This window comes from Dyadobacter sp. 22481, from assembly GCF_052044875.1.
In the GTDB taxonomy this organism is placed as follows: domain Bacteria; phylum Bacteroidota; class Bacteroidia; order Cytophagales; family Spirosomataceae; genus Dyadobacter; species Dyadobacter endophyticus.
Map to the genome: position 1 here is coordinate 230,687 of NZ_JBQENV010000001.1, position 57,671 is coordinate 288,357.

At 48.4% G+C, this 57,671-nt stretch carries 49 protein-coding genes (2 of these 49 running past the window's edge); 21 read left to right on the plus strand and 28 right to left on the minus strand.

Features of this window, described 5'->3' with window-relative positions; all coding sequences use genetic code 11:
- The 12 genes from ACTJJJ_RS00875 to ACTJJJ_RS00930 form a co-directional block, all read left to right on the plus strand.
- Positions 1 to 904 carry the 3' portion of a DUF3472 domain-containing protein gene (locus ACTJJJ_RS00875; RefSeq protein ID WP_440701146.1) on the plus strand. The gene continues 272 nt to the left of window position 1, outside the view, so 904 of the gene's 1,176 nt are visible here — the last part of the coding sequence; its start codon lies beyond the left edge, outside the window; its stop codon occupies positions 902 to 904.
- 13 nt (positions 905 to 917) lie between these two features.
- Positions 918 to 1,448 carry a discoidin domain-containing protein gene (locus ACTJJJ_RS00880; protein WP_426295198.1) on the plus strand — a complete coding sequence of 177 codons (531 nt, stop codon included), beginning with the start codon at positions 918 to 920 and terminating at the stop codon, positions 1,446 to 1,448.
- A 172-nt stretch (positions 1,449 to 1,620) separates the two neighbouring features.
- Complete coding sequence (locus ACTJJJ_RS00885) at positions 1,621 to 2,061, plus strand: hypothetical protein (protein WP_440701147.1); 441 nt, start codon at positions 1,621 to 1,623, stop codon at positions 2,059 to 2,061.
- Complete coding sequence (locus ACTJJJ_RS00890) at positions 2,058 to 2,261, plus strand: helix-turn-helix transcriptional regulator (protein WP_188931654.1); 204 nt, start codon at positions 2,058 to 2,060, stop codon at positions 2,259 to 2,261. The genes ACTJJJ_RS00885 and ACTJJJ_RS00890 overlap by 4 nt, the downstream gene beginning before the upstream one ends.
- Positions 2,262 to 2,487: 226 nt before the next feature.
- Complete coding sequence (locus tag ACTJJJ_RS00895; protein WP_188931652.1) at positions 2,488 to 3,069, plus strand: RNA polymerase sigma factor; 582 nt, start codon at positions 2,488 to 2,490, stop codon at positions 3,067 to 3,069.
- 82 nt (positions 3,070 to 3,151) lie between these two features.
- Positions 3,152 to 4,345: a FecR domain-containing protein gene (locus ACTJJJ_RS00900; protein ID WP_440701148.1), complete on the plus strand. Its 1,194-nt coding sequence runs from the start codon at positions 3,152 to 3,154 to the stop codon at positions 4,343 to 4,345.
- A gap of 271 nt (positions 4,346 to 4,616) precedes the next feature.
- Positions 4,617 to 5,714: a TonB-dependent receptor plug domain-containing protein gene (locus ACTJJJ_RS00905; RefSeq protein WP_440701149.1), complete on the plus strand. Its 1,098-nt coding sequence runs from the start codon at positions 4,617 to 4,619 to the stop codon at positions 5,712 to 5,714.
- A gap of 18 nt (positions 5,715 to 5,732) precedes the next feature.
- Entirely contained in the window at positions 5,733 to 7,985 is a 2,253-nt protein-coding gene (locus ACTJJJ_RS00910; RefSeq protein WP_440701712.1) for a SusC/RagA family TonB-linked outer membrane protein, read from the plus strand.
- Positions 7,986 to 8,001: 16 nt separating this feature from the next.
- Positions 8,002 to 9,513, plus strand: coding sequence for a RagB/SusD family nutrient uptake outer membrane protein (locus ACTJJJ_RS00915; protein ID WP_188931645.1), 1,512 nt, complete (start codon positions 8,002 to 8,004; stop codon positions 9,511 to 9,513).
- An 86-nt stretch (positions 9,514 to 9,599) separates the two neighbouring features.
- Positions 9,600 to 11,042, plus strand: a complete 1,443-nt coding sequence (locus tag ACTJJJ_RS00920; protein WP_440701150.1) for a c-type cytochrome domain-containing protein — start codon at positions 9,600 to 9,602, stop codon at positions 11,040 to 11,042.
- The gene (locus ACTJJJ_RS00925; RefSeq protein WP_440701151.1) at positions 11,042 to 14,284 is read left to right on the plus strand and encodes a DUF1553 domain-containing protein; all 3,243 of its coding nucleotides are present in this window, start codon (positions 11,042 to 11,044) and stop codon (positions 14,282 to 14,284) included. The genes ACTJJJ_RS00920 and ACTJJJ_RS00925 overlap by 1 nt, the downstream gene beginning before the upstream one ends.
- Positions 14,285 to 14,289: 5 nt before the next feature.
- Positions 14,290 to 15,774 (plus strand): DUF1501 domain-containing protein, encoded by a 1,485-nt coding sequence (locus ACTJJJ_RS00930; RefSeq protein WP_440701152.1) that lies wholly within the window; start codon positions 14,290 to 14,292, stop codon positions 15,772 to 15,774.
- A 51-nt stretch (positions 15,775 to 15,825) separates the two neighbouring features.
- Here the strand turns inward: ACTJJJ_RS00930 and ACTJJJ_RS00935 are convergent, their stop codons facing one another.
- The 6 genes from ACTJJJ_RS00935 to ACTJJJ_RS00960 form a co-directional block, all read right to left on the minus strand.
- Positions 15,826 to 17,217, minus strand: a complete 1,392-nt coding sequence (locus tag ACTJJJ_RS00935; RefSeq protein ID WP_440701153.1) for a S41 family peptidase — start codon at positions 17,215 to 17,217, stop codon at positions 15,826 to 15,828.
- 21 nt (positions 17,218 to 17,238) lie between these two features.
- Positions 17,239 to 17,661: a hypothetical protein gene (locus ACTJJJ_RS00940; protein ID WP_188931638.1), complete on the minus strand. Its 423-nt coding sequence runs from the start codon at positions 17,659 to 17,661 to the stop codon at positions 17,239 to 17,241.
- 21 nt (positions 17,662 to 17,682) lie between these two features.
- Positions 17,683 to 18,168: a hypothetical protein gene (locus ACTJJJ_RS00945; RefSeq protein WP_440701154.1), complete on the minus strand. Its 486-nt coding sequence runs from the start codon at positions 18,166 to 18,168 to the stop codon at positions 17,683 to 17,685.
- Positions 18,165 to 18,770, minus strand: a complete 606-nt coding sequence (locus ACTJJJ_RS00950; protein ID WP_440701155.1) for an RNA polymerase sigma factor — start codon at positions 18,768 to 18,770, stop codon at positions 18,165 to 18,167. Before ACTJJJ_RS00950 ends, ACTJJJ_RS00945 begins: the two co-directional genes overlap by 4 nt.
- 101 nt (positions 18,771 to 18,871) lie before the next feature.
- Positions 18,872 to 19,588 (minus strand): LytR/AlgR family response regulator transcription factor, encoded by a 717-nt coding sequence (locus tag ACTJJJ_RS00955; RefSeq protein WP_440701156.1) that lies wholly within the window; start codon positions 19,586 to 19,588, stop codon positions 18,872 to 18,874.
- Between the two features lie 6 nt (positions 19,589 to 19,594).
- Positions 19,595 to 20,629, minus strand: coding sequence for a sensor histidine kinase (locus ACTJJJ_RS00960; protein WP_426295190.1), 1,035 nt, complete (start codon positions 20,627 to 20,629; stop codon positions 19,595 to 19,597).
- 201 nt (positions 20,630 to 20,830) lie between these two features.
- Between ACTJJJ_RS00960 and ACTJJJ_RS00965 the strand changes: the two genes are divergently transcribed.
- Together ACTJJJ_RS00965 and ACTJJJ_RS00970 are read left to right on the plus strand one after the other, a co-directional pair.
- Positions 20,831 to 21,595 carry an ABC transporter ATP-binding protein gene (locus ACTJJJ_RS00965; protein ID WP_440701157.1) on the plus strand — a complete coding sequence of 255 codons (765 nt, stop codon included), beginning with the start codon at positions 20,831 to 20,833 and terminating at the stop codon, positions 21,593 to 21,595.
- Entirely contained in the window at positions 21,592 to 22,362 is a 771-nt protein-coding gene (locus ACTJJJ_RS00970) for an ABC transporter permease (protein WP_440701158.1), read from the plus strand. Before ACTJJJ_RS00965 ends, ACTJJJ_RS00970 begins: the two co-directional genes overlap by 4 nt.
- Before the next feature lie 215 nt (positions 22,363 to 22,577).
- Here ACTJJJ_RS00970 and ACTJJJ_RS00975 read toward each other — a convergent pair whose 3' ends face one another.
- The 3 genes from ACTJJJ_RS00975 to ACTJJJ_RS00985 form a co-directional block, all read right to left on the minus strand.
- Entirely contained in the window at positions 22,578 to 24,164 is a 1,587-nt protein-coding gene (locus tag ACTJJJ_RS00975; protein WP_440701159.1) for a DUF4394 domain-containing protein, read from the minus strand.
- 282 nt (positions 24,165 to 24,446) lie between these two features.
- Complete coding sequence (locus ACTJJJ_RS00980) at positions 24,447 to 25,238, minus strand: ferritin-like domain-containing protein (RefSeq protein ID WP_188931622.1); 792 nt, start codon at positions 25,236 to 25,238, stop codon at positions 24,447 to 24,449.
- A 29-nt stretch (positions 25,239 to 25,267) separates the two neighbouring features.
- A complete protein-coding gene (locus ACTJJJ_RS00985) occupies positions 25,268 to 25,981 on the minus strand; it encodes a ferritin-like domain-containing protein (RefSeq protein WP_188931620.1) in 714 nt (237 codons plus the stop codon).
- A 336-nt stretch (positions 25,982 to 26,317) separates the two neighbouring features.
- On the opposite strand from ACTJJJ_RS00985, the gene ACTJJJ_RS00990 reads away from it, so the two are divergent.
- Positions 26,318 to 26,872: a fasciclin domain-containing protein gene (locus ACTJJJ_RS00990; protein ID WP_188931618.1), complete on the plus strand. Its 555-nt coding sequence runs from the start codon at positions 26,318 to 26,320 to the stop codon at positions 26,870 to 26,872.
- Between the two features lie 50 nt (positions 26,873 to 26,922).
- Here the strand turns inward: ACTJJJ_RS00990 and ACTJJJ_RS00995 are convergent, their stop codons facing one another.
- Positions 26,923 to 27,276 (minus strand): winged helix-turn-helix transcriptional regulator, encoded by a 354-nt coding sequence (locus tag ACTJJJ_RS00995; RefSeq protein ID WP_188931616.1) that lies wholly within the window; start codon positions 27,274 to 27,276, stop codon positions 26,923 to 26,925.
- A 105-nt stretch (positions 27,277 to 27,381) separates the two neighbouring features.
- Between ACTJJJ_RS00995 and ACTJJJ_RS01000 the strand changes: the two genes are divergently transcribed.
- Complete coding sequence (locus ACTJJJ_RS01000) at positions 27,382 to 28,137, plus strand: SDR family NAD(P)-dependent oxidoreductase (protein ID WP_188931614.1); 756 nt, start codon at positions 27,382 to 27,384, stop codon at positions 28,135 to 28,137.
- Positions 28,138 to 28,174: 37 nt separating this feature from the next.
- Positions 28,175 to 28,945, plus strand: a complete 771-nt coding sequence (locus tag ACTJJJ_RS01005) for an SDR family oxidoreductase (RefSeq protein ID WP_440701160.1) — start codon at positions 28,175 to 28,177, stop codon at positions 28,943 to 28,945.
- Between the two features lie 54 nt (positions 28,946 to 28,999).
- Here ACTJJJ_RS01005 and ACTJJJ_RS01010 read toward each other — a convergent pair whose 3' ends face one another.
- The 7 genes from ACTJJJ_RS01010 to ACTJJJ_RS01040 form a co-directional block, all read right to left on the minus strand.
- Positions 29,000 to 29,887: a DUF1735 domain-containing protein gene (locus tag ACTJJJ_RS01010; protein ID WP_426295182.1), complete on the minus strand. Its 888-nt coding sequence runs from the start codon at positions 29,885 to 29,887 to the stop codon at positions 29,000 to 29,002.
- A 25-nt stretch (positions 29,888 to 29,912) separates the two neighbouring features.
- Complete coding sequence (locus tag ACTJJJ_RS01015; protein WP_440701161.1) at positions 29,913 to 31,751, minus strand: RagB/SusD family nutrient uptake outer membrane protein; 1,839 nt, start codon at positions 31,749 to 31,751, stop codon at positions 29,913 to 29,915.
- 10 nt (positions 31,752 to 31,761) lie between these two features.
- A complete protein-coding gene (locus ACTJJJ_RS01020; RefSeq protein WP_440701162.1) occupies positions 31,762 to 35,196 on the minus strand; it encodes a SusC/RagA family TonB-linked outer membrane protein in 3,435 nt (1,144 codons plus the stop codon).
- Between the two features lie 28 nt (positions 35,197 to 35,224).
- Entirely contained in the window at positions 35,225 to 36,220 is a 996-nt protein-coding gene (locus ACTJJJ_RS01025) for a FecR family protein (protein WP_440701163.1), read from the minus strand.
- Positions 36,221 to 36,284: 64 nt separating this feature from the next.
- Positions 36,285 to 36,941, minus strand: coding sequence for an RNA polymerase sigma-70 factor (locus ACTJJJ_RS01030; RefSeq protein WP_426295178.1), 657 nt, complete (start codon positions 36,939 to 36,941; stop codon positions 36,285 to 36,287).
- Between the two features lie 220 nt (positions 36,942 to 37,161).
- Positions 37,162 to 39,789, minus strand: coding sequence for an ABC transporter permease (locus ACTJJJ_RS01035; RefSeq protein WP_440701164.1), 2,628 nt, complete (start codon positions 39,787 to 39,789; stop codon positions 37,162 to 37,164).
- Entirely contained in the window at positions 39,786 to 40,112 is a 327-nt protein-coding gene (locus ACTJJJ_RS01040; protein WP_440701165.1) for a PadR family transcriptional regulator, read from the minus strand. The genes ACTJJJ_RS01035 and ACTJJJ_RS01040 overlap by 4 nt, the downstream gene beginning before the upstream one ends.
- Positions 40,113 to 40,404: 292 nt before the next feature.
- Here ACTJJJ_RS01040 and ACTJJJ_RS01045 point away from each other — a divergent pair, with 292 nt between their 5' ends.
- Positions 40,405 to 41,559, plus strand: coding sequence for a redoxin domain-containing protein (locus ACTJJJ_RS01045; RefSeq protein WP_440701166.1), 1,155 nt, complete (start codon positions 40,405 to 40,407; stop codon positions 41,557 to 41,559).
- Between the two features lie 21 nt (positions 41,560 to 41,580).
- On the opposite strand, the gene ACTJJJ_RS01050 is transcribed toward ACTJJJ_RS01045, so the two are convergent.
- Positions 41,581 to 42,765, minus strand: a complete 1,185-nt coding sequence (locus ACTJJJ_RS01050; protein ID WP_440701167.1) for a DUF1624 domain-containing protein — start codon at positions 42,763 to 42,765, stop codon at positions 41,581 to 41,583.
- 300 nt (positions 42,766 to 43,065) lie between these two features.
- Between ACTJJJ_RS01050 and ACTJJJ_RS01055 the strand changes: the two genes are divergently transcribed.
- The 3 genes from ACTJJJ_RS01055 (at position 43,066) to ACTJJJ_RS01065 (ending at position 48,053) form a co-directional block, all read left to right on the plus strand.
- Positions 43,066 to 45,693, plus strand: coding sequence for a phosphatidylglycerol lysyltransferase domain-containing protein (locus ACTJJJ_RS01055; protein WP_440701168.1), 2,628 nt, complete (start codon positions 43,066 to 43,068; stop codon positions 45,691 to 45,693).
- A gap of 175 nt (positions 45,694 to 45,868) precedes the next feature.
- A complete protein-coding gene (locus ACTJJJ_RS01060) occupies positions 45,869 to 47,158 on the plus strand; it encodes an AcvB/VirJ family lysyl-phosphatidylglycerol hydrolase (RefSeq protein ID WP_440701169.1) in 1,290 nt (429 codons plus the stop codon).
- Positions 47,159 to 47,195: 37 nt separating this feature from the next.
- The gene (locus tag ACTJJJ_RS01065) at positions 47,196 to 48,053 is read left to right on the plus strand and encodes a polysaccharide deacetylase family protein (protein ID WP_440701170.1); all 858 of its coding nucleotides are present in this window, start codon (positions 47,196 to 47,198) and stop codon (positions 48,051 to 48,053) included.
- 35 nt (positions 48,054 to 48,088) lie between these two features.
- Here ACTJJJ_RS01065 and ACTJJJ_RS01070 read toward each other — a convergent pair whose 3' ends face one another.
- The 10 genes from ACTJJJ_RS01070 to ACTJJJ_RS01115 all read right to left on the minus strand — a co-directional run.
- Positions 48,089 to 49,006 (minus strand): hypothetical protein, encoded by a 918-nt coding sequence (locus ACTJJJ_RS01070; RefSeq protein ID WP_440701171.1) that lies wholly within the window; start codon positions 49,004 to 49,006, stop codon positions 48,089 to 48,091.
- A gap of 225 nt (positions 49,007 to 49,231) precedes the next feature.
- Positions 49,232 to 50,971 carry a TonB family protein gene (locus ACTJJJ_RS01075; RefSeq protein ID WP_440701172.1) on the minus strand — a complete coding sequence of 580 codons (1,740 nt, stop codon included), beginning with the start codon at positions 50,969 to 50,971 and terminating at the stop codon, positions 49,232 to 49,234.
- Positions 50,972 to 50,986: 15 nt separating this feature from the next.
- Positions 50,987 to 51,358, minus strand: a complete 372-nt coding sequence (locus ACTJJJ_RS01080) for a BlaI/MecI/CopY family transcriptional regulator (RefSeq protein ID WP_188931582.1) — start codon at positions 51,356 to 51,358, stop codon at positions 50,987 to 50,989.
- A gap of 180 nt (positions 51,359 to 51,538) precedes the next feature.
- Positions 51,539 to 51,997: an SRPBCC family protein gene (locus ACTJJJ_RS01085; RefSeq protein ID WP_440701173.1), complete on the minus strand. Its 459-nt coding sequence runs from the start codon at positions 51,995 to 51,997 to the stop codon at positions 51,539 to 51,541.
- A gap of 65 nt (positions 51,998 to 52,062) precedes the next feature.
- Entirely contained in the window at positions 52,063 to 52,626 is a 564-nt protein-coding gene (locus ACTJJJ_RS01090; protein ID WP_426295168.1) for a hypothetical protein, read from the minus strand.
- 72 nt (positions 52,627 to 52,698) lie between these two features.
- Entirely contained in the window at positions 52,699 to 53,295 is a 597-nt protein-coding gene (locus ACTJJJ_RS01095; protein ID WP_440701713.1) for a Crp/Fnr family transcriptional regulator, read from the minus strand.
- Between the two features lie 207 nt (positions 53,296 to 53,502).
- Positions 53,503 to 54,258, minus strand: a complete 756-nt coding sequence (locus ACTJJJ_RS01100; RefSeq protein ID WP_440701174.1) for an SDR family oxidoreductase — start codon at positions 54,256 to 54,258, stop codon at positions 53,503 to 53,505.
- 86 nt (positions 54,259 to 54,344) lie between these two features.
- A complete protein-coding gene (locus ACTJJJ_RS01105) occupies positions 54,345 to 54,923 on the minus strand; it encodes a TetR/AcrR family transcriptional regulator (RefSeq protein WP_440701175.1) in 579 nt (192 codons plus the stop codon).
- 136 nt (positions 54,924 to 55,059) lie between these two features.
- Positions 55,060 to 56,697, minus strand: a complete 1,638-nt coding sequence (locus ACTJJJ_RS01110) for an ABC-F family ATP-binding cassette domain-containing protein (protein ID WP_188931570.1) — start codon at positions 56,695 to 56,697, stop codon at positions 55,060 to 55,062.
- A gap of 98 nt (positions 56,698 to 56,795) precedes the next feature.
- Positions 56,796 to 57,671: the 3' portion of a carboxylesterase/lipase family protein gene (locus ACTJJJ_RS01115; RefSeq protein ID WP_440701176.1), read on the minus strand. 747 nt of this gene lie beyond the right edge of the window; 876 of the gene's 1,623 nt are visible here — the last part of the coding sequence; the start codon falls outside the window, past its right edge; the stop codon is at positions 56,796 to 56,798.

The following is a 57,671-nucleotide window of genomic DNA, read 5'->3' on the forward strand; positions in this document are numbered from 1 at the left end:
GAATATAGCGGCAGAAGGTTATGTGAAAGTGGATCTGGAGGGCGTCAGTAAATCCGGCTCCTCGTTTGCCGATGTGTCCGATATTCAGATTGGTGGGGTCGCAGCCAACGGCGCGATTTACGCCAATGATCCTGAGAACTTCTACTGGTCAAGACGAGGGCCGTCGACGCATGTCAATTATACCGTTCCTGCCGGTGATATCGAATACTTTTACAATGAATTGGTGGTACCCGAAAAGCAGGATCAGATTGGTTCCTTTTTCATGTGCAATGGATTCAGTCACGGATATTTCGGTATACAGGTGAAGTCGGAATCGGAGCGCTGGGTTTTGTTTTCTGTCTGGGACCCTGACGGCGGAACAACGGTGCCCGTCAAATCGGGAGAAGGCGTGGTAACCAAACGTTTCGGTGGCGAAGGGGAAGGAGGACAGAGTTATTTTGTCTATAACTGGAAAGCGGGTAGTACCTATAAATTTCTGACCAAGGGCAAGCCGGATGGTAATGGAAACACACTTTATTCGGCATGGTTTCGCGGACCAGAGCATGATAAGTGGCAATTTATGGCCACCTGGAAGCGGCCGCTAACGGCGACTTATCTGGCCAGAATTCATTCGTTCCTGGAAAATTTCATTCCTGAACAAGGTTATCTGGAACGCAAGGGCACCTGGGGCAATCAGTGGGTGAGAGATGTGAATGGAAAGTGGACTGAGCTAACTTCCTTCAAGATGGGTGTTGATGCCACAGGTAAAAACAAACAAAGGATGGATTTCGGAGGAGGTGTTGAAAACGGCCGTTTTTTCCTCAGGAACGGTGGTTTTTTTAATACCTATGTGGAGGCGGGAACTCCTTTCACACGTCCGGCAGGAGGACAGCTGCCGCAAGTTGATATCGAAAGTTTACCTTAAAAATGGAGAGAAAATGAAAAAGAATATATTTCAACTAATGATGGCCTTGGTAGTAACCGCTTCGTTTATGGGTTGCTCTGATGATAAGATGGACTATCCCCTGGCTGCCAAAGCTGACCGTTCGGGCTGGACCGTTACAGCGGTGTCCAGCGAACAGGGAGATGGCTCCGAGAATACAGGTTTAGCTTCGGCAGTGCTGGATGGGGATTTGAACACCATTTGGCACACACAATATGATCCCGACCATCCGGGGTTTCCACATTGGTTTGTAGTGGATATGAAGAAGCCCAACAAGATGATTTCAGTAGATCTGACGGCCCGCCAAAACAACAAGAATGGTTTCACCAAATTCAAATTGGAAGGAAGCGCCAATGGCGAATCATGGACAAACCTCGGAGAATTTAAATTTGTTCCGGCAACCATCACGCCGCAGAGTTTTCCGGTTTCATCAGCCGTTGGATACCAGTATCTCAAATTTACGGCATTAGAAGGGCTCGCTGTGCATACGTTCTTGGCTGAAATGGAAGTATTTGTGAATGAGTAAACAGCGGTTGCAGCCGGGTTAACCGACCGTTAAAGTAAATCGAAGGGTAACGAACAGCATATTTTGCTGCTTGTTGCCCTTTTTTTGATTCTAACACGTGATTTCCCGGCAATGACACTATATTATTGTCTATTATTGGTGATATTTTGTCAATTATACTTGACAAAAAGAAATGTTTACCTATCTTTATGAGGCTAAACATTCAACATCTATATTTATGGAACGATCTGGGAAAAACGAAAGCCAAAACTCCGTAATTTTCGCGCTCATCTACGGGGCTACCTACCTGCCCGCGGCATGGTTGTTAAAGCATCAGATGATCGGCAAACCATTTTCGATAATCGTAGCAATAATACCGATTATCACATTCGCTGTTTTTGTGTTGAAGTTGATCAAGGCATTTTCGGTAATGGACGAAGTAAGGCAGCGTGTGCAATTGGAAGCGGTGGTTATCGGGTTTTCATTGACGGCCATGTTAATAATGCTCTTGTTTTTGCTCGAACTTTGTGGTGTTTCTAATCCTGGTTGGTTTGGCTATGGCCACCTTGTGGGATATTGTTGGCTGTTTTATTTTGTTGGCTGGTTCGTTTCGAAGAAAAAGTACGATGTATGAAGAACACGATAAAGGTTGAACGGGCTAAGAAAAACTGGACTCAGGCCGATCTTGCAAAGCATATCGGGATATCGCGACAAGGTCTAAATTCGATTGAAACCGGGAAATTCATTCCCTCTACTGTACTCGCGTTGCGAATGGCGAAAGCTTTTAACACTACTGTTGAAGTATTGTTTCAGCTGGATGACACAGAACAGTGACTGGCTGACCGGTTTTCTTCCAACACCGGTCTGTTGCTGAACTTTGCCTAAGGAACTATGGTGATTACGATATTTATTTGTACAATTCTTCTGTTTGGCTAGTTTTGTGTATATTCGCAGCGGCTCCTACCTAATAATGCAAAGCACAAGAGTACCGGAAATGGCAGACAAAATTCCGATTTATTGGAAATGAGGCCTGTGCGGCGCTGTTCGAATCATTGTTAACATGAATTTTTATCGTCAAAATAGTGACCTTGAGTTAGCCCGGCTGATAGCTGAGGATGACCCCCAGGCGTTCGGTGAAATCTATCAGCGCTACAAAGGTGTGCTCTTTTTACATGCGTACCGGATGTTGGGAGATGACGACGAAGCCAAGGATATTTTGCAGGAGCTTTTCACGGTACTCTGGGTTAATCGCAAACAGATCAAACTGCACACCTCTTTTTCATCCTATCTCTACAAGGCCCTGCGAAACCGGATTTTCGACGCCATCGCTCACAAAAAGGTTGAACAGAAATACATAGAATCCCTGGCGTGGTTCATGGAAGAAGGGGAATGCGTAACGGATCAGCAGATCAGGGAGCAAGAGCTTACCCAGATCATTGAAAGTGAAATTTCCCTGCTGCCTCCCAGAATGAGGGAAGTGTTCGAGATGAGCAGAAATACGGACCTTTCCTACAAGCAGATCGCCGAAGAGCTGCATATATCCGACAAGACGGTCAAAAAACAAGTCAGCAGCGCCCTTCATATTTTGAAACACAAAATTGACCTTGTCTTCATTGTTGTGCTCATATCCCTGAAAATGTAAAAAAAAGTAATTTTTTTTCAACAGGATACTACTCTGGCCTGACTTCCCCGTCCTATATACACTAAGGATAAAAACTTGTGTAATGGACGAATCTTCTGCCAAAGACTTATTACGGAAATATCGGGACAATACCTTGACCGACGAGGAAATGGCTTTGCTCGAAAGCTGGTACCTCGCCAGGGCAAAGTCCGCAAACCTCGCGTTGAATACCGATGAACTGGAAAAACAGCTCGATATGGTTTGGGAGTCGCTTCCGCTGAACCAGGAGAGGGCTTTGCGCCAAAAGACGCGGACCCTCCCGTTGCTAAAATGGGTTGGAGTAGCGGCGTCGGTGGTTATTGCCGCAACAATAGGGTTGAATTTTTTCCGTAAAGCGAAACCTCAACCGCCTGTCAGCCAGGGTGTAGTTGTCGGGGACGCCATACCGGGCGACAATAGGGCCAAGCTTACGCTGGCCAATGGGCAAAGCATTATGCTGCACGAAGCGGTCAATGGGAAGCTGGCCCAGCAGGGTCAAACCGCTGTGATCAAGACGAAGCAGGGAGAAATCGTGTACGAATTTGAGACGCGGGAAGGCAGTGGCCCTTCGCGCGGCCTTGCATATAATACGATCAGCACGCCACGGGCGGGGCAATATAGAATCAAACTTCCGGACGGAACGGGCGTTTGGTTGAACGCCGCGTCGTCCATTCGCTTCCCGACCGTGTTTCCGACGGAGGAAAGAGTCGTGGAGATAGTAGGTGAAGCCTATTTTGAAGTGGCCAAAGTTTCTAAAAACTCAAAACGGGTCCCTTTTAAAGTAAGATCAGGCAACCAGATAATTGAAGTCCTCGGGACCCGCTTCAACGTGAATAGCTATGCCGATGAAGGGGCCATCAAAACCACCCTGCTCGAAGGGAGCATCAAATTGAAAGTAAACGGTGCAGAGGATCGGGGCGTGTTGCTCAAACCCGGCGATCAGGCCCGGCTTGTAACCAATATCAGGAAAAACGCCAGCCAGCCGGCCCGCCCTTTCGAAGTCAAACAGATCAACACCAGCAATGTAATTGCCTGGAAGGAGGGTTATTTCAGGTTTGACAATGTGGGATTGCCGGAACTGATGAGGCAATTGGCACGATGGTATGATATGGAGGTGGTATACGAAGGCACCATCAAAGATTATGAATTTGTAGGACAGATCGAACGGGATGCGAAGCTCTCAAAAGTGCTCCGGATACTGGAACTCGGAGACGTGCATTTCAAAATCGACAATAAGAAAATAATCGTGACCAACTAACCCTAAACCCCTGACCTAATCCTTTTTGCTATGGTAAAATAAAAAAGAAAAAATCCACGAAACCAGGGCCATTAAAAAGCCGCTTCAGTTCTGACCCTGAAACGGCTCGTGGCTTGGTATTACCCCAATCCGCAGAGCGGACCCCGGGGAGAATTGCCCTTTTTGCGAAACAACAATTTTACACCCAAACCCCGCCAAAAATATGCAAATTATTTTACACGGGAAAATAGCGTATATACGATATCGTTACTTTCTCAAATTGATTTTGATCATGAAGTTAATGGCCCTGCTCTTAGCCATCGCATGTGTGCATGTGTCAGCCGAAGGTGTTTCGCAGAAAATAACCTTTTCTGTCAGGCAAGCGCCGCTTTCCAGCGTGTTTACCCGCATTGAACAGCAAACGGGATACAAATTTTTCTATGATAATAAAATTGTAAAAAAGGCGAAAAAAGTGACGGTCTCTCTTCAGAGCGCATCTGTCAATGAGATCATGGACGAGGTACTGGCGGGGCAGCAGCTCACCTATTATATCGTGGATAAAACCATTGTAATTAAAGAGAAGAAGACTCAAGGCTTTGAACCTCAATCGCTCGCGCCGCAGGATATATCCTCTCCGAGGGAAAATACACTCGGGGACTCCAGGATGAATCTCGATAAGAGAATGAAAGAGTTATTGCAGGAAAACCTCGACAAGGCGGAGCGAAAGGAAATTGCCATTCAGGGGGCTGTCACCAACAAAGCGGGAGAGGCCCTCCCGGGCGTGAGCATTCTCGTCAAAGGGGCGTTGATTGGAACCGCTTCCGATGTGGATGGTAAGTTTCAACTGGATGTGCCTGACCAGAATGCTAAGCTGGTTTTCAGTTATGTGGGCTATGTAACGCAGGAAATCGCGGTAGGAACATCGAAAATTATTGATGTGGTGATGGCCGAAGACGATAAAGCCCTGGAAGAAGTGGTGGTGATAGGGTATGGAACCCAGCGAAAAGTAGATGTAACGGGTTCGGTAGCGTCCGTCAGCAGCACAACAATTACGGAAAGACCATCCCCCAATGCGCTGGGTGCTCTGCAGGGTCTCGTTCCGGGATTGAATATCACTTCCAACTCCGGGCGCCCCGGCGATATGCGCGTGAATATCAGAGGATTTAATTCAATCAATGCTTCCAATAACCCATTATTTGTCGTGGATGGGGTGATCGGAGTGGATTATTCTACGATCAACCCGAATGATATTGAAACTATCGACGTTTTGAAAGATGCTTCTTCCACTGCCATTTATGGAGCCAGGGGGTCGGGCGGGGTAATTATCATCACCACCAAGCGCGGTAAGGATGGAAAGACGGCTGTAAGTTTAAATCTTACAGGAGGCTAAAACGTATTACCGAGGGAAATTCCGCTCCTTAACTCTACGCAATATCAGGCGATGGAGAAGGCGGCATACGGCGCCGTTCCCGGCAGGGCGTACCCCGATTTCGCGAAACTTGAACCATTGCTTTATAATGCAGATGGTACCCCAAAATACAATACCAATTGGCAAAAAGAGGTTTATAAACCCACTTTTTCTCAAAATTATAACTTGTCGATCTCCGGTGGTAACCCCAATGTGAAATACAGCATGAACTATGGGTATCAGGATGATCATGCCTTAATGCTATTCACATATCTGAAGAAATATTCGGCGAGAATTAATGTTGATGCAAAGGTCAACAGCTGGCTCACGACGGGTATAAATTTGTCGGGAATCGGCACTAAAGAGCGCATTCAGGACGACCAGGTAGGAGGCTTTAACGGGCCCCGGAATGTCATGGAGCAGCTGCCTATGATCCCCGTAAAAATGCCTGACGGCTCGTGGGGAGGCAATTTTATGCATTTAAATTCAGAAGGCTCCGATAACCCGGTAAACCTTTTGACCAATTACTATAATATTAATAATAAAATTAATGTTCTCGGCGGCTCGTATATCAATGTCCGTTTTTCAGATAGTTTCGAATTCAAAACAAGTTTATCAGCGGAAAGTTTTACAAACAAAAACGATATATCGTCCAGCGGTTCCGCAGTACAGCGAGGACTTTACCAGAGAATCCGCGCAGGAATAAACGCCGAGAGATATTTTTACTGGCAGAGTTCCAGCTATTTTACCTATAAAAAGCAATTGAATGAAGCCAATAACTTAAATGTCATTCTGGGAACCGAGTGGGCTAAAAAGCACGACGAGACTTTTGGCGTTTCTGCCTCAAATTTTGACAGTGATTTCTATCTGGCCAATAACCTGGGAGCCGGAATCGTTCCCAGTCCTCCTACGTCTAATGCTTATGACTGGCAGATACACTCGTATTTTTCCCGGGTAACTTATTCTCTTTTAGACAGATATTTGTTTACCGCAACAGGGCGGTACGACGGGTCTTCGAAGTTTGGGGCAAATCATAAATATGCATTTTTCCCCTCCGCCGCAGTAGCATGGCGTGTGTCAGAAGAGAACTTTTTGAAGAACTCGAGGATAGTAAGTGATTTAAAATTAAGATTAAGCTACGGTAGCACCGGGAATTCAGAAATTGGCCAGTACCAATCAATCGGCGCCCTGGCGTCCAACACGGCGATATTCGGGGGCTCACGCGCGGGAGGACAGGTGCAAGGCAGGATTCCCAATCCCAATCTTCAGTGGGAAAAGACCAATCAGTTCGATGCAGGTGTAGATCTGGGCCTGTTCAACAACCGCATTAATGCAGTGGCCGACTTTTACAACAAAATCACGACCGGTCTGCTGCTGAATGCCCCGGTACCTTTTTCGTCAGGATTTGACAATGTGCTGACTAACATTGGGTCGGTGCGCAATAGAGGTTTCGAACTGGGTTTAAACACGCGCAATCTCATAGGTGCATTCAAGTGGAACACTACTGTCAACTTTTCGGCCAACAAGACAAAAATATTGGCATTGGGATTGAACAACGAGGATATTTTTCCCGGACCCGGATTCCTCGACCAAACCAATATATTGCGGGTCGGAGAATCTGTGGGAACGTTTTACGGGCTTACCCGTCTGGGGACATGGGGAGAACATGAAGCTGATGAGGCCGCGAAAGTGGGCGCTAAGCCTGGCGACATAAAAGAGTCGACAACCAAAAGTATTCTGGGACATGCGTATCCGAAGTTTGTGTCGGAAATCATCAATAAGTTCTCGTATAAAAATTTTGAACTGCTTGTTGACATCCAGGTAAGTGAAGGCAATAGTGTACTAAATCTTGGTTACGCCACCTCCGAAGACAGACAAACGCTTGCCAACAGTTACACGACGGTACTGGATGCCTGGACGCCGTCCAATCAGAACACCAGCATTGCGCGCGTAAGATTAAATGGTGATGGCCCCTCATTGCGCCAGGATAGCCACTATGTTCAGGACGGATCTTTCATCAGAGGTAAGAATATTTTATTGTCTTACACTTTTCCTAAAAGTATCGTTACCGCGCTGCACCTAAGCAACTTGCGCATGTTTGCCGGGGTTCAGAATGCATTCCTGATCACCAAATACAAAACAGGATACGACCCGGAAGTATCGACCTACCCTCAGGCTTTCGCTTACGGGATTGAATTCTACGCGCAGCCAAAAGCCAGGACATTCAATTTTGGTATCAATGCTAGTTTATAATTCTACAAATAAGACTATGAAAAATATCAGGATACTAATTGCGCTTGTAAGCATGTCTGTAATGTCATGCAACGACTTCCTGGAAGAAAAGCCAGCAAGTTTTTATACACCGGACAACTACTATACAAGCTACCAGCAAGCGCAAAATGCCGTGAACGGTATTTATGCTTCTACACGCGATTTTTATAGTCCGGTGGGCCTTTACGAAGAAAATGCTATGCTCATGCTGGAAAACCCTACTGGCCAGGCAAAAAGTGATATCAATCAATCGAACAACAATGCCAATTTAAGGAACCTCAATATGCAGACCACAGACCTGTATTTCAGGGTATGGTGGCGTAGTTCCTATAAGGGTATCGGTGCGGCAAATCTGGCCATTAAGAATATACCGTTGATTTCATCTGCTGTTGTTACAGATGTTCAAAAAAGTCAGTTGCTGGGACAAGCCAGATTTTTGCGGGCGTGGTTCTATTTCAACCTGGTAAGAATATTTGGCGACGTGCCGTTGGTTAGCGATCCTGTCAGCAGCGCGGTCGGGCTTCAGATACCGCGGACACCCGTAAAGGACATCTATGAGCAACTAATTGTGCCCGATTTACTTGCAGCGGAACAAAGCGGGTTGCCGTTTTCGGATAACACGGGCAGGGTAGCCATTGGGGCGGTAAAATCACTGTTGGCAAAAGTGTATCAAACCATGGCGGGTTTCCCGTTGCAGCAAAAGGATAAGCTGCCTTTGGCCAAGCAAAAAGCGATGGAAGTGATCAGCTCCGGGAAATATACCCTTTACCAAAACTATGATCAGTTCCGTGACCCGGCAAATGATAATAGGATGGAGAACATTTTCATGGCGCAATTCGCATCTACAATTGCAGTGAGTCCTATGTTCGCCTTTACCCTCCCAAGTTTCAGCCTGATCTCCAATGGACAGCAGGAAATAGGGACGCTTCTGCCGGACGATACGTTTTTCGCATCGTACAGCGCGAATGACCTTCGGAAGCAGGAAAGGCAATTTTTCTATTCCCACGCTCCCAACTTTTCGACAGGGGCCAATGTGCAGTTTAAAAATGGGCAGCATATTTTCAAATACTGGGATGACGTAGCCCAGGCCAGCGGGCTGGGTTCCGGCAAATGCTTTCCTGTGATCCGCCTGTCGGATATCATGCTTCTCTATGCGGAAGCTCAGAATGAAAGTGAGGGCGCACCGGATGTAAATAGCTATGAATATATCAATGCGATCCGTAAAAGGGCACAGCTGGCGCCATTGGCCGGCCTGAGCAAAGAGCAGTTTCGCCAGGCCGTGTGGCGCGAAAGAAATCATGAGCTTTGTTTTGAAAACCAAACATGGTTTGACATGGTCAGAACGAGGATGGTATATGACACTAAAAACGACACATTCGTCCCGATGCTCGGATATGCATTCCCGCGGGACAATACCATCAAATTCCAGGAGAAGCATTATTTATTCCCGATACCCCAGGATGAAATGAATGCAAACCCTAAGCTGGCTCCGAACAATCCCGGATATTAAAAACAACAATAGCAAAGTGAGAATGGGTGAATCCCGCGAGGCATTCACCCATTTCGAGTGTAACTTATTTATCGCAGGTTCAGCATATGTTTAACGTCGGGTCCATCGGACATCTTCATCCTCTCCTGGTCCATCTGCCCATAGGTATTTTGCTATTCGCCGCGGCGCTTATGCTTTTTGGCAAGATCGCCAAAGCAGAGGTTGGGCAAGCGGTCTCCTTTGCATGGGGAGCCGGTACGTTTTTTGCCTTTCTGTCGTGCGGGGCAGGTTGGCTGCTGGCACAATCAGGTGAATATGACCCGGATATGGTTCAAATACATCAATGGACCGGGCTACTGACCGCCGGACTGGGAACGATAACCTTTTTCATGGTCAAATACCGCTGGGTCCCGGCCACGATAACGGTAATTGTGCTCTCCATTGCCGGGCACTACGGCGGGAACCTCACCCATGGAGAGGGATACCTTTTTTCAAACGGGGAAGAGGCCTTGCAGGCCGGAGAGCCCGCCGTGCCATCAGAAGACAAGGTGGTGGCTGTTACAGATTCGACCGGAAAGAAGCTTATCCGCCGGACATTTATATACAGAGACCAGGTAGCGCCTGTTCTTAAAGCCAAATGTTACAACTGCCATTCGGCTTCTAAAAAGAAGGGGGGGCTCCGGCTCGATTCCGAAGCGTTTATCCGGAAGGGCGGAAAAAATGGCAGCGTACTCGTGGCGGGTAATCCTGCAAGGAGCAAATTGTTTTCCTATCTGCTGCTGCCCGAGGGAGACGATCGGCATATGCCGCCCAAAGGCAAATTGCAACTTTCGCGCCAGGAGCTCGCTATTATTCAGAACTGGATCCAGCGTGGAGCTTCATTCAAAGAAGAAATAGAGGAGATTCTCCAAAGCGGGGACGATCAGCCCGTCGCGACGCTCCCGCCGTTGCCGGCAGACTCTTCCCACGCGACGGCAGCGATCCCGCAAGAACCCGAATTGGAAGCCGCATTGCTGAGCAAGCCCGTGAATGCGCCGGACCAGCAGATTTTACAAAGGCTGAAAGCACAACACGTTTCGCTTACAAAAATGTCGTCCGGCTCGGACTACTTATCCGCCAATTTTGTGAATACGAGAGATTTCAATGCGGAAACAGTCCAGACGCTGCAAGGCATTCAAAACCAGGTAGTGCGGCTGCGGTTTACAGGCCAGCCAGTTAAGGACAGCGACGTGAAACATCTCGCGCAATTTAAAAACTTAACGAGGCTGAATCTGGAAAATACGCAGATCACCGACAGTTCTCTTGAACTCCTCGCCACATTACCCAATCTCGAACATCTGAACCTTTACGGCACGTCCGTCACGGATGAAGGATTGGCCAGGCTAGCCGGTTCGCCGAACCTGAAAGTGGTGTATTTATGGCAAACAAAGACTACACCGGAGGGCATAAGCCGGCTTCGAAAAGCGCGGCCGGACATTAAAGTAGAAACCGGTACCCAACAGCTCGCCAAACCGGATACCAATAAAGTACAGTTAAACGATAGTAAGTGATGATCAAATATTTGATGTTTTTACTGGCAGGTATACCACTGTGGTTTTCGCAAGGCCCCGGTGGCAAGGATATTAAGGTACCTGCCGAGGTGACCGCCGAGATGACGAAACTACCTGCGCAGCTCGACTATAACCGGCATGTAAAGCCGGTCCTGTCCGATAAATGCTTTGCATGCCATGGCCCCGACAAAGCCAAGCAGAAAGCCGGCCTTCGTTTGGACATGCCGAAAAATGCCTTCGGACAGCTTCCCGAAAGCTCAGGGAAGGTCGCTATTAAGCCAGGTGACTGGGCCAAGAGTGAGGTCGTACACCGTATTCTTTCCGATGATCCCGATTTCAGAATGCCTACACCCCAATCGCACCTGACGCTGGACGCGCGCGAAAAAGCCGTATTGATGAAGTGGATTAAGGATGGGGCCGAATATAAACCGCATTGGGCATTCGTCAAACCGCAGAAATCGCCGGTCCCAGCTGTAAAATCTGGCGATGAAGCGGTAGCTAACCCCATTGATAATTTCATACTGGCGGGGCTTGAAAGGGAAGGGCTCCGGCCCGCGGCCGAGGCCGACAAAGAACTGCTGCTCCGAAGGCTCTCGCTGGATATTACCGGCCTTCCGCCGACGATTGAGCAATTGGATGCTTTTGTGGCGGATAAAGCCCCGAATGCATATGAAAAGCAGGTGGACAGGCTCCTGGCTTCCGCCCATTACGGGGAAAGAATGGCTGCCGACTGGCTCGATGCGGCCCGGTTTGCGGATTCGCACGGGTACTCGACCGATCGCCTGCGAGACATGTCACCCTACCGCGACTGGGTGATCCGCTCCTTCAACCAGAATATGCGTTACAGCGACTTTATTCACCTGCAACTTGCGGGGGATCTCATGAAAGGGCCGGGAAATAGTGCCCCCACCAGGGATATGCTCATTGCCACCGCTTTTAACCGGCTGCATCAGCAGAATATGGAAGGGGGTATTGTGGAGGAGGAATTTCAGACAGAATATGTGATGGACCGGACCAATACGGTAGGGGACGCATTTATGGCGATCTCACTGGGTTGCGCACGCTGCCATGACCACAAGTACGACCCGGTTTCCCATAAAAACTACTATGAGCTGTTCAGTTTTTTTAACAATGTACGGGAAGCGGGACAAATCTCCCTGAATGACGACTTGCCGACGCCGACCCTGATGCTTCCCAATGAAAATCAGGAAAAGCTGATGCAATTTATGCGTTCGGCTATTTCGGAAAAAGAGGCGAAGTTGTCGGGAGCAAATACGTCTACCGGTTTTCAGCAATGGCTTGCGTCGGGGGATTATCAAAAACTTGCGGGAGAGACTACTCCCAAAGCGGGCTTACAGGGGCTTTATGATTTTGAAGACTCTCTTTCCAACAGCATCAATAAAGCGCAAAAGGGTTTGATGAAGCGGGACGCAGGAGACAAGGATAGGCCCGTATTCGAAAAGACTGTACGCGGGCAGGTGCTTGTATTGAATGGGGACAGCTACGCGGATCTCAAAGATGTAGGGGTCTTCCGCAAGTCGGAACCTTTTTCGGTGGGTATATGGGCCTGGTTCCCCAAAGATTTCAAGGAAGGGGTTATCTTTCACAAGGGTAATGCGGAGCGTTTATTCAATTTCAAGGGCTATCATCTCTTGATGAAGAACAATTTGCTGGAAATTAGCATGGCGCACACTGCACCCTCCAATGCGATTACCCGCCACAGCCGCCAGCCCGTACCGCGTGAGAAATGGGTACATCTGACCATGACTTACGATGGCTCGTCAACCGCCCGGGGTTTCCGGCTGTACCAGGACGGCGTGGAGGCGCCCATGGAAACAGTAGTCGACCAGCTCTACAAAGACATTATCTTTTATCAGAAAAATGAACCGGCGCTGCAGATCGGAGGCTGGTGGCGCGGGCAGGGCTTCAAAGGTGGGAGGGCGGACGATATAGCCGTATACAACCGGGAACTGACGCCCTATGAAGTGCGCATATTGGCCGGCAAATCGAGTTGGGCGAGCTTGGCCGGCAAAAGTGAGGCAAACCTTAGTGATAATGAAAAAGAAGCACTGCAGGCATACTATCGTCAGGTTATAGATGCGGGAATGCAGATCGAAAGGGAGGAACTCCTTCGCCTTCGCAGGGCATTCGACGACTCGACCCGGAATGTGAATGAAGTGATGGTCATGCAGGAAATGCCAAAACCTAAAAAGAGCTTTCTGCTTCAACGAGGCCAGTATGATATGCCCGCCGAAGAGGTTTTCCCAAATACCCCGACTGCGATCCTCGCATTCCCCGACAGTTTACCTAAAAACAGATTGGGACTGGCAAAATGGCTCACCAGCAACGACAACCCGTTGACTGCCCGGGTAGCCGTGAACCGCTACTGGCAGAATTTCTTCGGTGTGGGACTGGTAAAAACGGCAGAGGATTTTGGTAACCAGGGCGCGTTGCCGAGCAATCTCGAACTGCTCGACTGGCTGGCTGTGACGTTTCAACAGGACTACGCCTGGGATGTGAAACGGTTGGTGAAGCTGATGGTCATGTCCAGGGCTTACCGGCAGGACTCCCATACAAGTCGTGAACTTTTGGAAAAAGACCCTGATAACCAGCTTTTGGCAAGAGGCCCGTCGGCAAGGCTTTCGGCTGAAATGATCCGTGACAATGCGCTGGCAGCAAGCGGGCTTTTGAACCCGAAAATCGGGGGAAGGAGCATCAAACCTTACCAGCCGGAGGGCTTGTGGGAGATCAACAGCATGACTTACAAGGCCGATACAACCGATGAAGTTTACCGCAGAAGCGTGTATGTAATTGTAAAACGCTCGGTACCTAACCCCACACTCGCGACATTCGACGCATCTTCGCGCAGTAGCTGCATTGTAAGGCGCCAGCGGACGAATACACCTTTGCAGGCCCTGGTGACGTTAAACGACCCTACTTTCCTGGAAGCGGCCAAGGTAATCGGCGAGCAAATGGCGAAAGTGCAGGATACCGGTGCGGCGATCGTGCAAACCTACCGTAAACTCACCGGGAGAACCCCGCAGCAAAGAGAAGTAACCGTACTTGAAAAGCTGCGAAAAATGGAGTTGGATAAATTCAGGTCGCATCCTGAAAAATCGAAAGGATGGCTGAAATCGGGCATGTACGTGCCCGACCCGTCGCTGGACGCAGCCGCTGTGGCCGCAAATGCGGTGGTAGCGATCACTATTTTAAACTCAGATGCCACATTAACCAAAAGATAAAGGGTATGACAGCACATCACGACGAACCATTCCGAATGCACACACCGGACCTGGCGGATTTGAACCAAAAATTGGACAGACGGGCTTTTTTTCTGCGAACGGCCTCAGGCCTGGGCGCGCTCGCGCTGGGCAACCTTCTATCAAATACGGCCCGGAGCGCACCCATGAGCGAAAAGACGTTGGAGTCGATCAGACAGCAGGTGGCTCCCAAAGCGAAACGGGTGGTATACCTGTTTATGGCAGGGGGGCCGTCGCAGTTCGAAACCTTCGATTACAAACCGAAGCTGGCCAACATGCTGGGCAAGGGGCTCCCCGATTCGGTCCGCGGCGGCCAACGCCTTACCGGGATGAGCGCCAATCAGGCAAATCTGCCGATTGCACCCTCGCTTTACAAATTCGGGCAATACGGGAAATCCGGGGCCTGGGTAAGTGAGTTGTTACCTTACACAGCGCAGGTTGTGGACGAGCTTTGCATTGTAAAATCCCTTTTTACCGAGCAGATCAACCACGATCCTGCAATCACATTTTTTCAAACCGGGCACCAGTTGCCCGGCAGGCCGTCGATCGGCTCATGGGTGAGCTACGGCCTGGGGTCCGAAAACCAGAATTTGCCGGCATTCATTGTGCTGGTCTCTAAAAACGCATCGAAAGATCAGCCGCTCTACGCGCGATTGTGGGGAAACGGCTTTCTGCCATCAGAACATCAGGGCGTACAATTTCGCTCCGGTAAAGACCCCGTGCTATTTTTGAATAACCCCGAAGGCTATGATGGCTCTGACCGGGAAAAGATGCTCGGCTACCTTACCGAGCTCAACCGGATGCAGAATGAAAGCTGGGGCGATCCGGAAGTAAATGCGCGCATTTCGCAGTATGAAATGGCTTTCCGGATGCAGACTTCGGTGCCGGAAGTGATGGATACGGCCGGTGAGCCGGACGAGGTATTTGAGTTGTACGGGCCCGACAGCCGCGATAAAGGAACCTATGCCGCCAATTGCCTGCTGGCTAGGAAGCTGCTGGAAAAGGACGTGCGGTTTGTTCAGTTGTACCATCAGGGATGGGACCACCATGGCTCATTACCCAAAGGAATGGCTAATCAATGCAAGCAGGTCGACCGCGCAACCGCGGGGCTGATCGTCGACCTGAAGCGCCGTGGAATGCTTGAAGACACGCTCGTTGTCTGGGGCGGCGAATTCGGCAGGACCGTATATTCACAAGGCAAACTCACAGCCAGCGACTATGGCCGCGACCATCACCCGAGATGCTTCACGATGTGGATGGCAGGAGCCGGGGTGAAAGCCGGGTTCAGTTATGGTCAGACGGATGATTTTAGCTACAATATTATCAAGGATCCTGTACATGTTCATGATTTTCACGCTACCCTGCTGCACTTGCTGGGCGTTGATCACGAACAACTCGTGTACAAGTACCAGGGCAGGAGATTTCGTCTTACGGATGTTCACGGCAGGGTGGTGAACGAGATCCTGACGTGACCTGTTGCTTTGTTTAGTTAAATATTTGAAAATCAAATATTTGTTTGGTTGTTATTGGTGGTTTTCAAATGCCTTTTGGAGCTGAGGGTCCCGGCCTTCGAGCATATCGGAAATGGTAGCGGTGACAGCGTATTCTGGAATAATGCCCCGTCCGTGCAGTTTGGCTGGTTTCACTGCATTAGCGTACCTGACTGTGGGTACGGCTATTTGAATGCTCGAATAGGGCAGGCTTACCCTCACGGTTCCTCCCGAGTTGTTGCCCTCATAACCCCCGCCGGTCTCTTCGCCGATGAAGATTGCCCTGCCGTTGCTGCGGGCTATGGCGCAAAAGTCAGCTGCGGTAGAAAATGTCCGCCCGTCGATGAGTACAAATACTTTCTGCTGAAAATGGATTTTGGCAGGTTGCTGGACAGCAAGTCCCGGGTGGTCGTTGGCAGTCATGACCGGCTTGGACCTGGATTGAAGCGCCAAAAAATATCGGAATGGCTCAACGGTCAGGTAAGAATACAGTAATGCGCCGTAAATATCATCACCTCCACCGTTTCCCCGCAAATCGATGATCAGGCGCGTTATTTTTCTCTGTTGCAGTTCCTGAAATGCGGTTTCCAAAAAGGCCGGAAAATCCTGATTGGCATCGTTAATTCTTTGCTTGCTGAATGTACGGATGGTTAGCAAGGCCAGTGAGTCGCCGGGGTAGGTAATTTCAAGCGGCTTGGCATTGCTGCCGGTTTTATATGCCGGGCAAAGCGTGTTTTCAAATTTTGCTGATTTCAGGGTGACCTCCCGCGGATTACCGCCTGCCGCTGCTAAACTCACCCTATAAGTCGCTTTAACGCCATAGATGAAGTTGTACAGGAACAGAAATGCGTCGTTATTCAGCGTAGCGTTTTTCTTCGTCTCAATTTTTCCGTCCGAGGGCAAGTATAGCATGAGCTTCCGGCGGATATTTTCAATAGACTCTCCGTCGATCGATAGGATTTCTGATCCTGCCGGTGCATTTTCATCCTTGCTGCAAAGCACAAACGCGTGGCCATCTGCAAACCAGACTTTTAGCGGAAACATCGGTACGGCCGCTGCGTAGCTTTCCATTATTTCGCCGGGCAGACTGCCGCTCGTATGCCCACATTCAAGGGCGCTGACAGCAAACCGAATCAGATTGTTGAACCTAATCAGGCTCATCGGACCGCTAATGCTTGCCTGACAGCTGTCCAGCAGTTGGTTTAAAGATTCCTCAGGCCGGTAGCGGTACATGTCGGGATGATGTTGGCTTAATGCCGTTCGAAAAGATTGAAAATCATCGCGAAGCTGTGATGGTTCCAGCAGCCGGTCAAAATCGGATTCCGTTTTTGACTGGCCGATCGCACCTCCGATACTCAGCAGCAACAGTAAGGCAAAGGCAATAAGAACCCGTTCCCATAGAATGGGTAGTTTCGGATGCGTCATGGTTGATTGATTTATAATGAATTAATGATCAGCTCTCTTTAGAAAAATGTAGTACCCCATAAAGCTTACCGATAGGCATAGCGACAAAGCAGCCAATGCGGCCCAAACGGGAGGGTTTGTAAGTGCAATTATGGTAAAGCCCAAAGCCAAACCCAGGAAAATAGCGAGCCATTTGATGCAAGCCTGCAAGTTTTCCCGACGATCTGATTTCAATAAAAGCGCTGCCAGCTGCTCGGTCACGCCGGATTCAAGGACTTTCTCTCTGAGGCGGTATTGAAAATAGCGGTTGGTTAGTTCTAACAGGAACACGAGTATAAAAGCAATTAGCAGGACTGTTACCCCGAGCGCAATCTGGTCACGATCAATGTAGGTACTTTTTGATGTTTGCGCGCTCGCCAAGGCGGGAAGCAGTGCTATGAATAGGGTTAATATGCGCTTTTTCATGTTTATTTAGCCGTTTACAGATTAGACCGCCGCATCCGGATATTGTTGCAAATGTCCCGAGCCGGCGAGCTGTCGGATTTTGAGAATGTACTCCCGTCGCAGATTTGTCGTCAGGAAAGAAAATAGCAAACCGCAGGTCAGCAGAAAGCCACAGATGACCGCGCTGTTGTTGGATGGTATTTTACTTAGCAGTCCGGCATTGAGATACCAGAATAGGCCGGTGCCGGCTACCATGCCGATCGCAGATATGCAAATAACGAATACCAATTCATTTGCTTTTCTGGCCCTTTTCGCCGGAAGCTTGGCCAATACTAGTGGCGCAAGCTCAAAATCAAAGACTTCCGCTGTGGACAAAGACAGGTTTCGCGCTATTTCCCGGTAGAATTTGACATGAGCGGAACAATGAGGACAATGCTCGATATGGCTCGTTAAGGTATGATCGATCCTTGATTCGCCCAAAGCATATTGCTGGATTTCAGTATCCGATAAATGGCCCTCTTTTTTCATAAACCTTTGTTATAAATGGCTTGTAACTGCTCTCTCAACATTTTTCGTGCTCTGAAAAGGTAGCTTTTGGCTGTCCCCTCCGGCAAGGCGACGATCTGTGCGATCTCCGAGTAGCTCAGCTCCTGATGATGGTAGAGGGTGACCAGTAATTTATAGATCGCAGGAAGCCTTTCGATCTCTAATTGAAGCAGGCCGCTGAATTCGGCACCCATCAGGTTCTCTTCGAGATCGCCAGGGTCTGCGAATTCGGGTCGGTTAGCCTGGTTGTCACCATCGTTTTCAATTGGTATTTCATAGTAGTTTGCGGTAGCCAGTGTTTTGTTTTTTTCAAGTTGATTAACGCAAGTATTATAAGCGATTCGTGCGATCCAGGTCGAGAGCTTTGACTGAAAACGAAAGCTGCTGAGCTTTTGAAAGACTTTCAGGTAAATGTCCTGAGCTATATCGGCACGCTCCTCCCGGTTAGAAATCATCCTGAACAAAATCTGCCCGACAAGCCCTTCTGTGTTCTTAATGATGATGCCGAAGGCCCTGGTGTTGCCACCGAGCACTCTTTCCACCAATATGCGGTCGGTCGGACTGTGGGGTTCTTTCTGATCCATTGCTACTGATTGGACAGCGATGGCTTAAAAAAGTTGCAAAAACAGCGTGACTACTACCTGGCCGGCACGCCAAATGGTCGTTAGAATCGCCGTGCAAAGTTCTATTGGAAACGTATGCGTTCATTAACTCCGTCGCGGTAAAACTCGCCAATGGGTATTTCCGTCTTTTCGATCAGTATCCGCCCTCGTTCAATCGTCTCGATTTTTGTAATGGAAACAATAAATGACCGGTGTACTCTCAGGAATTGCTCCGCAGGTAATTTTTCAAGGAGAGTGGCCATTGAAAGCTGCGTGGCAATTTTATGCTGTTTTGTGATAATCAACACATGATCTTTCCTGGCTTCGATAAAAAGGATATCCGTAAAGTCGATGCGCACGGTCTTTGTGCCTGATTTAATAAACATAGGCCCCGCGGATGCATTTGTCCTGTTTTCAAGTGCAGGACTTACAGCTGCCTTTGCAGATATGAGCGACTGGACTTTTTGAACAGCTGTCAGAAACCGCGGAAATGGTATAGGTTTGAGCAGGTAATCCACTGCATTGAGTTCAAATGCATCGACAGCAAATTGTGGATAGGCTGTGGTCAGGATTACCGCCGGAGGGGCTTTAAGGGTTTGCAGCAATTGCAAACCGGTAAGGCCGGGCATTTCAATATCCAGAAAGATCACATCGACCGTATTTCTAGATAAAAAATCAAGCGCTTCCAACGGCGTCGAACATAGTTTCGCCAATTGCAAGAAAGGTGCCCTTTCAATATAGCTTTCCATTACTTCCAGGGCCAGCCGTTCATCGTCCACCACCAGGCAACGGATCTTCATATCGTGTCAGTTTAAAGTCAAAGTGAGGGTAGCTTGAAAACCTAGGGCGCTATTTTCAACCTGAAAGAAATATTTGTCGGGGTACAGGTGCAAAAGCCGTCTTTGAAGATTTGCCAGGCCGATCCCGCCCGGTTCATAACCACCAGGCTGCTGAATTCCGTTAACCGTGACCAGCGTTAAGCGGTTTTCGGCCACCTTGACAGAAATAGAAGCAAATTCAGTCCCGTGTTTAAACATATTTTCGATCAAGGGCATCACCAGGAACGGCGCTATTACACACTCGTTTACATTTCCCTCGACCGTAAGATCAATGCGGAAGTCGAGGGGAAGGCGCAATTTCTGTAATTCGATGAAATTCTCGATCATCTCTACCTCTTTTGAAAGCGCTACGCGTTCTTCATTAGTTTCATATAAAGCATAGCGCATCAGCTGTGAAAGATGCATAATGCCGTCGGGCGTGCCTGGTGCGTGCCTGATCGCTAGCGCGTACAGGGAGTTGAGTGTGTTGAAAAGAAAGTGGGGATTGAGTTGGGAGCGAAGGAATGCAAGTTCAGTTTTTAGTTGAAGATTTTCCATATCCCGTGTTTTTTGCTGAAAAGTAAACCAGTCAACGGCAAATCGGGTCAGGCACGCCAGCAGCGCCATTAACAGCAACTCGAAAAACCTAAGCACAAATTGATCCCCGTACGACAATGGAAAAGCTACCAACGTCGATCCCAGCGACCAGCCACGCAGCCCATGATAAAGCGGAATGAAGATGCCAACCAAAGAGGCAGCGAGCAGAAGATTAATTAGTAAAAACCAGGTAAGTTTCTTTTCCCCAAGTAACGAAGGAATGAGAAAGTTATAATTGGAATAAAAGATAATCGCCTGGGCAAAAATGTAGATGCCCGGATAGCCCACCAGGAAATCGAGGCCCTGCAAATGATTGATGTAAAGCACAAACATCAGGTACACCAGCCAGACCACGGCATGGACCCAGACAGGCAAACGAGCAGGAAATGGCCGGTAAAACAAGTCTTGTAGTCGGATATGCATCATCCGGGTAATTTACAAAATTACAACATTGCCTTTTCTGTTTTTCCCTCAGACAGGCAATTCCAAAGGCCAGACACCATTTATAGCTCCCTCAAACCGATGATGGTTATAAATCCATTTTTGGCGGCCAGGGATTCCGGGTCTACGGATTACGGTTTGTCATACAACAAACAGCAGTTTCTTTTGACAAAAAATCAAACAGCTATGAGTGCCTATATAATCCAGACCGACCGGCTAGCTTATGCTTACGGTGAGCGACAGATCCTTCAAAATATTAGCCTGCAAGTTCCCGCGGGATCTATTTTTGGATTCCTGGGACCAAATGGTTCCGGTAAAACGACAACGATCCGTTTGTTACTTGGCTTGATCCAAACCGGCAAACAGCGCATAAGCTTGTTTGGCCAGGATATCAACGGTAACCGGCTGTCGATACTGCGCAGGGTAGGTGCCTTGATTGAAATACCGACCCTTTATCCGCATCTTACCGGGCAGCAGAATCTGGAAATCGCCAGGCTTGCACGCAATGCAGATCGTGACCAGGTAGGCAAAGTACTGCGCATGGTAGGATTGACCGACGATGCCTCTTTAAAGGTGAACGGGTACTCGCTGGGCATGCGCCAGCGGCTGGGTATCGCACTGGCCCTGCTTGGCGACCCTGATTTACTGATCCTGGATGAGCCAACCAACGGACTGGATCCGGCCGGGATTCGCGAAATCCGCAGCTTGCTCATTGAATTGAGCCAGGAGCACGGTAAAACGATTTTTGTATCGAGCCATTTGTTGAGCGAAATGGAGAAAATGGTGACCGATGTCGCGATCATCCATAACGGCCATCTATTATTTCAAGGGCCGATAGGAGGGCTGTATCAAGCATACCAATTGCGGATCGGTGCAGTTCCAAACTTGCACGGGCATTCGGCTGTAACCCTGGAAGATATATTTCTGAACCTTACTAACGCTTCAATATGAATAGTTTTAGTTATTTATCCCGCAGCGTGGCTATGGAGAAAATCAAGATCAAAAACACGCTGGTGCCATGGCTTGCGCTTTTTGCGCCCTTATTTGTAGTGACGGTCGCCTTCGTAGCCGCTTATGCGGACGGGGACAGATTTTACGGGCCCGATATCAATCCCTGGGACAATTTCTCAGGGCATATTTTGGTAGGCTGGGCGCTGTTTGTTTTCCCCATTTACGTTTCACTTCAATCTGCGCTGTATAGCGCCATGGAGCATCAGAACCGCGCTTTCGCCTATTTATACAGTCTGCCGGTGCCGAAATGGAGTATTTATGCGGGGAAGTTGCTGATCCTTACGGGGCTTATCTCGATGAGCCACGCCGCATTGTACGGCTTTTCCGAGATGGCCGGATGGTTGCTGGGTATTCTTAAACCCCGTTACGGGTTCCAGTCATATTCTATGCACGAAGTGTTATCAAAAGCAACTTTACTGATGTTTCTGGCCGGCGGCGGGATGATTGTTATTCAGCTATACATCAGTATGGAATTTGCAAGCTTTATCGTGCCGGCAGGCCTCGGGCTTTTCGCCACGATGGCAGGCGCCATTTCACGTGGCTTTGCAATCAGCCAAGCGTCGCCGTACCTGTGGCCCATTGGTTTTCTGAACAATTCACTGCAAATGGCCGATTGGCAATACTCGTATTTATGGATCGGTCTGGCGGTTTATGTTTCCGGTGCATTGGCGAGCATCGTGCTGATCAGCCGAAAGGATATTGTTTGACATGAAATGTTTGAATGATTAGCAGCATTTTTACCATCAGAAGCGGTTATTCAACCGGGGAACAATATACTAACCCTGATCATGATGATTGAGTCACTTCCCGTGCCGTCCAGACATTATCTATTAGTTTCTAATCCATCATCAATGCGGTCGTTCTTTCGTGAAAAAGCACCCTCCGGTCAAACCGGAAGGTGCTTTTTCCAAAAGCTTGAAATTTATAACCCGAACCCAATGGCAAGCCCTTTTACTGGTCCGCTGAACGGGAACTTGTGCGTGGTCGCGCCGGTAGTCAGATCGACTGTATAAAAGCCGGTGTTGAGTCCCACTGTGAAGATGGCGTAACCTTTGCCGGAGATATTACCGATGTCGAAACCGAGGCCGGAACTTACATCGATGCCCAGCGCTTTCGGGTCGGCCATCACGCCGTTGTTGGGCGGTGTCTGTAAGTATAATGTATTCGATTGGCTGTCGATGTCGAAGAGCATCGTGGTAGTGGTGCCCGGGTAGCTGTTGGTATAGGCAACGCCGGTAATGAAGGGAGTCGGGCCTGCCATACCGATTTTGAGGGGTTGATCTACGGCTGTAACCCCGTCGCTTACGTTAATGCGAAGATTCTGTCCATTGTCGCTGACAACACGCAGGCGGTCGGCCACTGGATTGAAATCGACGCCAAAATAAGTTCCGCTCAGCATTACCGGGGTGTTGTCGGCCAGTTTCAGGCTTGCCAGCTCGGTCGCAGCTCCGCTTCCAAGGTCGATGCCGTAGATTTTGCTGTTGCTGCCGAGTGCGTACAGCCTGCCGTTAGCCGGGCGGATATCTATGCCTTGCAAGGTGACGCCTGGGATGGTTGGGATCGACTTAGTGCCGTATTCCATGCCGTTTTCAGGGTTGAAAATTTTCAGCATACCACTGTCGGTCAAAGCATAGGCGACAGGGAGCGGGGGGATAGTAATGCCGATAACATTCGTATTAGCAGGGAAATTGCCCAGTTTTTGAAGTTTGCCGGTAGCCAAATCGACAAAATCAAGCTCCCATTTGTCGTCGAATTTGACAGAGACAATTGGGTAAATATCAGAAGGGGTTATGTCGGGGGAGATATCGAATCCGCCTACTTCCTGGATGTTCAGGCCGAGTGGACCTACCGGCACTAAACCGCCGGGATTGGGAGGGTTTTGTATGTACAATATGTCTGTCGAAGGGTCGATGTCGTAAAGCGTCGTGCCCGCGCCCGCAGGAGCGGCGGTAACGCCCGCGCGACTGTTGGTGTAGGCCACCGCGCCGATCATCGGATTGTCATAACCATTCAATGGAGAGTCGCCCGGAACAATTGCACCCGTTTCAGGATGCAGGCGCAGATTCTGAGTCGAGCTGGTCACTACCCGGATGCGGTCGACGGTGGGGTTGAAGTCAAAACCGATATGACCGTTCAAAGTAGCGGCAATCGGAGCTGAGCCAATGCGGGTAGCCTTTCCTTCCTGGTCACCGGATTTAATATTCACCTGATAAAGGTTATTCATCGAACCGATCGCGTAAAGCTGTCCCGTGGCCGGGCGGAAATCGATGCCTTTCAGCATATCACCCTGTTCAAGACCGGTTACGGCAAAAGTGCGTAATGGCACGGCGGTGTTTCGGATGTTGATCTCATGCAACTGGTTGTTATCCGACAATGCGTAGAAGACCCTGTCGGGGAGTGACGGCCCGGAAGGCGGCACGCGGTGATCCTCGCAGGAATACATGGAGAACGAGAGAATGAAGCTAAGGGCGGCAACCACCGGCCTCAGGCGAAAGTTGAGTAATTTCATAGGAACGTGATTGAGTTATGTAGTTTGATAACCCACTTACGTCGCCAGCCGGTCTTTGGATTTATTGGTTATGTTAAATTTCGATTTATCCTAATTGTCTTGATGAATGTTAAAAGCGGGATGCTATGACTGAACAACAGATAACGCCCTGCGGATATTGATTTGAATGTTGACGGGACGTTGGGCTTTGCCGATGGAAATTGGATTATGAATAAAAAAATCCGTTGTACCTGTGACAACGGATTTTAAACTGCGATCAATTCGCTTTACTATACAACTCAATCAACCTTTTATGAATGGACCGGCAATAGCTAATACCGCATCCTTTGTCAACGGCTCGTCGAACGCTTCTGTAACAGCAGCGTCCGTTTTAGAAGCCAAACCTTTAATGTTCACCCCACCCTGGGTCATATTGTCTTCCCCGGCATAAATAGCCGGTACGGCTCCTTCTTTGCCTGTAATCCAGCCCTTCATGGCGGGCATTCCCAATAGCGTGGCCGCGAGTCTGCGGGCGACAGCCGCGTGGCGCGCCTCCACCGAGTGAACCTGTAATGCATATTCCAGAATCTGCGGGTCGGCGATCAAAACTCCGGCCTGGCCTTTGTAGGCCCGTACACCCGTATCTTCCAGCGCGCTTGAAACCGTCACAAAGGTGTTATAGTTACTGAATACGTCGGCGAATGCCCCTTTATAGGTAAAATCAAACATAGGTTTGGCAATAGCTTTCGCGCCAAGCGCTTTCACCAGAAAGGCGACGTGCTGCGACTCGTGTTTGCCGATCTGCATAAATATCGATTTATCCGATGCAGGGATCAAATTCGCTGCCGCCAGGCCTCCTTTGTAGAATTCGTCTTCCAGATATTCAAGTGTTAATGCATAATTAAGCACATCGATAGCCGCTGCCGACTGTGCAAATGCTTTATTTACAATCGCTGCAAATGCCGTTGGAATTGCGGCGGAAGCCAGCTTACTTCCGACCTTGCTCATGAAGTGGCGGCGCGATGCATATTCGAGTCTCCCCACGGCATCGCCGTCAATTTGCTGAAACTGATCTATAATTTTGAAAATATTCATTGTGTCTGATCCGGTTAGTGTGAATACGATTATTTACCTACGTTAGCACCATTAATTGTGTCTTTAACGTAGCCCTTGACTGCCGCAAGAATGTCAGCAGGCGCAACGGCCTTGTCCATGCCATTCAAATCGATGATGTCGTCACCGGCAAAATCGGCAGACTTGGGGTTGATCAGGTCACGGATAACTGCCGCGTGGCGTGCTTCAACGGAGACAATCTTTCCGGCCAACAGCAGGTAATTCGGGTCTTTAATCAGTTTTCCCGCGCCGTTGTATGCAGCTACGCCAGTATCTTCGAACAATTTGGCTGCACCCAGAACTGCTGTTCTGCTGCCAAAGTCGATTCCGTCGAAATTGGGAGTCAATCCTTTGATTGCGTTACCTGCCAATGCTGCCTTGAAAAATTCCCGGTGAACAATCTCGTGGTCACGGATCTCGGTTAGGATCGTCTTCTCCGCGTCGGTCATACCCGAAAAAGGCGAGTCTATCACCTTTGCGTAAAATGCCGCTTCAAGTTGTTCCAGTGCGTACGCATAATTGAGCACGCCGATATCCCCGGAGCCGAGGTCTACGGCGTCACTCATGCCAGGGATCTGGTGATCTTCCTTGGTACAGCCCGTTACAATCAACATAGTACCAAATGCTGTGGTCAGTCCCGCCGAACTTAAAAACAAACGTCTGTTGACCAGTGATGCCCCTTCTTCGTCTACTTCGTAGGAGCCGTACTTCTTGTTTGTGTGCATAATCTAGATCAGTAAAAGTTTAAGAGCTTGTTTCCCTTTCATTTTGAATGAGTTTCGGGGAGACATACGCCTCTTTTTTTACTTAAGATCAAGGCACGAAAAAAAATATTTTCCCTGGAAATCTATGTTTAATTCAATCATCGATATACGTTTTCTACGTATATCGACCAATTTTTATGGGTTTAAAGTGCTGTAAACTAGATAGTTAATAGTATTTTATTTGAAATTTGATGAAAATAAGTGGGTAAACTGATCTAATCGCCTGGCAACCCGCGTAGATTGGTCGTGTTGATCGATCACACACACTTTTTTTTCACTATCAAGATAACTTACACTATGAAAAAGCTACATTTTTTGACGGCACTCACCACATTGCTTTTTATCGGTACTTATTCGTTTGCGCAAGAGAAATCCGTAACCGTCGGGGGGGCACCTATGTACCCATCCAAAAACATTATCGAGAATGCAGTCAATTCCAAGGATCACACTACACTGGTAGCAGCCGTGAAAGCCGCGGGTTTGGTAGAAACCTTATCGGGCCCGGGGCCATTCACCGTATTTGCGCCGACCAACATGGCGTTTGATAAATTGCCGAAAGGAACGGTTGACATGTTGGTAAAACCAGAAAACAAAGAAATGCTGACAGGCATTTTGACCTACCACGTGGTAGCGGGCAACATGAGCGCCGCCGATCTGATGAAAGCTATCAAGGATGGAGACGGCAAAGCAATGTTGAAAACTGTGGGAGGAGGAGAGCTTACTGCCATGCAGAAGGGTAAGAAAATCGTGTTGACCGACGCCAAAGGAAACAAAGCGATGGTCACCATTGCTGATGTTTTTCAGTCTAATGGGGTAATTCACGTAATTGATACAGTGCTGATGCCCAAGTAAGATGGGCCGGGTTGAGCGTAGCGAAGCCGGTAGGAGAATTTCCTGCCGGCTTATCCTCCGATGATCTTTTTGCGATGCTCCATACCCCAATCGGTCAGGTTATTGATGATGGTCTTTAACGTAAGACCGTGCTCCGTCAATTCGTATTGGACAGTCACGGGTTGGGTGTCGAGCACCGTCCGTTTTACCAGCTGGTTGATTTCCAGCTCTTTTAATTCCTTGCTGAGCATCCTGTTGGAAATACCATCCACATCGTTGAGGATGTCGGAAAACCGCCGTTTATTATAATAGCAAATGGATGAAATGATCGAAACCTTCCACTTGCCGCTGAGCACGTCCATCGAATCCTGGACAGCCATCATTTCCTTTTTATGCTTATCGATCTGACGTGGTTCGCACTCCATATGTTACTTTGTTACCTGGATGTTACTGTTACTTTTCGACACAAAGTTACGAAAAGTAACTAACGTGACCTAGCTTTGTAATCCAAACTTAAATGGATTGAAAAAGTGAACAGATTAGCAAACAAAGTGGCCTTGGTGACCGGCGCATCCAAAGGCATAGGCGCGGCGATCGCCAAACAATTCGCAGCAGAGGGCGCAAAAGTAGTGGTTAATTACGCATCCAGTAAGGAAGATGCCGACAAGGTGGTGCAAGCCATTACCGAAAATGGAGGCAGGGCCATCTCTGTAAAAGGTGACGTATCAAAAGAAGACGATGTCGTGCGCATGTTCGAGGAGACGAAACATGCATTTGGTTCGCTGGATATTCTGGTCAATAATGCGGGGATTTATCAGTACGAGCCGATCGAACAGGTGTCGGCCGGGACCTTCCATCAACAGTTCAATATCAATGTATTCGGCTCCATTCTCGCTATCCAGGAGTCGTTGAAACTGTTTGGCGATGCTGGCGGCAATATCATCAATATCAGCTCCGAAGCAGGCCGCACGCCACTCCCGACCGGATCGGTGTACTCGGCCACCAAGGCTGCGCTGGATGCTATTACGATTTCATTATCCAAGGAATTCAGCGGCAAAAACATACGAATCAACTCCATTCTGCCCGGCGTGGTAGAAACCGAAGGCGCACGCAGCGCAGGCTTCATCGGTAGCGATTTTGAAAAAAAACTCATCGACACCACGCCGCTTGGCCGCACGGGACAGCCCGACGACATCGCCAAAGTAGCCGTGTTCCTCGCATCTGACGACGCAGCCTGGATTACCGGAGAAAAAATCTCCGTTTCGGGCGGTATTTACGGGCTGTAAATGCTCCCAAACTCGCTATTGATTTAATACAAAACACATGGACAAGCTAAAAAACAAAGTGGCCGTCATTACCGGCGGCAATAGTGGTATCGGCTTTGGTATCGCGGAAGCATTCAAAAATGAGGGTGCAACAGGTGCGATCACCGGACGAAACCAGACGACATTGAACCGCTCCGTCCAGGCATTGGGCAACGGATTTGTCGGTATACAGGGCAACGTTACCAGCCAGGATGATTTGGAAAATATCTTTCAAAAAACATCTGAAACATTCGGCAAGATCGATGTGCTGGTCGTGAATGCAGGCGGTGTGGTGGACGGCATGCCGATGGGCCCGATCAGCGATGTGACCGAGGAAGGCTACGATCGGTATATGGATTTAAACCTTAAAAGCGCCTATTTCACCGTTCAAAAGTCGCTGCCGTACCTGAACGATGGAGCGTCGGTCATCCTGATCGGATCGAGCGCCGCCCACCGCGCCGCGCCGGGCATGGCGATTTACAGTGCCGCCAAAGCGGCCATTATCTCGCTTGCGAAAGGCCTGTCGCTGGATTTGCTGGCCAGAAACATCCGGGTCAACACCCTTTCACCGGGCTCGATCGATACGCCTGTATTCGGCAAACTGGTTCCCGAAGCGCATTTGGAGCAGGTAAAGCAAGCCTGGATCGACATTATTCCAATCGGCAAACAAGGTCTTCCGTCCGACATTGGAAAGGCGGCGGTGTTTCTGGCCTCGACTGACTCGGCTTTTATTGTGGGAACGGAAATTCTCGCGGACGGTGGCATGACGAATATCAGTATGATGAAATGAGCAGTCGAGGATTCAGACTATTGTGCTGATTAATGGCCTGATGCGATCTGCCGGTTAATCCTGAATCTTAACAGGGATAAAAATCGTCGACCGGGCGGGATCGATGTCATATTTCGAAACCGATGTAATTTTAAGCGGCAGCATGTATTCGCCATTGGCAACTTTGCCTTTCAGCAGGTAATAGGAGAATGCCTGCTCGTCGTTCAGACTTGCGATCACAAAACTGCTTTCGTCAAGCTTATATGCCTCAGCGGGCAGGAGTTTGTGGGTTGTACCATTGGCGAGGTTGTAGGCCGCTAAGGCAGCCTCGCTTATTTCGACTTTATATCGCAAGTCTGTTTTGTTATGATAATTGGTTTGAAGAAAAGCGTAAAACCTTGATTCAGAAGGCGAATTTGCCAAGCTGACGGTCGAGGCATCGGGAGCAAGGCCTGCTGTTTTAAAATGAATGTAAGGACTCAGTATTTTGGGAACGACCAGGGAATAAAGCTGACTTTCCGCAGCAGGTTTAATCGTATTGGACGAAAGTCGGAAAGGTACGGCATACAGCAGTTTGGTTTCAGCCTGCAATGCTTCGATTCCGGCAGCATTAAATTCTATTTCAAAAGGGACGCTGTAATCTGATTTTCCCAGGGAAATGAGCGGTGTCTTAACCTTGTAGAGCTCATCCGGTAGTAGCGTATAGGTATCACCGTATTTGTCCAGGACCGACTTGTCGACACTGAGCGTAACCTCACCGCCCGTTTGTCCGGCCCCGCTTTTGATGACCCGAAGCTGGTAGGTGGAGTTTTCCCATTTGAATACTTTTTGCACATTTTCACCAAAATCGTTGAGTGAGACCTTGTCTTCGGCCATGTTATTCATGCGGCGATCTTCACAGGCTGATGCGACAATGGCGAGCAGGCAGATCAGGAGTAGTGACAGGCTGTTTGTATTGTTCATACGTGTAGGTCGGTTGTTCATGTGGCTACCATCCATAATTTTGTGTGAAGTTTTTCATTTCGTTCAACTGCTCCTGGTTAATAGGGAAGAAGTAATGTTTCTTTTCAAAAACCCTGGTGCCGGGAAATAATGTCGAGGAGCGCTTCCACGAATCGTCATAGTTGGTCGCAGCAACGTTTCTGGTATAATTGGGACCAACAAATTCCTTTTCTGCAATAAGCCATGTGCGGGCGTCGTGGTAGCGGTGCGATTCGAAGGCCATTTCTACCATGCGCTCTTTGCGGATCAACTCCCGCAGTAGCGACTGGTTCCCGATTACCTCCGGATATGCTACCTGTAAATTGTTCAATCCGCTCCGGTTTCTGACCTTATTGATGTAAAGCAAGGCATCCGCTTCATTCCGCTGCGGTTTTTCATTGCAGGCCTCGGCATAGCTGAGGTAGATCTCCGCCAACCTGAACATAGGCCAGCAGAATTGTCCCCATTGTCCGTTTTCGGTATTGTTATTCGGGTCACTCATTCTCCTGAACAGGTAGCCTGCCTTCACGCAATCTCCCGAAGCCTGGTAACCCGAAGTGCCGCCGGTATGAAATGTAACGACCTTGTCGCCGGCCCCGCGATTGTACCAGTTGAACCCATTGGCAAGAATGGAAGCATAAAAACGCGCATCGCGGCCGACCGTGCTGTTGTGCGCCCTGACGGGTTTCCAGTTGTCGACCGGATGGATGTAGCCGGGCGTAAAGCCTTCTTCGCGATAACCCGATTTCGGATCTATGACCGGATAGCCGTTCGCATCGTAACCCGTCACCGGATAGCGCCCGCTGGCCGCCATTGGATAAGTATCGACCAATTTGAGAGACGGCGAATATCCACCGTAACCCTCTTTGACCACTCTTGGTGGGTTGGCCCTCACGACCCATGCATTCGCGGCACCGAGCCAACGGCCCCAAATCACTTCCGAATTCCAGAATTTGAAAAATATACCCTGGTAAGATTTGATCGCCTTGCGCATGGGGTCTGTTTCGCTATTGTCCGTGTACAATGCGTACTGGTTCATGTCGATCAGCTCTTTCGCTGTTCGCGCGGCGGTTTCCCATTTTCCGGGATCGGCGTTTTCAGGAAAGATATGTTTACCTTCCTTGTTGACCATTCCTTTGAGAAACTCGGCGCCGTTGAAAAGCGGACGTGCGGCATAAAGCGTAGCACGGGTTTTGGCAGCGAGCACAGCCCCTTTCGTAACCCGTCCCGCCCAGGCGTCCTCGGTGATCGTTACGGGCAGGACGCTTATGCATTTGTCGAATTCCGACAAGATGAATGCGAAGTTTTCCTCCGTCGTGTGCCGGTCCACCGACTCCGGCCGTATGGAAATATCGGGATCCTTGTCTCCCCAGATATATACGGGACCATATTTCCGCAGCAGGTTGAAGTACAGAAACGCGCGGATAAAACGGGCTTCGGCCTTCATTACTTCCTTTTCGGCAGGGCCAATCTCCACGTTCTTATCGACATTATTCATGAAGATTGTCGCCTGGTTGATACCGGTGTAGCTATTTTTCCAGGTCACGTACGACGACGTGGTAGGTCCCCATGAGCCGTTGTTCATGTTGAGCCACGACACGCCCGACAACCAGGAGAACATGCCTTCGTCCGATCTGGGAACGACGGAGGCTTCGCCGCCAACCATGTCGGAGTCATCGGGCAAAAAGCTGTAAACCTGAGCAAGATAAGCCTCAGTAGTAGCCCTTTTATTGAAAGTTTCTTCGAGTGTAAGCGCATTCTTCAACTCTACCGAGAGGTAGTCGCTGCAAGACGAGAAGGCGATCACACTCAATAACAGGACAGATATGATGGAAAAGTTTCTCATGTTCGTGGTATTAAAAATTAAGACTTGCTCCGAAGCTTACCGTTTTCATTTGCGGGTAGATGTTCCCGAAGCTGGCATTCAGCTCGGGGTCCCATAGTTTGAATTTACTGAAAGTGAACAGGTTAACTGCTTGTGCGTAAATCCGCACGTTGGAGATTTTCGCCTTGTTGACAATCCGTTTCGGCACGGTATAACCCACTTCGGCGTTCTTTAATCGGATGAAGCTCATGTCCCTCTGATAAAAGGTAGACGCCTGCCGGTTGTTTTCATTGTAAGCCAGGGACATCCGCGCGTACTCGGCATTCGGGTTCTGGTTGTGCAGGCTCCATCTTTTCTCGGCCGCGTCGGCCAGGATCTGCCCGTTTACGAGGATACTTCCCTGAGGTCCTTGCACCGGGTCTCCGCCAATGATCCTGGTCACGTGCCCTGTTCCCTGAAAGAATGCCGACAGGTCGAATTGTTTATATTTGGCGCTCAATCCGAAACCATATGACAGTTCTGGCACGGTGGTCCGTCCGATGGCTATCCTGTCGTAGCTGTCTACCACACCATCCCCGTTGATATCCTTGAACTTGATATCACCGGGCACGACCGACCCGAACTTCTGGACGGGGCTTTGTTCAATATCTTCCACCGACTTAAATAGTCCCATTGAAACCAATCCGAATTGCTGATCGTAGGCTTGTCCCGCAATTTCCTGGTAGCCGTATATCGGGGTTGGTGAATCATTGTAAATCACCTTGTTGCGGTTGTAGGAGAAGTTGCCGCGGGCCGAAAGCAGCCAGTCGCCCTTCACATAACTGTATTCGACAGAGCCGTCCACGCCCCGGTTCGCCATTTGCCCCAGGTTCACATACTGCGCTACATTGATCCCCACCACCGATGGCACACTTTGTTGTAAAATGTAGATCCCGTCGCGGCGCTCGTTGAAATAATCGACCTGCAATTTTAGCTTATCCCAAATACCCAGCTCAAACCCGATATTGGTTTTGATCGCTTCTTCCCAGGCGACATTGGGGTTCCCCGGGTTTCCCGTGGCAATACCGGTAATGTATTTCTGGCCGGTTGTTCCAAAGGTGTATGAATTGGAATACTTCATTTCCGAGTTGTAGGCAAACCGGCGGTCGCCGCCAATCTGGTCGTTTCCGATATACCCGTGAGAACCCCGGAACTTCATCAGGTTAACCGCCGGGAACAGGTTCTGAAAGAATTTCTCCCTGCTCAGGTTATATCCGATGCCGATCGAGGGAAAGAAACCGAAACGGTGGGCAGGAGCGAAGTTCTCCGAGCCGTTGTAGCCGAAGTTGCCGTCGAAGAAGAGCTTGTTTTGAAAGGCGTAGGTCACCCGCCCCGCAATGCCGATGTTGCGGTAGGGGAACGCCTGGATGTAATCGCCAGGAAAATTGTTGGTATGTTCTCTTCTGGTAAATAGAAACAATCCTCCTATGCGATGATCGCCAAATGCATTGTCGTAGTTCAGCGACGATTCGAGATTGGTCGTTTTCGTGCCGCGGTTGGATCTCGCCAATGACAGATAATCGCTTCCGTCGGTGTTCTTATGGAGGATAAGCCGCCCGTTATCGTCACGGCCTGTTGCGTAGTAAGTCGCCGGATTTTTTCTTTTGTCCAGGGTCGATTCATTGGTCGCATCCCATGAAAACTTGATATTGAATTTTAAACCCGGCAGCAAAAAATCACCCAGGTCCTGCGTGAGGCTCATCAGCGACTGCGACGTATTCCAGAAATCCTGGGAATAGCCCGTGGAGTTCAGCGAATAGTAGGGATTGGCACCGACCAGCGGCTGGGCATGCGTACCATCGGAATAATAAGGCGGAATGGAAATAGGCGGCGTTGTCATTACCATTACATACATGGCATCCATGTTGACTCCCAGGCGATTCTTATTTTCGTAGGTATTCGACAGGTTAAGGCTTAATTCTGTGGATTTGGTAATGTCGACATCCAGGTTTGACCGGAAGGTGAATTTGTTGTAACTCACCGAAGGGTTGTACGACTTGCTGACGACCGGATTGAAAAGGCCGTTTTCATTGTAATACGAACCGGAAACATAATACCGGGCGATCCTACCGCCACCCGATACATTCAGGTTCAAGCGGTTGCTGGTTGTCGCGTCTTTGTAAATCGTCTTCATCCAGTCTACGTTAGGATAAAGGTCCGGATCTTCGCCCGAGAGATATTTCTGTTTGATATGATCGGGGAAAGGGGTGGATCCGTTTGCGTCATAACTGATGTCGTTATAGTAATCCATCCACTGGCTTGCATTGGCCAGCTTGGGCAACCTCGTGGGGGCAAGAAAGCCCCTTTCGTAGCGGACATTAATGGTTGGCTTATCAGAATATTTACCCTTTTTCGTGGTGATCAGGACAATGCCGTTTGCACCTCTCACACCATAAACGGCCGTCGCGCTGGCATCTTTCAGGATTGAAAAGGACTCTATATCCTCCGGGTCGACCAGGTCCATAGAGCGCTGGATACCATCTACCAGGATCAGTGGCGTGTTGTTGGCCCCGAAACTGCTGATGCCGCGAATCCAGAAACTCGACCCTGAGCCGGGTTCGCCGCTTCCCTGGACCGAGACGATACCCGCGATCTGACCGGCCAGCGCATTGCTCAGCTTGCTGACGGGTACTTTCAGGTCGCTTGCAGAAATCGTCGAAATCGCCCCAACGATACTTTCTTTCCGCTGGGTCCCGAACGCGACGACCACTACCTCGTCCAGGTTTTGATTGTTCGGGCGCAGGATCACATCGAGGGTTTTGCGGTTGGCAAGCTGTACTTCCTGGGTTACATACCCGACAAAGGAAAAAACGAGCGTTACGTCGCCTGCGGGTACCATCAGGCTGTAATTGCCGGACGCATCCGCCGATATTCCACGTAAAGTACCCTTCACCGTGATATTCACACCGGGAAGTACTTCCCCTTTTTCATCCGTAACACGGCCGGTAATAGGCACATCCGCGTTAGTTTTCGAAAATTCCCTGATCTTTCTCCCCATGAGCTCCAACGCCTTCACCGTGCTGCCCTCCGCCGGCTGACCGGAAATACCCCCCGGTGTTTTTTGTATCGGTGCAGGATTTATTTTTTCATCCAGCAGCACATAGGTGCCCTTCTTCACCTTCCTGAATCGTATCCCTGTGGACTCCAGCAGAAATTCCAGGTTGGCTTCGAAGGATGCCGATGGACGGATACTATTGGCCGGAACCATGATCTTATGCAGGATTTTCTCCTCAAAGAGCAAATCCACCTGATATTTGTCTTTAAGTATCAACAGCATATCTGCCAGCTCCTTCAACTGCGGCCTCGTGTCCGACTGGCGCGAAATCGTCTTCGAATCGGCAAGGAGCTGGCTCTGAACCGGATTTGGAATTGCGCCGCTTGCAAGACAAAGGCAGAAAAACCTTATCAGCTGTAACTTTAAATTCATAAATCGGCAGGTTAGGATGAAACAATAATTAAGGGTTAGGAATCAGTATGATCTTGTTTTCGGCCTTCATTATTTCAAAGCTGTACATATAGGACATGTTTGAAAGCAGCTCTTCGGCATTCTCTGCAGGGAATGAGCCCGTTGCGGTCCGGGCCGCGAGTTTGTTGTCGTTTATTTTCACTACCACCCCAAACACCTCGTGAATCTTCGCGGCGACTTCCCGCAAAGGCGTATCATGAAAGACAAACCGGTGTTGCTTCCATGCCGAGTGCTGCGCGAGTTGCGCTTCGGACAGTTTCTCAACCTTTATTTCTCCGCTTTTCCCGATGGTTGCACGATCTCCCGGCAGCATGGTAAGGGGCTTTTCGCCGGCATTTGAAGAAAGCTCGACCTTGCCTTTGTTGAGTACCACGTTAGTTTGCTTCGGATTTGTGTAGACGACAAACTCGGTCCCGAGTACGGTAATCAGGCTATTGTCCGCGTTGTGGACTTTAAAGTATTGGTGATCAATGGTATGTCGTATTGAGAACTCGGCTTCGCCTTGCAGGTACACATGCCGGGTGGCTTTGCCAAAACCCCATCTGGGGACTTTCAAGGTCGAATTTGCATTCAGGAATACGACACTGCTGTCTGCCAGACGAAACCTGTTCACCTCGCCAAAGGCAGTTTCGTAGGTGCGGTACATCAAAAAGTCCCTGCCCAGGTACGAGCCCAACCCCACTATGAACAGGCTGGCTGCCGCCCAGAGCATAACCGTCCTTATGGAAGCTTTCCTGGCGGGAAGTACCGGTTGATGTGGTGCAGGCTCATGCTCGCAGGCCAATTTCTCCGTAACTGCAAGCAAGGCTGCCGATGTATCGGGCTGAAACTGGAGCTGGCTCCTTTCCCATTCTTCCAGCCATTCAAAGTAGGTCTCCGCATTTCGTCCCTCGGCAAGCCAATCTGCTATTATTTGTTTCTGCAGAGTGGTTGCATCTCCCGAAAAGTAGGTGAAGACAGTATGTTTCGTCAATTCTGGTCTCATTTTTTAATCTTTTTAGCCATGGGGCAGAGGAATAGGGGACCTCTGTCGGCCCACAGATTCTGGGTTAAAACAATTCTGAAAGGCCCGCGATAATCATCAGGTTGTAGCTTCTGAGCGCTTTCCGCAGTTCGACAAGTGCTTTGCTGATATGTGCCTCGACGGCCTTTTTTGAGATCTGAAGCTTGTCGGCTATTTCCTGATAGGACTTTCCGCCGAAGCGGCTCATCAAAAAGACTTTCTGATTTTGAGCGGGAAACCCGGCGATAATCCGCTCGATTTTCATATAGAGTTCGTCAAACTCCATCAGACGGTCGGGCTGCATATGTACCGATACGAGCGTTGCGTCTTCAAGTTCCTCGGCTATTTCATTCCTTAATTCCCACTTCAGATAGCTGAAACATTTGTTTCGCACCGACACAAACAGGTAAGCGCGAAACGAAGTGGTGATATGCTCATGCACACTGTTTTTCCAAAACGATAAAAATGTTTCAGAAACGATATCCTCAGCTACCTCTTTGGAATATACGTACCTGACGGCATGGCTGCATAGCGGCGCGTAGTAGTGGCGGAATAACAGGTCGTATCCCTTTTTGACATCTGTTTGAAATACGCTTTTAATAAAAAACTCCTTGTCGACAGGCAACTCCGAACCTGTGTCCTGACTGTTTTCGGAATTTGCCTGCATCAAAATACTTTCCCGCAAAGGTTCAGTCAAACTCATATTCTGCGTCTTTTCCAAACTGACCAATATTTAGTATACCATTTGTTACAGAGACAGAATTTGATAACAATACCCTACCTGTTTTTGAGAAATAGGCAAAAAAAGTTGCCCGCCATCCGATTTTTTGAAAATAGTGCCTTACCCTCATAGACCTTTATCAAAAAATCCACCTGGTTGCAGAGTACCGGAAAGTGGTTGGATACGTGGGCCTGTCAATAAGTTATTGCTCGCGTAAAGTCTTCACGGGGTTCAGTAGTGAAGCTCTCAAAGCTTGAAAACTAACCGTAAGCATGGTGACAAGCAGCGCGCCCAGAAAGGTGGTGACGAAAATCCACCACGAAAGGTTCGTACGATAGGCGTACTGTTCCAGCCAGTCACGCATGATGGTGAAAGCAACAGGTATGGCTATGACGCAGGCGATCACGACCAGCATCAGGAAGTCTTTGGAAAGCATTTGCCATAAACTTCCAACGGACGCCCCAAGCACTTTACGAATACTTATTTCTTTTTGACGCTGCTCCGCAAAAAATAATGTTAATCCGAATAGGCCCAGGCAGCTAATGAAAATGGCTAAGGAGGAAAATATAGTTGAAAGCGTTCCGATGCGCTCTTCAGTGCTAAATTTCAGGTCGTATTCCTGGCTGGCAAAACTGTATTCGAATGGACTTCCGGGGTTATACTTTTTAAAAATTGCTTCCAGTCTAGCCAACGCCTGCCGAGCATCGAGAGATGGGTTAAGTCTGATGTGGATAAATGCCGCCCAATCTTCCTTAAGCATAAAGACGGTGGGTTGAATAGGCATAAAAGGTGACCCTGTGATCACATCGCTAATCATCCCGATTATAGTGTATTGCTCATTATTCCAATCGATTTTCGTGCCAATGGCATTTTTCAAACCCATGAATTTAGCGGCGCTTTCATTAATAACCATGCCAAGATTGTCAGTGGAAAAATTAGTTGAAAAATCACGGCCTTGCTTTAACTGCCAGCCAACCGTTTTCCCATAGCCGTGCGTGACGCCTACCGTTCCCAGGTCGCCTGGTTGATTAGGGTCTTTGCCGGGCCAGCTAAAACTCGCGTCACTGCTCCAAACCTCAGAGGTCGGGCTGGAAGATTTGCCTGCATGCATTGCTACGCCGGTATACTCTAATTCCTGCAAAAGGGCGCGCGAGTGATCTTGGAGGTCAGCGGTGTTGATAGCGATAGACAACAATCCGGCCCGGTCGAAACCGACCGGGCGATCTTTGGCATGCCGGATCTGGCGAAGCACGATCACCGTGCCGATCACCAGAGTGATAGACACCGTAAATTGAACCACCACCAATGCCTGGCGTGGCAAAGCTGCAAAGCGGCCAGCCCGAAAAGTGCCTTTAAGCACCTTAACCGGCCGGAAGCCCGATAAGTAAAGTGCCGGATAACTGCCGGCCAGCAATCCGATAAGGAAGGTAAAACCTACACCCAGCAGCCAGCTTTTTAAACTATGCCAGGGGAAAAGTATTTGCTTGTCGGCGATCTGATTAAATAAGGGTAAGGATATCTGCACGAGAAATAGGGCGATAATAGCGGCCATCGAAGCCATCAAAATCGACTCACTGAAAAACTGGGTGACCAATTGACTCCGTACCGACCCAACGACTTTGCGAACACCGACTTCTTTGGCGCGCTTCTGTGAACGCGCTGTGGCGAGGTTCATGAAGTTGATACAAGCCAGCAACATCACAAAAGCACCGATCAATCCAAACAGCCATACATACTGGATCCGGCCGCGCACAGGCCGGCCATTTTCCCACTCTGAATATAAATGCCAGCTGCTCATGGGATGAAGAAAGGCCTGGGGATCGAATCGCGCTTCATCTTTCGCGTGCCGGGCCTTGATATTCTTGATTTTAGCGTTTATCTGTTCAAAACTTTTGTCGTCGGCAATTTGCGCTAATAATAAGAATGAGTTGTTGCCCCAATTGGTCTCGGATCGTTTAACCCAGGTTTCTTCTTCCAGGAAAAACTTCCATGGAAGCAAAATGGATGCGTCCCGGAATTCAGTTGAATGGGGCAGGTCCTCGTACACGCCGACTACTTTGAAATGCTTCTTGTTGTCGACCCTGATGATTTTATTCAATGGATCCCCGCTGCCGAACAAGGCTTTTGCAACGGATTCAGAGAGCAATGCAGATGTGGGATTAGAAAAGTCCGCGGCCGTGCCCCGGAGCATTTTGAGCGACATCATCATGGGGAAATCCGGCTCGACACAATTACCTTTTCGGGAAATTTTCTTTTCACCAAATGCCAGTACGTAGTCCCTCGTCCAGGATGACGAAACGATGTAGGTGAAGTCACTGCCGTGATCGTTTTGCAGCGCCGTTCGCATGGGCAATGGCGTTGCAACGGTCGTATTGGTCACGCCATTGTAGGTCTGATGCTGCATAACGCGCGCAATGCGGTCGTAATGCTTGTGATATTTGTTGTAGGAAAGTTCGTCCCATATCCAAAGGCCGACTAAAATTGCCGTCGTCATTCCAATGGATAACCCGAATATGTTGATGAACGAATAGGTCCTGTTTTTGACCAGATTGCGAAAGGCGACCTTGATGTAGTTTTGTAACATATCTGTATGGCTGGGGTTTGGGTAGTGATTTGACTTCGACCTGAGAAGAGCGGGACGCATCAGACTCAACACATCCTGAATGTAACGCCACCTGGCCCTGCGCACGCCAGCGGACCTCACCCGTTCCTCGAACAGCTGATTCAGATCGTCCTCCAATTCATTAATCAGATATGCGTCACAGAACATCCTCAGAAGCAATGTAGCCCAAACGGGAGGAGTGGGACGGTCGCGTTTTGATTTTTTCATGACCACGCTATTTTTGGAATGGTGTCCCACATTTGGTTTCGGATCTGCCTGATTTCTTCCAGGGAACGACGGCCAAGCGCCGTGACCACATACAACCGCTTGCTGCGTCCACCTCTTTCACCCGTCACGCCACCGAATTCAGATTTGACCAAACACTTTTCCTGAAGACGATGCAAGGCAGTGTGCACGGAGCCCAGGCTCACCGTCCGGCCTATCTGCTGTTCAATTTCATTCACAATCGTCGCCCCGTACGAATCTCCGGTTCGTATGGCAACGGCCAGCAGCACGATTTCCTCAAACTCACCCAGGTAGGTCCCCTTCATAGTGTTTATTAGTTTCGTAAATGTCTGACAAATACTTTGCCATTTAAGAAATAGTGTAAATGATAGAGTAATGGGGCATTTTAGAAATCAGTGTTGTCCGTTAGCGAACGGCCTTGCGTCCGAATCCGAACGTGCTAAACGCCTTACCAGGAGCTATTTGGATATGCTTAATAGTTTGTAACCATTGTATGATTAATAACTTATCAGTACATTAAAGGCATTATCAAAATGGTGCCGATCTGATTGATATTCTGTCACAGCTTTATTACAAGCGAATTAACCGTTCATAGCCATGAGACATTTTAATTATTGCTGCCGATCCTTTGTTGCAACTGTACTTGTTCTTGCGCTGGCGCAGCACACGACATGCGGTCAAGTTCATTCATTCGTCGTCCGGGGGAAAATTGATCCGTTAAAAAAACAGGAGACCGTTCACATTTGGTATCCTGATCCGACCAACCTGGTCGGTGTCAAAGATTCGGCGGTTCTCCACGACGGGAATTTTGTAATCGACGGCACCATTAAGGCTCCTGGTAAAGCTATTATGTATACCAAGCCTGATTACAGCAATATTGAATTCTATGTTGAGCCAGGAACTATTTTGGTGGAGAGCACTGGCTTATTGAGTGAGGCGGTAGTCTCCGGAGGTCAGGCCAATAAAGATTTTGGTAAGCTCGCCGAAATGCTGCGGCCCGTCACCCGGAAGCTTTCCGAAACATATCAGGCATACCACGCAGCGAAAAAAGCATTACCTGATGATGCGGACAAGAAGGAATTCGAACAAAGGTGGGAGAAGCAATTGGAAGCGGTGCGTACAGAAAGGACCAATGTTTATAGGCAATTTATTCAGGCCATGCCTGCCAGCATTGTCAGTATTGGAGCCGTCAAATCCGTCGGTGGCTTTACGCCGGACGTTAAAGAACTCACCGGCCTGTTTGAAAGCCTGGATAAATCTGTTCAAAATAGCCCCTCCGGCATATACTATAAGGATGCTCTCACCAAGCTTTCGAGAACCAGCATTGGCGCAGTTGCTCCGCATTTCGTTCAGGCAGACACTGCCGGAAAGCCGGTTTCTTTGAATGAATTCCGGGGGAAATATTTGTTCGTTGATTTTTGGGCCAGTTGGTGCGGTCCGTGTCGCGCTGAGCATCCGGGCCTGGTCAAGGTATTTGATAAATATAGAGATCGCAATTTCACCATTGTCGGGATTTCACTTGATCAGTTAAAAAACAGGGACGCATGGATAAAAGCGATAAAGGCAGATAAATTGGCATGGCCTCAACTTTCAGATTTAAAAGGTTGGTCAAATGAAGTATCGACTTTGTACGGTGTGGAAGCTATTCCAAAGAACTTTTTAATCGGGCCAGACGGCACGATACTATCCATAGATCTGAAACCGGATGCCTTAGACGAGAAATTGGCCAAATTTTTCCCGAATGCTCCCTAAAAAGATCCTTAGACGGGCTTATTATAAATAGCTCAGCCACCATTTGTCTTTATGTGCTTGTTTGTAAGCATCGTAACGTTTGCACAAGGGGTATAGGCCGATTACAACGCATACCCAGAATAGGTAAGCGACGGGCAGCGAAAAACCGTAGCCTTTCAGGTTTTCGGTGAACCAGATCGGTTTTTCCAGTATCCATCGCCGCCAGTCCTGTCCGGGCGTTAGCGCTGACGCGAGCATCGCGATTGCATGGATCACATAGATATGGACCAGGTAATAAAACATGGGTACCCTGCCGTAGACCGAGATGATCTTTACGCCGGGCCCTTTTAACCGCTCCGTAAATGACAGGAACAGGCAGGCGGTGCCCAGCGTGATCAGCAGATACGAAAGAGACGGAGGGTATTTATTGACGTTGATGAATGATAAAAAGGTAAAGAAGTTATCTTTTTGCACGGTCCAGGGTACGGGATCGCCATAGCTGTTGAGCAGGCGGATCAATACGAAGACGGTCAAAGCGCAGAGCCCTGTCCATTTTAGATGGCGTTGCCTTTTTGCAACATCATAGCCGGTGGTGTACCAGACGCCCATACAATAGCCCAGCGGCATCACCGCCAGGAGCGGGACAATGGGATAGCCGACCAGGAAGAGCTTTTCGTGCCAGGAGAAGAAACGTTGGTCGTGCACCAATGCCCAAAGGAAGGAGGGAAATGTATTACCGTCCAGATGGACGCTATCCAGCAGGTTATGTCCGGCAATGATCAATAGGCATACAGACAGGATTACTTTAACCGGCAAATAAACCAAGACCGCAAGGACAATCATGCTCAGGCCAAGCGCCCAGATGGTGATGAAAAAGAACATAGGGAATTCCAGGTTAAAGTTCCATCCGAGATTGACCACGGTCAGTTCAAGGACAATTAACCAAATACCCCTTTTTAAGAGGAATACGCTTAGTTCTTGCTTGGTCTTCCGCTGACCGATCAGGTAGGCCGAGGTGCCGGCCAGCAGCATAAATATCGGGGCGCAGAAATGAGTGACCCAACGGGTAAAAAATACCGGGCCGTTCGTCCTCGCCAAGTCTAAGGGATCGTACAAAAAGGAGTCTGTGAACAGGTAGTCCCTGACGTGGTCAAGCGCCATAATGATCATGACCGTACCGCGAAGCAGATCAATGGCCGTTATTCTGTTCTTGCTGAAATTGTCCATCGGTTTGGTTTTGACTATCGTCCTGGAATTTGGGGGCGCAAGGCCTTTTTTGTTATGGAAGCATCGTCTGAAGTTCAACGCTATGCCCAGCAAATACCATTCACGCAGGGTAAGAATGTATATCAAGGTGCGTTAATCCTTCCTAAACTGAATCAGAAAACCCGTCCAACCTTGTTCCGGTGTCAGTTCATGGACCTGTCCCGGCCGGATGAAAATTACGATATGGTCGGCGACAATACTAAGTATTTTTCCTGTATTTTGAAGGAGACATTCCCATGTTCTTTGTGAAAATCTGACGAAATGAGGAAAATCATTAAATCCTACCAGTTGACGATCAATACGCTAGGGCTTATCAAGCGGAATGGACTTACATACCTGCGCGAACATGCCCGAATGGTAAGCCAGTTTATTATCACCATTTTTTTCCTGGGGTTAGGGCTGTGGTTTTTTCGGCATCAGCAGATAGAGCTGATGCAGGTGAGGGCTATTGTTTCCGCTTCCAGTTGGGATTGGCTGATTCTCGGTATTGTTTTGACCATTATCTACATCATTCTGCAAGGCTTGATGTATGTGGCATCGTTCGCGGCTGTGGGGGAGCATATATCACTTTTAGACAGTACAGTGCTTTTCCTGAAACGGAATTTTGTCAGCGTGTTTCTTCCCGCAGGCGGGGTGTCTTCTCTGGCTTTCTTTACCACGGCTATCGAAAGAAAAGGAATCAGTAAAGCACAGATCCATTTTGCGTCTGTAATCTATGCGTTTGTAGGAATATTGTCTGTTGTGCTCGTCGCGGCTCCTGCTTTCGTCATTGCAATTTCCCTGGGGAGTATTGGGGAAAAAGAGTTGGTGGCGCTTATATCGGTGGTTGTCCTGATGCTCGTGCTTCTTATACTTTACAGGTCGATTGTTGCCCAGGGATATGTTTTCAACAAGCTGATAAGCCATTTCCCCTCGATAGAATACTACCTGGATAATTTGAAGAGTAACAAGATCGAAAGGAGGCAGTTTTTTCGAATCGTTTTGTACAGTGTTATCATTGAGCTGACGGGTATAGCTCATATCTATATTGCAATGCGCGCACTGCATTTACAGCCTAATTTGCTCGCTGCCACCCTAAGCTATATTGTAGCCGTCGTTTTTCTGATACTTTCTCCGTTTCTGCGAGGCCTGGGCGCCATAGAGCTATCAATGGCTTACCTGCTGGGCAGATTTGGATTCGGCGATGCGGCAGCACTTTCTATTACGTTGTTTTACAGACTTCTTGAGTTTTGGATACCGCTCGCGGCCGGAGCATTGAGCTTCCTTTTGAAAATTAATAAGCTCATCATGCGGGTATTCCCCGCCTTGCTGCTACTGATTCTGGGTATAGTCAACATCATATCAGTGTTGACACCGGCGATTGGCAGTCGGCTCCATTTGCTGGAAGATTTCATCCCGGTAAGTGCGATGGCCGTTTCCAACTATTTTGTGTTAATCACTGGCCTGTTTCTGCTGGTCACCGCGGCGTTTATGCTTAAGGGGCTGAGGACGGCATGGTACTTTGCGTTGTTTCTTTGCGTTGTTTCTGTTGTCGGAAATCTGCTTAAAGCAATCGATTACGAAGAAGCTCTGTTTGCTGCTGCGGTGATGATAATCCTGGTGGCATCAAGAAAACAGTACTATATGCACAATAGCCGCCGGTTGGGGTTGATTGGTGTGAAGACGATGCTTTTAGGTTGCTTGGCAGTTCTTCTGTATGGATTTATTGGGTTTTATAATCTTGATCCTAACCATTTTGACCAGGATTTTAATTGGATGGAATCGGTCCGGTATACTTTTCAAAACTTCTTCTTGCTGCGTAGCGAGGGGCTCGTTGCAAAGGATAATTTTGCCCGCGATTTTTTATACTCGCTCAATATCAGCGGAGCCGCATGCATTTCTTTCCTGGTCTACACGCTTGTCCGTCCTCATTTCTCACAAGCTCAATCGGAGCAAGATGATTTTGAATGGGCTCGCCAGCAGCTTGGCAAATATGGCGATTCCTCGCTGGATTACTTCAAAACGTATCCGGACAAACTTTTTTTTCGGATTCCTGAGAAAGAAGGGTTTCTCAGCTACCGGATTGCCGGAAGCTTTGCCGTAGTGTTGGAAGGCCCGGTTGCTCCCGACAAATCGAAGAAGGAGATTGTGGACGCATTCGACAGGCATTGTTTCGAAACAGGGTTAAAAAGCATTTACTATCGGGTATCCGAGGAATCGCTTTCGCTTTTTCCCAAAAAGGGGCGGTTGCTTTTAGGACAGGAAGCGGTGGTGGACCTGCTGAGTTTTTCATTGGAGGGTGGTGCCAAGAAGTCAATCCGTAATGCATTAAAGAAGGTTACAGACAAAGGCTTTCACACGAAAGTTTACGCTGCCCCCATTGAAACAGATCTGTTAAAAATGCTGAGGGCCGTCTCCGACGAATGGCTTGAAGAAACGGGACGGTCCGAAATTGTCTTCTCTCAGGGCATGTTTCTGGAAGAGGAGCTTCGGCAGCATACGATCATGACGGTGGAGGATGAAGAGGGGAAAGTTGTTGCTTTTCTTGACATTATTCCAGATTATGTGAAGGATGAGGCAACATTTGATCTGATCCGGAAAACCAGGGAGGCGCCCAATGGAATCATCGATTTTATCACGGTTGAAATGTTTCTGTATCTGAAAAATCAAGGATATCGATCGGTGAATTTGGGCTTTGCCCCATTGTCGGGAATTATCGACCCCAGGAATTTTCCTGAACGTTCCATGAAATTTGCATACGAGAAAATAAGAGCATTCTCACATTATAAAGGGCTACGCGACTATAAGGATAAATTCTCTCCCGTATGGTCTAATAAATATCTGGTTTATGATCAGGATTACGATCTGTTCAAGGTTCCCGCTGCGTTGACGTCCGTCATTAAACCCTAGCCCTCAGTTTTCAATTCTTATAACAAATGTTTGAAGAGTAATGAACAAATTGCTGACGACCATATTACTGCTCTGTACGTTATCCATTACTGTGAAGGCTGTTGGGACGGAGTTTTTTTCTTATGGCCCTTTTGGGAAAATTACCCTGTATCACCCGGCTAAACAACCCAGCTCCGTGGCCCTGTTTGTTTCGGGAGACGGAGGTTGGGATTCTGGTGTAATCAATATGGCTAAAACCCTTGCTGAAAAAGGGGCACTTGTGCTGGGAATAGATGCTCGCACTTACAAGAAATCGCTTGCCGCACAAAAACAAGGCTGCCTTTATCCGGCCTCGGACTTTGAGAATCTGAGTCTGATGATTCAAAAGAAATACAAGTTTCCTACTTATTTTAAACCCGTTTTAGTCGGTTACTCGTATGGGGCCGTCCTGGTGTATGGCATACTGGCGCAGGCTCCGGCAAATACTTTTAAAGGCGCTTTGGCACTCGGTTTTTGCCCGGATATTGATGTTCCGCGCCCGCTTTGTAAGGGTACAGCACTCAGTATCCGCACGATAAAGGAAGGCAAGTCGTATTATCTGGAAAAGACCTCCGGATTAACAGCACCATTCATTGTTTTGAATGGCGTTAAAGACTTGAATTGCCTGTATCAGCCGGTAAAAGAATTTCTATCGAGTGTTGCAAGGGCGGAACTTGTGCCGCTGCAAAAGGTGGGGCACGGTTTCGGCGTCGATGCAAACTGGCTACCGCAATTTAAAACAGCTTATCAGAAAATTTGCGATGCGCCATCTTTTGCGCAGCTTAAAGCGGAAGAAAATCAGGCCCTTCGTAATCAGAACTTTGTTCCTTTCCCTGGACAACTCCCATTGTGTATGGTACCTGCTTCCAGACCGGACACGCAGCTGCCGCTTGTTTTCTTTGTTTCCGGCGATGGGGGCTGGACCAGTTTTGACCAGTCCGTGTCAGAGGCAATTGCGTCGCTGGGCATGCCTGTCATTGGAATGGATGCCCAGAAGTATTTTTGGAACAAGAAAAGTCCGGAGATGGCCAGCTCGGAAATAGCTCAGGCTATTAACTATTACAGGAACCATCTGCAAAAAACACGGGTGATATTGGTTGGGTTTTCGTTTGGGGCCTCTATCGTTCCATTCGTAGCGAATCGGCTCGCTCTTGGAAAGGATCTCGAAGGAATGGTTCTTTTTTCTCCATCTTCCTCGACTGATTTTGAAGTCCATCTTGCCGACATGCTTAGCATAGGAACCGGCCAGAATGACGAAAATGTCCTTTCTGAAATCCTTAAAGCCAAAGCGATAAGCACTATTTGTGTTTTCGGCTCGGAAGAGGACGTCGCTTTCAAAAACAAGCTGACAGATGCGGGCATTAAGACTGCCCTGATTCCCGGGGGGCATCACTATGATGAAAATTACCGTGGACTCGCAGAAACGGTACTTAAAGTCGCCGAATAGGGGCGATCCGACCTTGGATAAGTTAACACAAAACACGATGAACAGGACCTTGGCTACCTTTCCGACTTTAATTTTTTTCCTTCTCCTGGCGGGCAAGCTTTTGGCCCAAACGCTTCCACCTGGTCTGGAAAACGAATATTATCTCAAAAAGCAATACCAGGACACCTCCTATCTGGCGGCCAAGAATAGGGTTTCTGCCGAGTTTGCGCACACCCCACCCGGCAGTTGGGGAGAGTTTGTAAAGGGTGTCGACGAGGACATTGTGACCAACAAAAAGCTGCTTGCCCTGACTTTTGACGGCTGCGGAGGCCCACACGGCAGCGGATATGATGCGGAGCTGATCGGCTACCTGGAAAAAATGAAAATACCCGCCACCTTGTTTGTGACGGGCAGGTGGATTGACGCCAACTATCCGACATTTCTAAACCTGAGTAAAAACAGCCTTTTCGAAATTGAAAATCACGGCCTGAATCATAAGCCTTGTTCAGTGGACGGCGAAAGCGAATATGGGATCAAGGGCACCCCCGACGTTCCCGACGCATTTGATGAAATTGAAGCAAATGAACGTAAAATCACGGCTATTACCGGCAGACGGCCTGTTTTCTTCCGGTCAGCTACTGCCTTTACAGACGAAGCGTGCGCGAAAATCGCAAGGCAGCTTGGAGTTACCATGATCAGCTTCGATGTTCTTTCCGGCGATGCCGTTCCTAATACACCGGCCAATGTCATCGAAAGCAGTATCTTAAAACATGTCAGGCCGGGTGCACTGATTATTATGCATTTCAACCACCCGGAATGGAATTCTTACGAGGCTTTGCAAAAGGTTGTGCCATCCTTACTTGCGTTGGGTTATTCGTTTGTGCGTTTGAAGGATTATCCGTTGAAAGGGAGGTAGCCGTCGTGCTCATTATCAAATGGTAATTAGGGAAATCAGCGTATAGACTCTCTCAGCGATTCAATGATCGTTGCAGACATCCAGAAAATGTCTCCGTCGCGAGAAAAGAATAAATATTTTCCGTCGCCTGTAACGAACGGGCAAAATTCATACCCTTCCGTATTGACTGCGTTACCCATGTTCTTTGCCTTTTGCCACTCCCCGCTGCTGTCTTTAAAGCTGATATACAGGTCGCCTTTTCCCAGACCGCCCGGACGTTCAGAGCAAAAGATAATATATTGCTCGTCGGGGGAAACAAAGACGTCGGCTTCGTAATGCTCACTGTTTACAGCATTTGCAAGCTTATTGGAAGGTTCAAATGTACCTTTCGAAAAGCGGGATAGGCGGATATCATAATTTTGATCGGCCGCCTGATTTGTACCTCCATTCGAGGAAAAGTACATGCTACCTGTTTTTGTAAATGACATATAATATTCATTTTTATTCGTGTTAATAGCCGGGCCAGCATTAACCGGAGTCTGGGACCAGCCGTCTTTTTGCCGTTCCAAATACCAGATATCGAAGTCTTTCTTCTTGCCTTTTCCATCTTTTGCCTGGTCGGATATAAAGTAGAGTCGTTTCTTATCGGGAGACAGGAAGGGATCATTGTATTCATAGTTGGTGCTGCCAATGATCGTTTGAGGTTTTTCCCAGGCGTTATTTACAAACCGGCTCCACCGGATCTGAGGCTTATCATTAATAATTACTGCATAATAGAACTCGGTGCCATCTTTGGAAAACGTCGATCCATATTCGTAGTGATTTTTTGAAGAGATTAAATTCGGCGCAAACAAAGTCGCCACCGAACCGGGAGGCTTCTGATTTAAATACATAGCACTTTCTGGGACGGTCTGCCCCAGCAGTGTAATCGGTAAAATGAGTAGTAGTGCAAGCAGTATCCGCAAATAGGTCATAGCGAAGGTTCTGGTTAAATGTAAATACTGGCAACGATAGAATACCAATCGCCTATGCGATAGTCGTGCCAGTTGTTAAGTGTTTGGAATATAGGTAATTAAATATTTGTGCGGTGCGAATGAGTGTGCGCCTTCGCTCGCTGCGTTCGATATCGAACAGCGAGAGGCTAGCCCCGGCTATCAATCTCAGCGACTAGTTTTTTTGTGAGAAGAACAGTGTATATGTCATTTTTTTGGTAGTCTAATCCGCATATCAACATACTTTTCGGGGAGAGGGCGATGGACATATCCATACCCATATCGATGCAAGGCCGTAGTTGGCGGGGTGCTGTCGCGAAGATCAATCGTAGCCTGCTCAAATACCTCTTTGACGAGCTGATCGCCAATCGGACCGGTTTTTGCCGGAGCGTAGACGGACCTGTTACCCCAAAAACCTGGTATTTTCTCTTTCACAGCAAGCGGTAATGTGTCCACTGCAATGTTGAAAGCGATGTTCATTGTATAGCGAACAGCCACTCGTTTGAAGTTTTTTTCGGCAGGTCGCCATCTAGGCATTAATCGGACGACACGCATAGCTTCATGATCCAGGTCTTTTCTTACACCTTTTTCGATTTTAGGATCGCTTACATTCCCCTCCGTATCGATTAGGAATGACACCAGCACCTGTCCTTCGACCCCGTCGAGAATGGCCTGCTTTGGATATTTTAGCGTGGTGGCGATGAAATTGCTTTTATCAGGAAGTCCTGGCCAGCGGTCCAGCAGCATGCGGGCTCGCTCGTTAGTTACGAGCATTCGTCTGGCTGCACGCTTATCTTTCTTTGTCAAACGTGGCATGGTGTTACGCTTCAACCGAATAGGGTATTCATCGCTCGACTTGCGAATTTTCTGTGTGTAACGTAAAAAATCGTCGTGCTCCACCGTCATCGTTGAGCCCCGGGGAATGTTAGTTGCCTCGAAGCGGCCTGTTGGGCCAGTTACCGCACTTTCATAGCTGCCCGAGAAAGTGATCGCAGCATTGGACACCGACACACCCGATTCGTCAGTTACGATTCCTTTAACCGTTACTAAATCAAAAGTATGCGCATTTTCAGCCCGGATGTTTCTTTCTTCATAGACATACTTTCTGGCGGCCATCAGAATGACTGCCAACGCGAGCACAGGCAATAGCAGCAGGTACTTACCCCTTAGCCAGGCCGCTGTCCGGTTCTTGTATATCATGTGAATCCGTCTTTTAAGCAACGAAGAGTTGAAGAACTGATTGGTAATGGAAGTCGCTATTGAACTTTTCGCGTAGGCAAGCAGGAATGTGGCGTAATAGTCCCTGTCGGTGGCCTGCTCATCGGCTAGAAACTCGTGTGTATCCTGTAATGCACGTTTGTAAAGCCATACGGCCGGATTGAACCAGAATGCAACCTTCAATACTTCGATCAGCAGAATATCGAGCGAGTGCCATTGTTTGATATGCACTATTTCGTGCGTGAAAATAGGTTCAAAGTTTTGCTCGTAATCCTCATTGGAGATGATCATCCATTTGAGGAATGAAAACGACCCGCTCCGGGTATGCTGGCTTTCACTGATGACCAGACGATAACCCTGCATGGGAATGCAAATCCCACGCTGCACGATTCGAAACACCTGACGGATAGCGCAGATCAGCCCAGTCAGCATCACAACAACTCCGGCACAATAGCAGGCGAGCAGTAAATATTCCGTAGAATTTGTACCAGCCGTCACTTCCGCAGCTGCGACCGGACCGCTTGCCGTTGCCACAACGCTCGCATTTTCGACGACTGTAACGGTTTGCTGTAATTCAATGAGCGGAATCAAAAAGCTGATGACCAAAGAGAGAAGTAAATAGCCCCGGTTGAGCATAAAAAAGGTGTGCTTCCGGAAGAGCAGCCAGTAGCAGCCATAGAATACCGCCCAGCAGATGTTGACTTTCAGCAAATAGGGAAGTGCTTCCATTTTTCAGGATGTTTATTACTTGCTTTTATTTTTTTCGATAAACGCGGCTAAATCGTCGAGGTCACTCTTTTTTAAATTATCGTCTTTCATGAAGAAAGAGACGAGGTTGGTTACAGAATTGTCAAAGTAATTTTCTACAAGCTGCTGAACCTCATATTTTCTGTATTCCTGCTCGCTGATCAGCGGGTAGTATTCGTGTGTATTGCCGTAGGTGGTGTGGGCGACGATACCTTTTTTTTCCAGTATGCGCACGAAAGTAGCAACGGTCGTATATGCGGGCTTCGGGTCATTCATTTGCGCCAGGATGTCTTTAATGAATGCTTTGCCGAGTTGCCAGAGAATCTTCATGATTTCTGCTTCGGCCCGGGTAAGTGAACGGGGTTCCATATTCCAGATTAATAGTATGATGTTATCGCAAACGTACTACTAAAAAACTAGTAGACAAACTAATTGATTAGATTTTGTACTAATTATTTAGTAATAATAAGCCCAATGCTCGACAAGCCGCGACTTACCTGCCTTAAAAGTGAAAAAATGGGCGTAGTAATCTTTCATATCCTGGTCCGGTTAAATTGCAGAATCCTCCTTCTGTAACGACTCGGCCACTTCTCTCAGTAAATGAAGTGCTACTTTCCAGTAAAACTCCAGGTGTTTAAAAATCTCGAACGTCACTAAGTTGCTAATCGTTAATTTTAGAACGGTGCGACTGTCGATATTTTGTAATTGGAACTGCAAGAGCGAGTAATTCTGCGGCACATCAGGTATGAGCGACAATGTACTCCAATGCGTGTATTGCAGCGCGGCGGGAGGATCGAATCGGATAATTTCACCCCGGTTTTCAAATGGCAGGCCGTGCAGATCTCCCTGTTCCCGTAACTTACCGCCCTCATGCCATTCGGTGTCGATCTCGACCGGTGTATCAAACATCCATTTCCCGATCAATTCGGGTTGGGTCAGCACAGTCCAGACGTGCTCGGCGGACGCATTTACAGTAATATCAAGGTAAATCAATGGATTCTCGAGCACAGCTGTTGTATTGGTGGATTGTTCAGGAGAACAAGCGGAGTGCCGTGCGAATTCCTTTCCTTCACTTAAAACCTGTACCCGAGATGGATCGTTGGAAAAACGGACCATCGTGATTGCGTATAATCATGTCCATTGCTTGTAATGATCGAAGGGTTTAGAGCATGTATCAAGCCTACCCATGGAACCAGGTAAAAACCTTTAAACTGACGTTCTTCCTTTCCAAACATGAACCGATACCCCGTTCTTAATCCAAGCGTTACGCCACTTACAGACTGGGTGTCACCACCCGACTTCAAACCAACTTTGTCGGTTGCATAATCTGATTGCAGACCAATGAACAATCCACGGTTACGGCGCAGCAGATAATCGACTTTAATACCGCCGCCGGAACTAAAAACCGAGAAAAGTTTATTCTCCACGGCGAAACTAGGCTGTTTGATGCCAAAAATACCGGCATCGAACCGTAAATGCCCCCTGGTATAACCAAGATGGAACGAGTATCCGTTAAATATGAATGCAACCGGATCTGCTTCGACCTCAAACCGGTCAGGCGAAGGAAGGCGCTGTGCTTGGCTTTGAAGGCAGGATACCAACATGGTAATCAAAATGACTTTGCAGATTCTGGTCATAACATTTCGTGTTTGATGAGCTGCAAAGATATCCACCGTCAATAGGGCCAGTCCTTAACAAAAGATAAGAAATCACCCCGACCGGGCAATTCGCTTGCGGATGCGGCTGAGGGAAACCGGCGTTATTCCCAAAAACGAGGCCAGAATATATTGCGGCACACGCTGTACCAAATGTGGATAGTGGAGCGAAAACAGCTCGTAACGCTCCTTGGGCCCGGCCAAAATATAGGATGACAAAAGCTGTTGTGCAGCAATAAACCGGGCCTCCATTACTTTTCGCATGATCACATGCGTTTTAGGGACCTGCGCGTAAAGTGCATTAAGATTGTCCGTGCTGAGCGCAAGGATCGTACAGCTTTCCAATGTTTCAAGATTCTGCGTGCTGGGGTGCTGTTTAATGAAGCTTTCCATGCAGCTGGCGAACATATTTTCGCAAAAAATAAAGGCGGTAATCTGTTCATTGTCTCTGGTTTGGTAATAAAGCCGCACCAAACCGGAACAGATAAAATATACTTCCTTCTCAATTTCTCCTTCCCGGGTAATGATCGTTTTGCTATCTACAGTCCGTTCCGTAAAGGCAGCTCTCAGCGAGCCCCACTCCTCGTCCGAAAGAGGAACAAGGGTTTCAAGTACTGATTTAAGCCTGTCATACGCATTCGGGGTCTGCATTGTTTTCACGATGATTGATTTGGGCAGTAGTTCGCGAAAAATCATTGATTTTACAAGGGAGTTATCAGAGGAGTAGCAAATGTAATGCAGGCTTCAGGGCGAAGGCGGCGGGGCCGTTATCCTGAATATTCCGCCGACCACCCTGGGCTCAAAACGAGCAGGCTGGGGATCAAGCGGAATTTCAGTTTCTAAAAAACTAATTTGCATTTATAAAGTGGCCATTCCTCCATCGATAATTAACTCAGTTCCAAGTAAGAACCGGGATTCATCGGAAGCAAAGTACACGGCGGCACTGGCGATCTCTTCGGGAGCACCAAAGCGTCCTGCCGGAATTTGCGCTGCAATGCTCTCGCCGATTTGTTTGAATTCAGCTTCGGATATCCCGAATTTGTCGGGTGTATGGAGTGGCGTGGCAATTGGGCCAGGGCTGATGGCATTTACGCGGATCTTTCTGGAAACGAGCTCGGCCGAAAGGTTTTTGGCCAGCGATAGCAGTGCAGCCTTCGATGCAGCATAAATACTGGCTCCGGGCATACCCACATGCGCGTTGATCGAAGTATTCAGGATGATCGATCCTCCGTCGCTAACCAATGGTAGGAGGGCCTGGATCGTGAAAAAGGCACCTTTAAAGTTCACATCCAATATCTTATCAAAAAAGCCTTCACTCACCTGATCAATCGGTGCAAACTGGGCAATTCCTGCATTGATAAACAGAATATCGACTTTGGGCGCAATCGCTTCTACCTGCGCTTTGATCGCCTGAATATGCTCCCATTTTCCGGCATCGGACACAATGCCGTGAACACATTCTCCGAGCGCTTGCTCTACCTGCTGGTTCGCATCGGCATTCCGCCCGGTGAAAATAACTTCTGCACCTTCCTGAACAAAGGCTTGCACCGTAGCCAAACCTATTCCGCTGTTACCGCCTGTAACTACTGCTGTTTTATGAGCTAATCTTGACATGATCTTCTTCGTTTGATTGTTTTGTAATGATCGATACAAAACTACTTAAAATTTTTGTAGTGATCACTATAAAACACAAAAAAAATTTAGATAGCTGAGAGAATGACGTCTAATGCACTGTGCAAGTGTTTCTTATTATTATTGGTAGCGGCTATCACACGAATGCCCATGAAGCTGATAAACAGAAAACTGGCCAGTATGTCGGCATCTTTATCGGGAGAAATCTCACCTGTCTGCTGGCCATTGCGAATCAGGTCGGCCAGGATCGAGCGGACGCGGTGCTCATTGTCGGAAGCGATTGTAAACACCTGGGCATCCTGGTTGGCCATTTCGGTAATCGTGTTGACCATAAAACATCCGCGGCGTTCCGGGTCCGCCAGGGTTTCATCTACCAGCGATGTCAAAAGAAGCCGGATGATTTCCCTGACGGGCTTGTTTTCACCCACCGACTGCCGCATCCACGCATGCTGGGATTGCATATAGGCTTGCAGAGCCGAGACAAACAGCGTATGCTTATCCCCATAGGTGGCATACAGGCTTGGTGCATTGATCTCCATGCTGGCCGTGAGATCTGAAATCGAGGTACCTGCATACCCTTTTTTCCAAAATACGTTCAGGGCCTTTTGCAATCCGGCAGCATCATCGAATTTTTTGGGTCGTGCCATAGCTGTTTTGTATCGTTCATTACAGTAACAACGCCTGCACACTTTGGTTCCCAAACAGCACCGACGAGGTTCCATTCTAAGAGCCCTTCATCAGCGGCCAGTCGCGCACAGGAAGCATGTGCGGTATTGCTCGTGACTACCTGGCAAGTTGGAGATCTGCTATGCTTTTGATCCGATTGCGTTCCAAAAATGCATCAATCGTTTCAAAATGCTCGATCACACGTTTGTCTTTGAACTCAAAGACCTTTTGGGATAAGCCTTGCAAGAAATCACGATCGTGAGATACCAGCACCAACGTACCATCAAAGTTTCTGAGTGCTTCTTTCAAAACATCCTTCGACTTTAAGTCCAGGTGGTTCGTAGGTTCATCGAGAATTAACAGGTTTACAGGTTCCAGAAGCAACTTCACCATTGCGAGCCGCGTTTTTTCTCCGCCGGACAAAACACTGACTTTCTTGTCAATATCATCCCCTTGAAACATGAAGGCCCCCAAAATATTCTTGATTTGGGTTCTCACATCTCCTTCTGCGACCTCGTCCACCGTCTGAAAAATAGTCAGATTAGGGTCCAGCAGGGATGCCTGGTTTTGCGCAAAATAGCCGACCTTAACATTGTGTCCAAGCTGGCAGGTGCCATCCACATCGATCTGGCCCATGATTGCCTTAATCATTGTAGACTTACCTTCCCCATTTCGCCCCACAAATGATACCTTTTCACCTCTTGAAATGGACATGCTTGCGTTTTTGAACACAACCTGGTCCCCGTACGACTTTGACACATCTTTCACGGTAACCGGATAGTCCCCTGACCGCGGCGAAGGTGGAAACCGAAGTTTCAGGGCGGAATTATCAATTTCGTCAATTTCAATAATTTCCAGTTTCTCCAACATGCGTTCGCGGGAGGAAACCTGATTGGTCTTGGAGTATGTCCCGCGAAAGCGTTCAATGAACTGCAGATTATCAGCAATCATTTTCTGCTGTTCCTGATACGCCTTAATCTGATGTGACCTGCGCTCCTCACGCAGCACCAGGTAATGTGAATAGTTTGCTTTATAGTCAAAAATCCGCCCCATGGTCACTTCAACGGTACGGTTGGTAATGTTGTCGATGAAAGCACGGTCGTGGGAAATAACCATTACTGCATTTGCCTTATTCACCAAAAAATCTTCCAACCACATCACGGACTCGATGTCAATGTGGTTCGTAGGCTCATCCAGCAAAATCAGGTCTGGCTTTTGCAATAATATTTTCGCAAGCTCGATACGCATGCGCCACCCTCCGCTGAACTCCTTGGTTTGCCGCTGAAAATCTTCCGGCCTGAATCCTAAACCTTTTAAGGCCTTTTCAACCTCCGCGTCATAATTTACCTCTTCCAGCTGGTAGTATTTTTCACCCAGTTCGGTAACCTGCTCGATGATTGCCATATATTCATCGCTCTCGTAATCTGTGCGGGTTTCGAGGGCAAGATTCAGTTTTTCCATCTCGGCACGCATTTCAAAGACCTGCTTGAATGCTTTTGCCGCTTCTTCGAAAACGGTACAGTTATCTTCGGTCAGTAAATGTTGCGGCAGGTAGGCGATGACGGCATCCTTAGGCGCACGTACGTGGCCACGCGTGGGTTTTTGTTCACCAGCAATAATTTTCATCATGGTGGACTTCCCGGCGCCATTTTTACCCATCAGGGCAATTTTATCAGTAGGGTTAATCACGAAGGAAACTTCGCTAAAAAGGACAGAACCGCTAAATTCAACGGCCAAATTTTCAATTGTAATCATCTTTGCACTGGTTGAAGCGGCAAAGCTACGATTATAGCATTGAAAGAGACGAAAAAAGTCAACTTTTGGCCCTTTCTGTCTTGTGAGGTGTCCTATTCCTACTTATTCCCACTCTTACGGTCCAGAAACAAGTACCGGGCATCATTGTATTTTACTGCTTTCGATTCTTTGTCCAAAATCATCACCGGTGGTGTAGCATCGTTTGGCTGCGCTGCCTGCCATTCGGGAAGTTTATCGCCGTTTGGATTTCCTTTGATAATAAAATTTGCAAAGTAATTCAGCATGGTTTCTGATACTTTGTAGTCATCCGGCGTCCAGGCGTAGTCTTTCACCAGATCCAGGTTTCCCATGCAATATTCAATCTCACAGGCATGCGGGGCTCCAATGGGTTCGGGCATCTTATTGGCAGCCTGCTGTACACCGCCGGCAAGGCCGGGTGTCAGGTTTTTGTCAACCAAAGGTGGGCGAAGTTTGCTATAAAGGTAACGGTAGACGGCCTGATTGCTGTTTTTGCGATGCACATCAAACCACTTCCAGGTGCTGTAAGCGATGAACCGGTCGGAAGCCAGGTTGGTCGCGGCCCATTCTACTTCTTTCGCATTGCCGTGCGGATACACTTTCAATACCTCTTCCCAGTCATCCGGATAAGCCTCTTTTACCTTTTTAACCAAATTCTCGTCATTGATAGCTCCTTGCGTGAAAGCTGTTCCCGGAATCTCGGCCGAATTCCAGCCCAGGAGCAGAGGGACTTGCGCTTGTTCCCTGGCATTAAAAATTTCCAGCATAGTCTTTGGAAGAAAGTATCCATCTATTACGGAGGGAAAACCGAAACGTTTGGATTCGGTATATGCTTCGTACAGTTCGCGGGTGCTGGCTGCCCTGAGCTGGGCCAGGGATGTGTAACCGGCATTTTTGGCAAACTCGGCGCCTACCTTTTCGGCTTCGGCCAACGGCACTGCCGATAATGCGCCAAT

What these genes read in the sequence shown, in the direction of transcription:
- ACTJJJ_RS01095 (WP_440701713.1), bottom strand. Translation starts at nt 53,295, where the DNA reads ATGCAGACCCCGAATGCGTATGACAGGCTTAAATCAGTACTTGAAACC.
- ACTJJJ_RS01105 (WP_440701175.1), bottom strand. Translation starts at nt 54,923, where the DNA reads ATGGCACGACCCAAAAAATTCGATGATGCTGCCGGATTGCAAAAGGCC.
- ACTJJJ_RS00950 (WP_440701155.1), bottom strand. Translation starts at nt 18,770, where the DNA reads ATGGATCAGAAAGAACCCCACAGTCCGACCGACCGCATATTGGTGGAA.
- ACTJJJ_RS00885 (WP_440701147.1), top strand. Translation starts at nt 1,621, where the DNA reads ATGTTTACCTATCTTTATGAGGCTAAACATTCAACATCTATATTTATG.
- ACTJJJ_RS01055 (WP_440701168.1), top strand. Translation starts at nt 43,066, where the DNA reads ATGAGGAAAATCATTAAATCCTACCAGTTGACGATCAATACGCTAGGG.
- ACTJJJ_RS00955 (WP_440701156.1), bottom strand. Translation starts at nt 19,588, where the DNA reads ATGAAGATCCGTTGCCTGGTGGTGGACGATGAACGGCTGGCCCTGGAA.
- ACTJJJ_RS01040 (WP_440701165.1), bottom strand. Translation starts at nt 40,112, where the DNA reads ATGAAGGGGACCTACCTGGGTGAGTTTGAGGAAATCGTGCTGCTGGCC.
- ACTJJJ_RS00940 (WP_188931638.1), bottom strand. Translation starts at nt 17,661, where the DNA reads ATGAAAAAGCGCATATTAACCCTATTCATAGCACTGCTTCCCGCCTTG.
- ACTJJJ_RS00915 (WP_188931645.1), top strand. Translation starts at nt 8,002, where the DNA reads ATGAAAAATATCAGGATACTAATTGCGCTTGTAAGCATGTCTGTAATG.
- ACTJJJ_RS00985 (WP_188931620.1), bottom strand. Translation starts at nt 25,981, where the DNA reads ATGCACACAAACAAGAAGTACGGCTCCTACGAAGTAGACGAAGAAGGG.
- ACTJJJ_RS01050 (WP_440701167.1), bottom strand. Translation starts at nt 42,765, where the DNA reads ATGGACAATTTCAGCAAGAACAGAATAACGGCCATTGATCTGCTTCGC.
- ACTJJJ_RS00995 (WP_188931616.1), bottom strand. Translation starts at nt 27,276, where the DNA reads ATGGAGTGCGAACCACGTCAGATCGATAAGCATAAAAAGGAAATGATG.
- ACTJJJ_RS01110 (WP_188931570.1), bottom strand. Translation starts at nt 56,697, where the DNA reads ATGATTACAATTGAAAATTTGGCCGTTGAATTTAGCGGTTCTGTCCTT.
- ACTJJJ_RS00930 (WP_440701152.1), top strand. Translation starts at nt 14,290, where the DNA reads ATGACAGCACATCACGACGAACCATTCCGAATGCACACACCGGACCTG.
- ACTJJJ_RS00925 (WP_440701151.1), top strand. Translation starts at nt 11,042, where the DNA reads ATGATCAAATATTTGATGTTTTTACTGGCAGGTATACCACTGTGGTTT.
- ACTJJJ_RS01005 (WP_440701160.1), top strand. Translation starts at nt 28,175, where the DNA reads ATGGACAAGCTAAAAAACAAAGTGGCCGTCATTACCGGCGGCAATAGT.
- ACTJJJ_RS00895 (WP_188931652.1), top strand. Translation starts at nt 2,488, where the DNA reads ATGAATTTTTATCGTCAAAATAGTGACCTTGAGTTAGCCCGGCTGATA.
- ACTJJJ_RS00935 (WP_440701153.1), bottom strand. Translation starts at nt 17,217, where the DNA reads ATGACGCATCCGAAACTACCCATTCTATGGGAACGGGTTCTTATTGCC.
- ACTJJJ_RS00890 (WP_188931654.1), top strand. Translation starts at nt 2,058, where the DNA reads ATGAAGAACACGATAAAGGTTGAACGGGCTAAGAAAAACTGGACTCAG.
- ACTJJJ_RS00970 (WP_440701158.1), top strand. Translation starts at nt 21,592, where the DNA reads ATGAATAGTTTTAGTTATTTATCCCGCAGCGTGGCTATGGAGAAAATC.
- ACTJJJ_RS00960 (WP_426295190.1), bottom strand. Translation starts at nt 20,629, where the DNA reads ATGATGCATATCCGACTACAAGACTTGTTTTACCGGCCATTTCCTGCT.
- ACTJJJ_RS00900 (WP_440701148.1), top strand. Translation starts at nt 3,152, where the DNA reads ATGGACGAATCTTCTGCCAAAGACTTATTACGGAAATATCGGGACAAT.
- ACTJJJ_RS00880 (WP_426295198.1), top strand. Translation starts at nt 918, where the DNA reads ATGAAAAAGAATATATTTCAACTAATGATGGCCTTGGTAGTAACCGCT.
- ACTJJJ_RS01035 (WP_440701164.1), bottom strand. Translation starts at nt 39,789, where the DNA reads ATGAAAAAATCAAAACGCGACCGTCCCACTCCTCCCGTTTGGGCTACA.
- ACTJJJ_RS01075 (WP_440701172.1), bottom strand. Translation starts at nt 50,971, where the DNA reads ATGGAAGCACTTCCCTATTTGCTGAAAGTCAACATCTGCTGGGCGGTA.
- ACTJJJ_RS01020 (WP_440701162.1), bottom strand. Translation starts at nt 35,196, where the DNA reads ATGAATTTAAAGTTACAGCTGATAAGGTTTTTCTGCCTTTGTCTTGCA.
- ACTJJJ_RS01025 (WP_440701163.1), bottom strand. Translation starts at nt 36,220, where the DNA reads ATGAGACCAGAATTGACGAAACATACTGTCTTCACCTACTTTTCGGGA.
- ACTJJJ_RS00980 (WP_188931622.1), bottom strand. Translation starts at nt 25,238, where the DNA reads ATGAATATTTTCAAAATTATAGATCAGTTTCAGCAAATTGACGGCGAT.
- ACTJJJ_RS00920 (WP_440701150.1), top strand. Translation starts at nt 9,600, where the DNA reads ATGTTTAACGTCGGGTCCATCGGACATCTTCATCCTCTCCTGGTCCAT.
- ACTJJJ_RS00975 (WP_440701159.1), bottom strand. Translation starts at nt 24,164, where the DNA reads ATGAAATTACTCAACTTTCGCCTGAGGCCGGTGGTTGCCGCCCTTAGC.
- ACTJJJ_RS00945 (WP_440701154.1), bottom strand. Translation starts at nt 18,168, where the DNA reads ATGAAAAAAGAGGGCCATTTATCGGATACTGAAATCCAGCAATATGCT.
- ACTJJJ_RS01010 (WP_426295182.1), bottom strand. Translation starts at nt 29,887, where the DNA reads ATGAACAATACAAACAGCCTGTCACTACTCCTGATCTGCCTGCTCGCC.
- ACTJJJ_RS01045 (WP_440701166.1), top strand. Translation starts at nt 40,405, where the DNA reads ATGAGACATTTTAATTATTGCTGCCGATCCTTTGTTGCAACTGTACTT.
- ACTJJJ_RS01090 (WP_426295168.1), bottom strand. Translation starts at nt 52,626, where the DNA reads ATGACCAGAATCTGCAAAGTCATTTTGATTACCATGTTGGTATCCTGC.
- ACTJJJ_RS01070 (WP_440701171.1), bottom strand. Translation starts at nt 49,006, where the DNA reads ATGACCTATTTGCGGATACTGCTTGCACTACTACTCATTTTACCGATT.
- ACTJJJ_RS00990 (WP_188931618.1), top strand. Translation starts at nt 26,318, where the DNA reads ATGAAAAAGCTACATTTTTTGACGGCACTCACCACATTGCTTTTTATC.
- ACTJJJ_RS01100 (WP_440701174.1), bottom strand. Translation starts at nt 54,258, where the DNA reads ATGTCAAGATTAGCTCATAAAACAGCAGTAGTTACAGGCGGTAACAGC.
- ACTJJJ_RS01080 (WP_188931582.1), bottom strand. Translation starts at nt 51,358, where the DNA reads ATGGAACCCCGTTCACTTACCCGGGCCGAAGCAGAAATCATGAAGATT.
- ACTJJJ_RS00905 (WP_440701149.1), top strand. Translation starts at nt 4,617, where the DNA reads ATGAAGTTAATGGCCCTGCTCTTAGCCATCGCATGTGTGCATGTGTCA.
- ACTJJJ_RS00965 (WP_440701157.1), top strand. Translation starts at nt 20,831, where the DNA reads ATGAGTGCCTATATAATCCAGACCGACCGGCTAGCTTATGCTTACGGT.
- ACTJJJ_RS01030 (WP_426295178.1), bottom strand. Translation starts at nt 36,941, where the DNA reads ATGAGTTTGACTGAACCTTTGCGGGAAAGTATTTTGATGCAGGCAAAT.
- ACTJJJ_RS01015 (WP_440701161.1), bottom strand. Translation starts at nt 31,751, where the DNA reads ATGAGAAACTTTTCCATCATATCTGTCCTGTTATTGAGTGTGATCGCC.
- ACTJJJ_RS01065 (WP_440701170.1), top strand. Translation starts at nt 47,196, where the DNA reads ATGAACAGGACCTTGGCTACCTTTCCGACTTTAATTTTTTTCCTTCTC.